43 protein-coding genes and 1 pseudogene are annotated in these 43,024 nt (G+C 47.1%); 42 read left to right on the top strand and 2 right to left on the bottom strand.

Features of this window, described 5'->3' with window-relative positions; translation table 11 throughout:
- The 26 genes and pseudogenes from WMO65_RS24590 to WMO65_RS24465 form a co-directional block, all read left to right on the top strand.
- Window positions 1-174: pseudogene (locus WMO65_RS24590) on the top strand (transposase); the annotation flags it as partial.
- A 149-nt stretch (window positions 175-323) separates the two neighbouring features.
- Complete coding sequence (locus tag WMO65_RS24585; protein ID WP_148392777.1) at window positions 324-1,787, top strand: HsdM family class I SAM-dependent methyltransferase; 1,464 nt, start codon at window positions 324-326, stop codon at window positions 1,785-1,787.
- A complete protein-coding gene (locus WMO65_RS24580; RefSeq protein WP_148392776.1) occupies window positions 1,777-2,865 on the top strand; it encodes a restriction endonuclease subunit S in 1,089 nt (362 codons plus the stop codon). The genes WMO65_RS24585 and WMO65_RS24580 overlap by 11 nt, the downstream gene beginning before the upstream one ends.
- A 39-nt stretch (window positions 2,866-2,904) precedes the next feature.
- On the top strand, window positions 2,905-4,413 hold the full coding sequence (locus tag WMO65_RS24575; RefSeq protein WP_148392775.1) for an ATP-binding protein: 1,509 nt from the start codon (window positions 2,905-2,907) through the stop codon (window positions 4,411-4,413).
- Window positions 4,361-5,395, top strand: coding sequence for a hypothetical protein (locus WMO65_RS24570; protein ID WP_148392774.1), 1,035 nt, complete (start codon window positions 4,361-4,363; stop codon window positions 5,393-5,395). Before WMO65_RS24575 ends, WMO65_RS24570 begins: the two co-directional genes overlap by 53 nt.
- 140 nt (window positions 5,396-5,535) lie before the next feature.
- Window positions 5,536-5,829 (top strand): hypothetical protein, encoded by a 294-nt coding sequence (locus WMO65_RS24565; protein ID WP_033142837.1) that lies wholly within the window; start codon window positions 5,536-5,538, stop codon window positions 5,827-5,829.
- A 528-nt stretch (window positions 5,830-6,357) separates the two neighbouring features.
- Complete coding sequence (locus tag WMO65_RS24560) at window positions 6,358-6,597, top strand: hypothetical protein (protein ID WP_148392773.1); 240 nt, start codon at window positions 6,358-6,360, stop codon at window positions 6,595-6,597.
- A 105-nt stretch (window positions 6,598-6,702) separates the two neighbouring features.
- Complete coding sequence (locus WMO65_RS24555) at window positions 6,703-7,518, top strand: immunoglobulin-like domain-containing protein (protein WP_148392772.1); 816 nt, start codon at window positions 6,703-6,705, stop codon at window positions 7,516-7,518.
- A 61-nt stretch (window positions 7,519-7,579) separates the two neighbouring features.
- A complete protein-coding gene (locus tag WMO65_RS24550) occupies window positions 7,580-8,302 on the top strand; it encodes a CpsB/CapC family capsule biosynthesis tyrosine phosphatase (protein WP_103732696.1) in 723 nt (240 codons plus the stop codon).
- Window positions 8,295-8,990: a CpsD/CapB family tyrosine-protein kinase gene (locus WMO65_RS24545; RefSeq protein ID WP_033142841.1), complete on the top strand. Its 696-nt coding sequence runs from the start codon at window positions 8,295-8,297 to the stop codon at window positions 8,988-8,990. Before WMO65_RS24550 ends, WMO65_RS24545 begins: the two co-directional genes overlap by 8 nt.
- Window positions 8,991-9,038: 48 nt before the next feature.
- The gene (locus WMO65_RS24540; protein ID WP_148392771.1) at window positions 9,039-9,803 is read left to right on the top strand and encodes a YveK family protein; all 765 of its coding nucleotides are present in this window, start codon (window positions 9,039-9,041) and stop codon (window positions 9,801-9,803) included.
- Window positions 9,781-10,575 (top strand): class B sortase, encoded by a 795-nt coding sequence (gene srtB / locus WMO65_RS24535; RefSeq protein ID WP_148392770.1) that lies wholly within the window; start codon window positions 9,781-9,783, stop codon window positions 10,573-10,575. The genes WMO65_RS24540 and srtB overlap by 23 nt, the downstream gene beginning before the upstream one ends.
- Window positions 10,565-11,572: an LCP family protein gene (locus tag WMO65_RS24530; RefSeq protein ID WP_148392769.1), complete on the top strand. Its 1,008-nt coding sequence runs from the start codon at window positions 10,565-10,567 to the stop codon at window positions 11,570-11,572. Before srtB ends, WMO65_RS24530 begins: the two co-directional genes overlap by 11 nt.
- Before the next feature lie 502 nt (window positions 11,573-12,074).
- Window positions 12,075-12,665: an LPXTG cell wall anchor domain-containing protein gene (locus WMO65_RS24525; RefSeq protein ID WP_052099637.1), complete on the top strand. Its 591-nt coding sequence runs from the start codon at window positions 12,075-12,077 to the stop codon at window positions 12,663-12,665.
- 123 nt (window positions 12,666-12,788) lie between these two features.
- On the top strand, window positions 12,789-13,814 hold the full coding sequence (gene rfbB, locus WMO65_RS24520) for a dTDP-glucose 4,6-dehydratase (RefSeq protein WP_033142846.1): 1,026 nt from the start codon (window positions 12,789-12,791) through the stop codon (window positions 13,812-13,814).
- Between the two features lie 40 nt (window positions 13,815-13,854).
- Window positions 13,855-15,036: a MerR family transcriptional regulator gene (locus WMO65_RS24515; RefSeq protein ID WP_033142847.1), complete on the top strand. Its 1,182-nt coding sequence runs from the start codon at window positions 13,855-13,857 to the stop codon at window positions 15,034-15,036.
- A gap of 48 nt (window positions 15,037-15,084) precedes the next feature.
- Window positions 15,085-15,951, top strand: a complete 867-nt coding sequence (gene rfbD, locus WMO65_RS24510; protein WP_033142848.1) for a dTDP-4-dehydrorhamnose reductase — start codon at window positions 15,085-15,087, stop codon at window positions 15,949-15,951.
- A gap of 135 nt (window positions 15,952-16,086) precedes the next feature.
- Complete coding sequence (rfbA, locus tag WMO65_RS24505; protein WP_148392768.1) at window positions 16,087-16,965, top strand: glucose-1-phosphate thymidylyltransferase RfbA; 879 nt, start codon at window positions 16,087-16,089, stop codon at window positions 16,963-16,965.
- A gap of 120 nt (window positions 16,966-17,085) precedes the next feature.
- A complete protein-coding gene (locus WMO65_RS24500) occupies window positions 17,086-17,649 on the top strand; it encodes a VanZ family protein (RefSeq protein ID WP_052099638.1) in 564 nt (187 codons plus the stop codon).
- Window positions 17,650-17,732: 83 nt separating this feature from the next.
- The gene (gene rplS / locus WMO65_RS24495) at window positions 17,733-18,080 is read left to right on the top strand and encodes a 50S ribosomal protein L19 (protein ID WP_033142849.1); all 348 of its coding nucleotides are present in this window, start codon (window positions 17,733-17,735) and stop codon (window positions 18,078-18,080) included.
- Window positions 18,081-18,151: 71 nt separating this feature from the next.
- Window positions 18,152-18,724 (top strand): signal peptidase I, encoded by a 573-nt coding sequence (lepB, locus tag WMO65_RS24490; protein ID WP_033142850.1) that lies wholly within the window; start codon window positions 18,152-18,154, stop codon window positions 18,722-18,724.
- Window positions 18,725-18,743: 19 nt separating this feature from the next.
- Window positions 18,744-19,583: a ribosome biogenesis GTPase YlqF gene (gene ylqF, locus WMO65_RS24485; RefSeq protein WP_148392767.1), complete on the top strand. Its 840-nt coding sequence runs from the start codon at window positions 18,744-18,746 to the stop codon at window positions 19,581-19,583.
- 118 nt (window positions 19,584-19,701) lie between these two features.
- On the top strand, window positions 19,702-20,460 hold the full coding sequence (gene rnhB / locus WMO65_RS24480) for a ribonuclease HII (RefSeq protein WP_033142852.1): 759 nt from the start codon (window positions 19,702-19,704) through the stop codon (window positions 20,458-20,460).
- 12 nt (window positions 20,461-20,472) lie between these two features.
- A complete protein-coding gene (locus WMO65_RS24475; protein ID WP_148392766.1) occupies window positions 20,473-20,832 on the top strand; it encodes a YraN family protein in 360 nt (119 codons plus the stop codon).
- Window positions 20,833-20,854: 22 nt separating this feature from the next.
- Window positions 20,855-21,712 carry a peptidoglycan editing factor PgeF gene (gene pgeF / locus WMO65_RS24470; RefSeq protein ID WP_148392765.1) on the top strand — a complete coding sequence of 286 codons (858 nt, stop codon included), beginning with the start codon at window positions 20,855-20,857 and terminating at the stop codon, window positions 21,710-21,712.
- 129 nt (window positions 21,713-21,841) lie between these two features.
- Window positions 21,842-23,077: a PcsB-like coiled-coil domain-containing protein gene (locus WMO65_RS24465; protein ID WP_148392764.1), complete on the top strand. Its 1,236-nt coding sequence runs from the start codon at window positions 21,842-21,844 to the stop codon at window positions 23,075-23,077.
- An 83-nt stretch (window positions 23,078-23,160) separates the two neighbouring features.
- Here WMO65_RS24465 and WMO65_RS24460 read toward each other — a convergent pair whose 3' ends face one another.
- Window positions 23,161-24,327 carry a ribose-phosphate pyrophosphokinase gene (locus WMO65_RS24460; protein WP_033142855.1) on the bottom strand — a complete coding sequence of 389 codons (1,167 nt, stop codon included), beginning with the start codon at window positions 24,325-24,327 and terminating at the stop codon, window positions 23,161-23,163.
- Between the two features lie 158 nt (window positions 24,328-24,485).
- Here WMO65_RS24460 and WMO65_RS24455 point away from each other — a divergent pair, with 158 nt between their 5' ends.
- The 7 genes from WMO65_RS24455 to WMO65_RS24425 all read left to right on the top strand — a co-directional run bounded on the left by WMO65_RS24455 (window position 24,486) and on the right by WMO65_RS24425 (window position 32,680).
- On the top strand, window positions 24,486-25,868 hold the full coding sequence (locus WMO65_RS24455; protein WP_148392763.1) for a DUF512 domain-containing protein: 1,383 nt from the start codon (window positions 24,486-24,488) through the stop codon (window positions 25,866-25,868).
- Window positions 25,831-27,156, top strand: a complete 1,326-nt coding sequence (gene der, locus WMO65_RS24450; protein WP_033142857.1) for a ribosome biogenesis GTPase Der — start codon at window positions 25,831-25,833, stop codon at window positions 27,154-27,156. Before WMO65_RS24455 ends, der begins: the two co-directional genes overlap by 38 nt.
- Before the next feature lie 8 nt (window positions 27,157-27,164).
- Window positions 27,165-27,806: a glycerol-3-phosphate 1-O-acyltransferase PlsY gene (gene plsY / locus WMO65_RS24445; protein WP_033142858.1), complete on the top strand. Its 642-nt coding sequence runs from the start codon at window positions 27,165-27,167 to the stop codon at window positions 27,804-27,806.
- 24 nt (window positions 27,807-27,830) lie between these two features.
- The gene (locus WMO65_RS24440; protein ID WP_148392762.1) at window positions 27,831-28,841 is read left to right on the top strand and encodes an NAD(P)H-dependent glycerol-3-phosphate dehydrogenase; all 1,011 of its coding nucleotides are present in this window, start codon (window positions 27,831-27,833) and stop codon (window positions 28,839-28,841) included.
- A 169-nt stretch (window positions 28,842-29,010) separates the two neighbouring features.
- A complete protein-coding gene (locus WMO65_RS24435; protein WP_052099639.1) occupies window positions 29,011-29,769 on the top strand; it encodes an ABC transporter ATP-binding protein in 759 nt (252 codons plus the stop codon).
- Complete coding sequence (locus WMO65_RS24430; protein ID WP_033142860.1) at window positions 29,753-31,450, top strand: efflux RND transporter periplasmic adaptor subunit; 1,698 nt, start codon at window positions 29,753-29,755, stop codon at window positions 31,448-31,450. Before WMO65_RS24435 ends, WMO65_RS24430 begins: the two co-directional genes overlap by 17 nt.
- Before the next feature lie 3 nt (window positions 31,451-31,453).
- The gene (locus WMO65_RS24425) at window positions 31,454-32,680 is read left to right on the top strand and encodes an ABC transporter permease (RefSeq protein ID WP_033142861.1); all 1,227 of its coding nucleotides are present in this window, start codon (window positions 31,454-31,456) and stop codon (window positions 32,678-32,680) included.
- Window positions 32,681-32,788: 108 nt separating this feature from the next.
- On the opposite strand, the gene WMO65_RS24420 is transcribed toward WMO65_RS24425, so the two are convergent.
- The gene (locus tag WMO65_RS24420) at window positions 32,789-33,625 is read right to left on the bottom strand and encodes an aldo/keto reductase (RefSeq protein WP_033142862.1); all 837 of its coding nucleotides are present in this window, start codon (window positions 33,623-33,625) and stop codon (window positions 32,789-32,791) included.
- A 200-nt stretch (window positions 33,626-33,825) separates the two neighbouring features.
- On the opposite strand from WMO65_RS24420, the gene WMO65_RS24415 reads away from it, so the two are divergent.
- From WMO65_RS24415 to WMO65_RS24375, 9 genes are all read left to right on the top strand, one after another.
- Window positions 33,826-34,971, top strand: a complete 1,146-nt coding sequence (locus WMO65_RS24415; RefSeq protein ID WP_187370604.1) for an exonuclease SbcCD subunit D — start codon at window positions 33,826-33,828, stop codon at window positions 34,969-34,971.
- Window positions 34,968-37,574, top strand: coding sequence for an SbcC/MukB-like Walker B domain-containing protein (locus tag WMO65_RS24410; protein ID WP_148392760.1), 2,607 nt, complete (start codon window positions 34,968-34,970; stop codon window positions 37,572-37,574). The genes WMO65_RS24415 and WMO65_RS24410 overlap by 4 nt, the downstream gene beginning before the upstream one ends.
- Window positions 37,575-37,699: 125 nt before the next feature.
- Complete coding sequence (locus WMO65_RS24405) at window positions 37,700-38,041, top strand: DUF8180 domain-containing protein (RefSeq protein WP_018597545.1); 342 nt, start codon at window positions 37,700-37,702, stop codon at window positions 38,039-38,041.
- A 3-nt stretch (window positions 38,042-38,044) separates the two neighbouring features.
- Window positions 38,045-38,227: a CooT family nickel-binding protein gene (locus WMO65_RS24400; protein ID WP_033142865.1), complete on the top strand. Its 183-nt coding sequence runs from the start codon at window positions 38,045-38,047 to the stop codon at window positions 38,225-38,227.
- A gap of 95 nt (window positions 38,228-38,322) precedes the next feature.
- The gene (locus WMO65_RS24395; protein WP_033142866.1) at window positions 38,323-39,240 is read left to right on the top strand and encodes a methylenetetrahydrofolate reductase; all 918 of its coding nucleotides are present in this window, start codon (window positions 38,323-38,325) and stop codon (window positions 39,238-39,240) included.
- Between the two features lie 37 nt (window positions 39,241-39,277).
- A complete protein-coding gene (locus tag WMO65_RS24390; protein ID WP_033142867.1) occupies window positions 39,278-40,048 on the top strand; it encodes an ATP-binding protein in 771 nt (256 codons plus the stop codon).
- 60 nt (window positions 40,049-40,108) lie between these two features.
- Window positions 40,109-42,001, top strand: a complete 1,893-nt coding sequence (cooS, locus tag WMO65_RS24385) for an anaerobic carbon-monoxide dehydrogenase catalytic subunit (RefSeq protein WP_033142868.1) — start codon at window positions 40,109-40,111, stop codon at window positions 41,999-42,001.
- A gap of 24 nt (window positions 42,002-42,025) precedes the next feature.
- Entirely contained in the window at window positions 42,026-42,793 is a 768-nt protein-coding gene (locus WMO65_RS24380; RefSeq protein WP_033142869.1) for an ATP-binding protein, read from the top strand.
- 22 nt (window positions 42,794-42,815) lie between these two features.
- The coding region (locus tag WMO65_RS24375) for a hypothetical protein (RefSeq protein WP_343309931.1) at window positions 42,816-43,024 on the top strand (209 nt) is incomplete at its 3' end.

Here is a 43,024-nt window from a genome sequence, read left to right as displayed (position 1 = left end):
AATGAACTGAAGAACCGGGGGGTAAAAGACATCCTCATCATCTGTGCGGACGGCCTTACGGGAATAAAGGAAGCCATAGCTGCCGCATTCCCCAAAACAGAATACCAGAGATGCATTTTCCACCAGGTAAGAAACACATTAAAATATGTTCCAGATAAAGACAGAAAGGCATTTACAGACTTTTCTTCATAGTCTCGGTGTGCAGAAAAAATCTAAAAATCAAACAAATCTTGCCACTTCCAGCCACTTCAGCTATAATAAAACAAAATGTTTTCCCGGCCTCATCTGCCCCATGACCATCAATTCACTTACGGAGGTAATCAATGGATCAAAATATCCCTCAAATCACTCAAAGTATTTCAAAAGAACTAAAACGGAATATCATCCGCGTTATAGAAGAAATGCAGCTTGAAGCCATGCCCTCCTTTATGCTGCCGGAACAGTTCACAGCGCTTCTCTTGACGAAGCTGCGGAATGAAAAGCGTCATCCACATCAAATCTGGAGCATAGATATTCCTATATTTGAAACCGACAGGGCATGGTTTGAAGAAATAGAAGCTGAAGTGCGCAGATGTAGTGAATATTGTCCTCAGCTCCATTTTTGGCAGGGACTGCGCCTGATCGATTCTCCACAGATACTTTCATCTATATGGGGGCTGGTTGTAGCTGCTGTTCAGGAATATCCGGAGGTTTCGGCATATGATCTTCGGCATTTAAGCAGCATGATGGATTTTATGCTGGACCAGGTATACAGAAAGGGAGATAAAAATTTGTTTTTTACTCCAAATATAATCGTTCGTCTTATGGTAGATATAGTAAGGCCAAAGTCCGGTACATTCTGGGATCCGGCCTGCGGGAGCGGTGCTTTCCTGGCACAGGCATATGCATTTGCAAAGGGAAATGAAAGCCTTGAATTATATGGGAATGATGTCAAGGCCCATATGATAAATCTTGCGGAAATCCGTCTGCTGTTTAGCGGGACGGATTTCCGCAAGATACATCTGGAATGCAGGGATGCATTTATTCAGGATGAATACAGTGAATCGGCATACTGGAATGATACAAGGAAATATGATTTTATACTGTCGAATCCCCCTGTATCCAGTGTAAATACGGCGCAGGCAGAGAAAAGAGGCTATCTTGTCCCTACAAAGAAACTGCATCTCCAGTTTTTACAGTTGATCATGGAGCATTTGAACCCAAATGGAAAAGCAGCTGTCCTTGTGAATGAAAATGTACTGTTCAGAGGCGGTGATGAGAGAAATATAAGGGAAGTCTTGGTGGAACATTTAGGACTTAGAACCGTGATATCCCTCCCAAAAGGAGTATTCGCTCCTTATACCAATGCAAAATCCTCCATACTTTTTTTCGGTGGAAGAGCAACAGAGAGTACACCTGTTTTTTTCTATGAATTTGAAACCGCGGAATTTTTGAAGGATACACATGAAATACAGATACCGGATATCTCAGATGCTGTTGAAAAGGAGGCATCATGTCAGGAATTATATGAAAAGTGGTCAGCGTCTATGGGGCGGGGCGTTTATAATGATTTTGAAATCTATACCCCTGAAAACTGGCCCTATAAAAACTGCTGGTTTGCGGAAAGACAGCTTTTGAGAGAGCATGACTATAACCTGGTGGCGGATCACTACAGACCAAGAAAAACAGAGGAAAAAGCAGAGTATTTAAACATCGGAGAGCTGTTGGATGAAATTCACCAACTGGAGAATGAATCATGCCGGATTTTAGAGGAACTGGCAGAACTGAGAGATAAATATGAAAGATAAAGACATGTGGAAATATGTTAGATTAAAGGATGCCGCTCGGCTGATGCTCGGAAAAACACCTCCGAAAAAGAATACGGAAAATTTTATAGTAAACGGGAGAAATGAAGAGGGAATCCCCTGGGTAAAGATAGAGGACATGAAGCGCAGAAAAATCAGCTGTACAAGAGAATATCTTTCCCGGACAGGAGCGGAACTTGGTAAGATTATTCCCAGGGGAGCTGTACTGCTGTCTGTAAATGGAACCATCGGTAAAGCTGCTATAGCAGGATGCGAGCTGGAGACAAATCAGCAGATCATGGCAATCGTGTGTAAGGAAGAGAGTGGTATTTTGCCGGAATATTTGTACTACTATCTGTTGTTTGCCAGAAAAACATTACAGAGTATGGCTTATCAGACGGTTTTGGAAAGATTAAGCACAAATACATTGGAACAGATTCTGATTCCTGTAGCTCCTGTAGAAGTGCAGAAATCCTGGATTCGTCAATTGGAACTTGTTGAGGATTACATATGGAAAAAAGAAGATTTATTGTCTGAAGTAAATAAAGCCCGAAGCTCAGGATGGATATTGGAAATCAATCTGATGAGAGCAGATTATACATTAAAAAAACTGCAGGAGACTACAAGCCGGATTATAGAAACGGCAGAGAAACTTCTGAGAGCATTGTTGGAAGAAATGTTCCAGGAAGCGGACAGAGAAAAATATTTCCGTTACAGAGATCAGGTCTTTCAGGAGCAGCAGCCCTGGGAAAGACTGGACACAAAACGCCGTGGGTTTGTGCAGCTGCAGTTATCAGACTTTCAGAAAAGGCTTTATCGGGAATTTTATAATGCGGGAAAACCGTCTGCAGTTCATGAAATATTGAAACATATGAAAGCGGAATATTCAGATTATCATATACAGGATGCAGTGACCTCTGTTGAAATTTTATTTCAATTAGGGCTATTGTCAAAAGAAACCTTCAAATTATATTATGACAGAAAAGATCCCGGGGAAGAGAATGAGGTAAAAGATGAGAACGGGGAGGCATTGGTAATAGATATCTGGAGCTGTGTTTCTTCTGCCCTATCAACCACATGAAATTAAAATGCAGAGGAAAATAAAGAGGAGTAGGGAATTATGAGATTGACCCATATACGCATATGCGGCTATAAACATCTGAAGAAAATAGAATTTAATATGTCGCAAAGCTCCGAAGAAGTGCCTGTGGATTTTTGTGTGGGTTTGAATGGAACTGGAAAATCCGCATTTTTAGAAGCGGTTGCTCTGATTTTTTCCAGAATAACACAAAATGAGCTGCCCGGATTTGATTTTGTACTTGGGTATTCTGTCTTTGAGAAGGGAAAAATTGTCCAGGTAGAGATAAGGCCTGAGAAAGAGTCAGGGAAGGGCCGTCTCCATATTACTGTAAATGGACAGGTATATTCTTCTTTTCTGGGAATTGAGCAGTATCTGCCTTACAAGATTATAACATATATTTCAGGTCCTAACAGCCAGATGAAACAGATGCTGCAAAAGGAAGCTGAAAATTCGATCATTAGTGATATATATGATGCCGGGACGCGGGAGGATGGAGAGCATGAGATTAAAGTCCTGCTGAATTACCTGAATCAGTTGCAGAAAAATCCCAGAATGTTGTATTTGAGCGAGGAGATGGCTTCTTTGATCTTTCTGGTGCTCTGTGCATGGAAACCGGGGCAGGATAATGGATATGCCATGTTTCGGGAGATGCTGTTGAAAAAACTGGGAGATAAATTCCGTCCTGTGGCTTTCAGTCTGGAGGCTGATGAAACCAGAATAGAAAGTGCTCTTTTTGAAGAACTGTTTTTGGAGGATGAAAAAGGAGAAAGTCAGCTTTATGACTGGAAGGTAAGTGATGGAGATACGATTAAAGCTGTTTATGAAATTTCGGGAGAAAGGGCGGAGTATTGTAATAAGGCCATATCACGTCGGTATTACAATCCTCTTCAGTTACTGCTGCTTCTTCTGCAGGCTAAGAATGCTTTGGCGCTGAAAGCGTGCCATGTGTTTTTCCATACAGAGACAGGAGCAGAATTACTGAATGAATGTGCCCTGAGTGACGGGGAACTGCTTTGGGTAGCCCGAATGGGGCTTGTATTGCTGTGCAGACAGGAGGAAACGGATAACTGCCTGTTTTTGTTTGATGAACCGGATATCCATTTAAATGAGAGTTGGAATGTAGATTTTGTGGCCAGCCTGCGGAAGTTTACACAATTAAATGGCAGGAGTATGCATCATGCTTTTTGGATTTCCACTCATTCCAGCCTGCTTCTCACAGATGCCCTGCCGGATCATGTATTTTTATTTGAAAGAGAGAAAGGAAATGTCTCTGCTAGAAAAATTCCGATATCCATGTTTGCTGCCAGCCGCAATGAAATATCAAAAACCATGTTTCAAAATGCTGCACAGATTGGAAACTATGCAGATAAAATATTGCAGGCCGCATTGCGAGAGGAAAATCCTGATAAACTGCTGCAGTATATTAATTGGTTAGGGGCCGGTATTGGACGTTTTCGGCTGATGGATAAATATTACAGTATAATGGAGAAACGAAATGTACCTGAAATTACAGAAGAGTTTTCTGAAGACGGAAATGGAGAAGATTAATCAAACCATTCTGCGTATTTTTGAGTGTATGGCAGATCATCGGAATCCGGATATCAATACATTGAAAACATTACTTAGTACAGACGAAAGCTGGGTGATCACATATTATCATTCTCAAAAGAGTCTGAAAAATGCAATGGACAGATTATTGGAGGAGCCTCAGTATGTGCGCAGGCAAATGTACAAGGTACTGAAACATGATATGGCGTTTGAAAAACATGCATCAGACAAAGATTTTGAATTTTGGGAAAAAGGGTTAAGCATTTCACAGCGAAATAAGATCAAAAGCCTGATGAATCATATTTATCAAAATATTTTTCAAAGAAATAAACTGTCTCTTTCTTTTGATAATTACAGGGATTCTTTATATAGTAATGATAGAAACACCATATGCCCTGTATGTCTGGGTCGTGTGAGAAATCTGCGGCGTTACGGGGAGGTCGACCATTACTTTCCAAAAAACCAATATCCTGCTCTGACTTTCCATCCTGTGAATTTGGCTGGTATATGCAGAGAGTGCAACAGCCCCAAGGTGAAAGGGAGCAAAGATCCATTAAAAAACGCGAATCTGGCAGAAGTTTATATTCCTTATCTGAGGGCAGCAGAAGAAGAATCCAGAATTGCTGTAATGGGCAGCGGAGGAGAGCGTGTGCTGGGTTTAAGACCTGTTTCAGACAATAAGCAGGCAGAGCAAAGAATCAAGAATTTTGATGATTTATTTGATTTAAGCTCACGCTGGACAATGCAGATGTATGACAAAATAAAAGAGGATTTTCTACTCACTGAGCACTGTAAGGATGAAGCAGAGGTGGAGGCAGACTTGGTGAAAATTGCAGGAGAAGAAAAAAGAAAGGCAGCTATGATGAAACAGTATGCTCTTGATGCAGCCTGCTCGGAATTTCTTGTCACAGAGGGAAAGCGCGCATTTATGGAGGAGTGGAAGAAAAGACAGGAAGAGAGGGAGAAGATGAGGAGTAAATAGAGAATAAGATGCAGAAAGACAGCGTCATCGGATTATAAATATCCGCTTAGACGCTATCTTTCAGTTGCACCTTTTCAAATTTAAATGTAAAATACTATAAAGATATCAGGAATAAATTATATCTAAGAGAGGAATCGCACATGAGCAATGCAGCGGAAACCGTTACTATAGACAACCTCTGGCAAGCAATTACATCCCACCAGGGAGAAACCTTCTACACAAAGAAAATGCTCCCCTTTACCTATACCATCAAAGGCGGCGAGATGTTCACAGACCGCAGAGAGCGCTCCATCACCAGGAGCACCTTTGAAAACGCATACAAAAAAATAAAAAATGCCCCCGACAAAATCACCGGCCCCAAAGCATTGAACATGTACGGCGCCCCATATGTATGGGCAGTTTTGGCAAAGGTGACAGATATTTGCCAATCATAACCGATACACTCCTATACCTTTAAAAATCATTTTACCATATAAAAATAAGCCAACAAACTCATAAGTGAGGTATTAAAAACCATGCCCGGCTACATCATCCACTTAACCGCAGCGAATTTTTTCCTAAATTCGCTGCCATTTTCACACCCGTTAAATCAGCCAAAAGCCAAAAACGCCTTCCTGGTCGGCAATTTACTGCCCGACACTGTAAAAGACAAATTCCAATCCCATTTCCGAAGCCCTGACACCTTGCAGGAAATTGTCCAATACCCCATACTGTCCAAATTTCTTGATAAATACCGTGACCTTCTCCCGGATCCAAGCGTCCAGGGTTATCTCTTCCATCTATACACAGACTATCGTTTTTTCACGGAATACATGCCCCGCATTGTGCGTTTTACAGACATTCAAGGCAGGTATACCACAAAGAAAGACGACATCGTCTGGGCTCAAATTCAGAAAACTAAGAAAAAAGTAAGGGCAGCAGACTTCTTCTCCGAAGACTATTATTACGGTGATTACACTCGCATGAACACATGGCTGGTCATCCATTACAGACTTCCTCTCCAGATGGATGTCAATATAAAAAATCCCGGCATTTCTGAGGTAGTATATTCCGATATTTCAGAAATCCTGGAGGAACTGAAGTCCTATCTGCTGATGCCTCCGGAAGCGGCAGATGATCTTGCTGTTTTTAATAGGAAGGAACTTCTCAATTACATTTACTCCATTGCCAACCCAAAAGAATTAAAAAAAGTAATTGATTAATGATTTATGTAATGTTAATATAATAATGTTGTTTGAAATGGGAAAGAATAGAAATGATGGCAACACTTTCTTATTTTAAATATATACGAGAGGAATGGAAAGAAGATGAAAAAAGGATTAATTGCAGCAGCAATTATTGTATGCATCGGAATTACCGCCGGTACCGTATTTCTGGTACTTAATCGGGACAAGACAGCACCGGAGATAAAAGTTCCTGGGGACAATACGCTGACTTATGTGGCGGGGCAGGATAAGAAGCTTCTTCTGGAAGGCATCACGGCAGTGGATGACAAGGACGGGGATGTATCAGATACCCTTATGGTGGAATCCGTAAAACCAACTGCTGACGGAACCCAGGCTGAAGTAACCTATACAGCAATGGACAACAGCCGCAATGTGACAAAAAAGAAACTTATGGTAAATTATCAGGCTTCCGGTGAAGCAGCACCGGCGGACAGCGGCCAGGCTCCGGAAGGAACGGAGGAAGGCCAGGAAAGCGGGGAAGCAGGAACAGAAGCGCCGGCTCCCGAAGGGGAAACAACAGGTGAAGGTACGGGAGAGGGCGAAGCTGCCCCGGCAGATCCGTCTGCCGACCCGGCTGCCCAAGAGCAGCCTCCTCAGGAAACTGCAGGCGGTGCAGAGGCAGCGGAGGCGGCGATTGCACAGCTTCCGGCCGGCAGCCCACAGTTTCGTCTGAATGAATATGAAGTGACGCTGCCTGTGGGAAGCAAGTTTGATTACAGTACATATATTCAGGATATCACCGACGATAAAGATGACAGAAGCACCCTTTTCAGACAGATTCAGCTGCAGAATCCGGTGGATACCAATACACCGGGAACCTATGAAGTAGTGTATTATGTTGTCGACAGCGATGGAAATCAGTCAAATACTGCCATTTTAAAGGTAAATATCCAGTAGACAAACAGAGGACTTTCCTTTATAATGGTGGGTGAATTTATGGTAAAGGTGGATAAGATTATTGATTATAGACACACACTGCCACATTTTGCCCGGTGTAGATGACGGAGCAAAAAATGCGGACGAAACACGCAGGATGCTGCGAATGGCGTTTAAGGACGGCATCGATGAAATTATTGCTACACCACATTTTAACTGCGACATGGACGCGTCTGTGTTGGAAAAAAGGATGGGAGCCTATCTGCGTACCTGTAAGTACGCAAAGGAAATGAATCCAAAAGCCAGGATATATCTCGGAAACGAGTTGTATTACAGTGAGGGAGTGGTGGATGCCCTTGACAGAGGCGATGCGCTGACTCTGAATCAGACAAAGTATGTTTTGGTAGAATTTCCTGTTTATTCGGAATTCCGCTATATACGGCAGGCTGTGCAGAATCTGCAGTATGCCGGATATCTGCCTGTGATTGCTCATATTGAGCGCTATCAGGGCATGAAGAAAGAAGAACAGGTTGCAGAGCTGGCCGGAATGGGAGCCTGCATGCAGGTTAATGTTTCCAGCGTTATGGGTAAAGCAGGCTGGAGTACAAGATGGTATTTATTAAAATTAATGAGGCACGGACTCATTCATGTACTGGGCACAGATGCCCACGGTGCGACACACAGACGCCCGGAGATGAGAGATTGCCTTTCTTACATAGATAAAAAAATCGGAAAGACATACCGTGAGGAAATCAGCACAATAAATCCGTCAAGAATTATCAGAGGAGAATACATAAGTGGATAAGTTAGAAATCAAAGGAGAAATTTCATTATCAAGCCGGGAACGTGAAGTTTACCGTACCTTGAGAACCAACCTGGAATTTACGGGTGTGGAGAACCGGGTCATTGCAGTCACAAGCTGTACACCGAATGATGGAAAGAGTACAGTCGCTTACAATCTGGCGCTGGCGCTGGCAGAGAGCGGCAGGAATACACTGCTCATCGATGCGGATATGAGAAAATCCGTAATGGTTCACCGTTTGAAACTGGAAGGTGCTGTTAAGGGACTCAGCCATTATCTTTCCGGCCAGGCTGAATTGGGAGATGTGGTATATGGAACGAACAAGAGGAATCTTTTCCTGGTTCCAACGGGAATTTTCCCCAGCAACCCTACAGAGCTTTTGGGAAATGAGAGACTGCTGAAACTGCTCACAGGTCTGAAGAACACATTTGATTATATTATCATTGATACGCCACCTCTCGGAAGCGTTATCGATGCAGCGGTTATCGCTCAGGTGTGTGACGGATCCATTCTGGTTCTGGCAGCGGATAATTCCTCCAGGTCAGAGGCGAAAGGTGTGGTCGGACAGCTGAAGGCAGCTAACAGTAACCTTCTGGGTGTTGTTCTTAACAAGGTGGATGTACATACAGGAAGCTACTACGGCAAGAAGTATGGCGGGTATTATGGAAATAAATACGGCGGATACTATTAAAATCAACAAGACACCGTAAGAAAAATTTTGCAATGAAAGAGGAACAAAATGAATAATAAAGAATACGATGACGAAATGGAGATTGATTTAGGTGCCCTGTTCCATGTACTGATACGGAAATGGTGGCTGATCGCCATCTGTGCGATTATGGGTGGAGTGATCGCATTAGGCGGTACAGTGCTCCTTATCACGCCTAAGTATGAATCAAAAGCGCAGCTTTATATTTTAAATAAGACGACAAGTGTTACATCCCTGGCAGATATTCAGATTGGTAGTGAACTGACAGCCGACTTTGAGGTGATCGCCACCAGTAAGCCGGTTATTGATGCCGCTATTGAACGCATCAAAGAGGAAGAGGACAAAACATTTTCCAGAAAAGAGATACTGGATGTTCTGACTGTAGTAAATAAATCCGGTACACGAATTCTGGAAGTGAAAGCTATAGATGAGAATCCGGCAGATGCCTGTATCATCGCAAATGCAGTTGCCGAGGAAACAGCAGACAGAATGGCAAGTATTATGAAATCTGACCCGCCTACAACTGTGGAGAGCGCGGAGGTTTCAGAAAAACCTGTCAGCCCCAGCCTGCTGAAGAATACCGCTATCGGTATTTTGCTGGGTATCCTGCTTGTGTGCGGCGTGCTTACCGTGAGGTTTATCATTAACGACAATATCAAGACAGAAGAAGATGTTGAGAAATATCTTGGTCTTTCCACACTGGCGATCGTTCCCTATGTGAAAGGCAAGGATAAGAAGAAAGAGGAGCTTCGCAAATTGAAAGAGGCAGACAATGGAAAAGAAAAGAAGAAGTAAATTATTCTGGGTATTTTTGATCATATTTCTGGCAGCCGTGGCTTTTGCTGTATATTACTATACCAGTCAGCAGAAGAAAGAAGAAGTATATGATAAGCTGAAAGAAAGTAATAAGACAGAAGAGACAAAGGATACTGAAGAACCGAAACAGGAGCCGGCAAAGGAAGCGGCAGCAGAGCCGGAGAAAGAGCCTGTGGAGATTCCCATTGATTTTGCAGAGCTTCAGAAAATGAACCCGGAAATCTATGCATGGATACGGATTCCCAGCACAGAAGTGGATTATCCTATTGTGCAGCGGCCCGAGGATGACGCCTACTATCTGGATCACACGATAGAGGGCGAAGAGGGACTGCCCGGATCTATTTACACGGAATCCCTCAACAAAAAAGATTTTACGGACAAGAATACAGTGATATACGGACATAATATGAAAGACTGTACCATGTTCGGCGGCCTGAAGGATTATAAGGACAGTGCTTATATGGATGAGCATTCAGAGGTGTATATTTATACACCGGAGCACATTTTTACTTATAAGATTTTTGCGGCGGTTACTTATGACAGCAGACATATTATGGTGGCTTTTGATTTTACCCAGGAAGAGCAGTTCCAGGCGTATCTGGATTCACTCAGCCAGGTGAGAAATATGGCATCCTATATCAATACAGACATTCCGGTCACAACATCTGACCGAATTATTACAATGTCAACCTGCAATGGAAATAATGATCAGCGTTTTCTTGTAGAGGCGGTACTGATAGATGAAAAGTAAAGAAAAAAAGAGACTGGTTGTGATAGTTTCTGTACTGATCCTTCTGCTGCTGGCTCTGGCTGTGGTGGTTTATGTTGTGAAAAATAACAGCAAAGCAAAGACAGTTGCGGACAATATGGAGAAAAGCACAGGCGCATCCGTTTCCCAGGCCAGCGATGATACCATCACTTATAATGGCCAGAAATATGAGTATAATAAAAATCTTACAAATATTTTATTCATGGGTGTGGATAAAAAAGAAACGGTTACTCTGAAGGACACGCCGGGAGTAGCAGGACAGGCGGATTGTGTTATGATCATATCTCTGGATAAGGAGACACAGACAGCGCGTATTCTGCAGATATCCAGGGATTCCATGACAGATATTGATATCTATGACGCAAACGGCAATTATTATACTTCCGTAAATGCGCAGCTTGCCACCCAATATGCCTACGGCAATGGGGAGCAGAGCAGCTGCTGGGCCATGAAGAAGACGGTATCGGAGCTGCTTTTTGATCTGCCGATAGACGGCTATGTGTCGTTGAATATTGACGCGATCAGCACAATGAACGACGCAGTGGGCGGTGTGGAGATCACCATACCGGAAGATTATACGATGATTGACCCTGCGTTCGTAAAAGGTGAGACTGTGAAACTGACAGGAGAGCAGGCGGAGAAATATGTGCGTTACAGGGATACGGATGTACAGGGCAGCAATAATGGGCGTATGCAGCGCCAGGTGCAGTATATTCCGGCTCTGATCTCCTCCCTGAGGAATAAAGTCGGCGCGGCCGGTGATTACTATGAGGCGTTTTATCCGGTGATCAAGCCGTATCTGGTGACAGACCTGAATGCTGACCAGATTAACGACTTAGCCCGCTATCAGCTTGGTGACAGCGAAACCCAGTATGTTCCGGGAGAAGCCGTTGCAGGCGCGGAACATGAAGAGTTTTATGTGAATGATGAAGAATTACAAAAAATGTTGATAGAAACGTTTTATACATTGCGAAAGTAGATGAAAATATACCCGTAATCCCACTAATATCAAGGGATTGCGGGTATGTTCATTTTTGACAAAGTGTGAATCGGCTTTTTGAAATAACATCCGCACTTATCGGTGAAGGTCCTTTTAAAGCGGAAACGGACAGTTTTGCATCCGCCGTTCATAATAAATTTGGGGGAAATGGCATGAATGAAATTTTCTGAAAATTATCACCGAATCAAAGGTCAGAGCGTCGTACTGCCTCTTCGGTCCAGGAGGGCGGCCTGCATAAATGCGGAAAAAACTAGAAGAAATTTCACTTGAATCCATATATATACCGCCTATGAACTGCGGGAACACAATATATCCCCGGCGAGGCGGCAGCCGGTCCGAAACATGAGAAGTTTTATATAAATGATGAAAAATTAAAAAAAATATTGATAGAAATGTTTTACAAATTACGAAACTAGTGTTATAATAACTTCAAGCTTGTTAAATGTAATAAAGCAAGAAGAAACAAAAGGAGGATTTTATCATGAAGAAACTTATTGCTTTAGTGTGCGCAGCTGTTATGACTGTTAGCTCAGCCGTTGCAGTATTCGCACAGCCAAGTGTACAGGTTACAGGTGTTGTAACCAAAGCTCAGGCAGCTACAGATGCCAACGGTAACGCAGTTACTGTTGAGATCAAGGCAGTTCCTGACGAGTACAAAGAGGCCGTTGAGAACGTTAAAAAAGAGGAAACTCTGAAAGAGGTTCTTGGCGCTGACTTCAAAGAAGGCATGCAGGTTGTAGATGTAAAAGACATCTCTGTTCCGGACGGAACAACATTCCCTGTAACCATCACATTTGAAGTAGCTGGTGTTACAGAAGGTTCTTCTGTTGCAGTTCTGCACTACAACGGAAGCGCTTGGGAGAAGGTAGAAGCAAAAGCTGGTGCTGGTACAATCACAGCAACCTTCACATCTCTGTCTCCAGTAGCATTTGTTGTTGACAAAGACGCAGCAGCAAAAGCATCCACATCACCTAAAACAGGCGAAACAAACGTTATGATGTGGACAGGTATCGTAGCTGTTATTGCAGTAGCTGGAATGGCTGTTACATACAAAAAAAGAAAAGAAGCATAATTTTTAATGCTTAGGAACCCGGGCGAAAGCCTGGGTTCTTTTTTTCTGAAAAAACCCTTGACAGTGACCTTACGTCACCCCTTATAGTAACCTTATCAGAGAAAAAGCAAAGGAGAATACCACATGAAAGTATTAGTAACAGGCGGTGCCGGTTTTATCGGAGGAAACTTTGTACATCACATGGTGAATAAATACCCGGATTATGAGATCGTAAACCTGGATCTGCTCACCTACGCCGGCAATCTGGAAACTTTGAAACCAGTGGAAGATAAACCGAATTACAAATTTGTCAAAGGTGATATTGCGGACGAACCGTTTATTATGGATCTGTTTGAGAAAGAAAAATTTGATATTGTAGTGAATTTCGCGGCAGAGAGCCATGTAGACCGTTCCATTGAAGACCCGGGCATTTTTGTGCAGACCAATGTTATGGGAACAAGAGTGCTGCTGGATGCCTCTAAAAAATATGGTGTAAAGCGTTACCATCAGGTATCCACCGATGAAGTTTACGGGGATCTGCCCCTTGACAGACCGGACCTGTTCTTCACAGAGGAAACACCGATTCACACTTCAAGCCCCTATTCCTCCTCAAAGGCCAGCGCCGATTTATTTGTACTTGCTTATTACAGAACCTTTGGACTGCCGGTGACCATTTCCAGATGTTCCAATAACTATGGTCCCTATCATTTTCCGGAAAAACTGATTCCGCTGATGATCAGCCGCGCTCTGGCAGATGAGGAGCTTCCGGTATACGGAAACGGTGAAAATGTGAGAGACTGGCTGCATGTGTCAGACCACTGCGAAGCGATTGATCTGATCATCCATAACGGAAGAGTCGGTGAGGTTTACAATGTGGGCGGACATAATGAGAGAACAAATCTTCAGGTTGTACAGACAATTCTCAAAGCCTTGAATAAACCGGAAAGTTTGATCAAATATGTCAAAGACCGTCCGGGACATGACATGAGATATGCCATTGACCCGACAAAACTGGAAACAGAGCTGGGATGGAAGCCGAAATATAACTTCGACACAGGAATTGCACAGACCATACAGTGGTATCTGGACAATGAGGACTGGTGGAAACATATTCTCAGCGGCGAATATTCCAACTATTTTGATAAAATGTACGGAGAGCGCCTGGCTTAAGCGCGCGGCAGGATAGAAGCAGACGGAAGGGAGGGATTTTGTGGCGCATTATTATACCACCGGGGAGTTTGCCCGGATGGCTCATGTGACAATCCGAACCATACGGTATTATGATAAGAAAGGTCTTTTAAAGCCCAGTTTTGTCAATGAATCGGGATACCGCATGTATTCCGATGAAGATTTTCTGAGACTCCAGAAAATCCTCTCCCTGAAATATCTGGGATTTTCATTAAAAGAAATATCAAATATGACCATACATGATACCAGTTCCGATATTCTGGAATCCCTGAAGATGCAGATCGATTTGGTGCAGAAGAAGATTGAGAATATGAACCAGATGGAGCACGCCCTGCAGAATACCATGCAGATTGTTCAGCAGACAAACCAGATTGACTGGAATGAGATCCTCAATCTGATCCATCTGACCGATATGGAGAAGATGCTGGTGGAGCAATATAAAAACGGAGCCAATTTAAATATCCGCATTTCCCTCCACGAACGGTATTCCTCCAACCCCCAAGGGTGGTTTGCTTGGCTCTGCGAACAGATCGATCTGGACCAGGTGAAAAATGTCCTGGAAGTGGGATGCGGCAACGGGCAGCTCTGGAAACACGCACCTGATGCGGTGCTGCAGGGAAAATATATCTGCCTGTCTGACGCTTCGGGCGGAATGGTGCACGATGCTGCAGTGAACATTGGAAACGAGAGAAAGAAGTATTTTGATTTCAGAGTTCTGGACTGTCAGAAGCTTCCATTTCCGGACGGGCACTTCCAGCGGGTGGTTGCCAATCATGTGCTTTTCTATGTACAGAACATAGCAAAAGCTCTGGAAGAGAACAGCCGTGTATTGAGTGAGGACGGCATCTTTTACTGCAGCACCTACGGGACGGGGCATATGCATGAGATCACAGAGCTGGTGAAGGAGTTTGATCCCAGGATATCTCTGTCAGAGGTTGCCCTCTATAAGCTGTTCGGGCTGGAAAACGGACAGAAGCTGTTGGAGCCGTATTTCTCCTCTGTGGAGAAACGTATGTACGATGACAGTCTGTGGGTAGATAAGCCGGAGCCGCTGCTTGATTATATTTTGTCCTGTCATGGGAACCAGAGTGAACTTCTCTATCCCAGACAGAGAGAGTTTAAGCAGTTTTTGGAGGAGAAGATCCAAAGAGACGGAGGCATCTCCATCAGTAAAGAAGCGGGGATTTTTATTTGCAGGAAATAAATCGTCTCTGCCGGGTATAACGGGCAGGGAAAAGAAAGGATGAAGGTTATGAGAGTTTTAGTGACAGGTGTAAAGGGACAGTTGGGACATGACGTAATGAACGAGCTGGCTAAGAGAGGTCATATAGGCGTTGGCGTGGATGTGGAGGAGATGGATATCACAGATCCCCAGGCATGCAGAAAAGTGATCGGGGAGGCGGATGTGGAAGCTGTTGTCCACTGTGCTGCCTACACGGCTGTGGATGCTGCAGAGGATAATGTGGAGGTCTGCCGCAAAGTCAATGCTTACGGTACAGAGAACATTGCGAAAGTATGCCGGGAGCTGGGTCTGAAAATGATGTATATCAGCACGGACTACGTGTTTGACGGGGAGGGCACAAGACCCTGGGAACCGGATGATGAGAGAGATCCGCTGAATGTGTACGGGCAGACCAAGTATGAGGGTGAAGTGGCAGTGACAGACCATGTGGAGAAATTCTTCATCGTGAGGATCGCCTGGGTCTTTGGCGTGAACGGCAAAAATTTTATCAAGACCATGCTGAATCTGGGCAAGAAACACACGGATATCAATGTGGTGGAAGATCAGATCGGTTCTCCGACCTATACTTATGATCTGGCTGTTCTGCTTGTGGATATGATCGAGACAGAAAAATACGGCTTTTATCATGCCACAAATGAAGGTCTCTGCAGTTGGTTTGAATTTGCTTCTGAAATCTTCCGTCAGGCGGGCATGAACGTAAATGTACATCCTGTAAGCTCTGAGGAGTTCCCGGCAAAGGCAAAAAGACCTCATAACAGCAGGATGAGCAAGGATAAACTGGAGGCAAACGGCTTTAACCGCCTTCCTGCATGGCAGGATGCCCTGGCGCGTTACCTGCAGACCGATGAGCTGCAGAAACTGCTCCACGAAAATTAAAAAATGCGGGATTCACGTGCTTTTTGACCGGAAAAAATATACTTGCGCAGCCGGGTCTGCGCAAGTAATGCGCTGCCTGTGCATAAGAGCAGCTGCCGGAAATCTAAAATACAGGAAGAAACAGAGGTACAGAGTATGAAGGGAATTATTTTAGCAGGCGGATCAGGAACAAGACTGTATCCACTGACCAAGGTGACATCAAAACAGCTTTTACCTATCTATGATAAACCTATGATCTATTATCCGCTGTCCGTACTTATGGAGGCGGGAATCAGAGAGATACTGATCATTTCCACACCGGAGGATACTCCCAGGTTTGAGGCTCTTTTGGGAGATGGGCATCAGTTTGGCATTGAACTGTCCTATGCGGTACAGCCAAGCCCGGACGGACTGGCACAGGCATTTGTCATCGGTGAGGATTTTATCGGAGATGACGGTGTTGCCATGATCCTGGGTGACAATATTTTCTACGGACACGGACTGAAAAAGAGACTGTGTGCAGCGGCAGCCCGTACAGAAGGAGCTACCGTGTTCGGTTATTATGTGGATGATCCGGAGCGGTTTGGAATCGTAGAGTTTGACAGTGAGGGCAAGGCGGTTTCCATTGAAGAGAAACCGGCACAGCCAAAGTCCAATTACTGTGTCACTGGCCTTTACTTCTATGACAATAAGGTGGTGGAGTATGCCAAGAATCTGAAGCCGTCCGCAAGGGGAGAGCTGGAGATCACGGATTTGAACAGGATCTATCTGGAGCAGAACGAGCTGAACGTGGAACTTCTGGGCCAGGGATTTACCTGGCTGGATACAGGAACACATGAATCTCTGGTGGAGGCAACTAATTTCGTAAAGACCATGGAAGACCATCAGCACAGAAAAATTGCCTGCCTGGAGGAGATCGCTTACCACAATAAATGGATTTCCAGGGAAAAGGTCATGGAGGCATATGAGGTTCTGAAAAAGAACGAGTACGGTGCCTATTTAAAAGATGTACTGGACGGAAAATACCTGGTATAGTAACCGCGCTGGCTGCCTCGGGATTTTCCGCGGGACAGTGGCGTGTGAACAGGAAACAGAAAGTATTCCAAGTGCCGCGGCGGTTTTTGCCATAGTCTGACAGAGTGGGAGTACATGGGTATGGGACAGTATACAGGCGAACTGATACACTATTTAATAAGAGATATCGCGGATGTGGGGAAATACTTTTTTGCAGGACTTGCCGCATTTTTTGCGGCTGGCCTGACGATTTCTCTGCTGACAAAAGTCCGGGGACAGAATGAGGGACAGCGCAGGCGCTTTTTAGGCGCGGCAGTTCTTGCGGGATATCTGTGTATGCTTCTGTTCATCACATTTTTGTCAAGAGAACCGGGCAGCAGGGACGGGATCGACTGGATGCCTTTCAGTACCCTTGGCAGCGGGCCGCGCGGGGATGCTTTTGTCCTGGAAAATGTCCTGCTGTTTGTTCCGTTTGGTGTATTGCTGCCCGTGGTCTCCGTGAAAATGAGGCGGGTTTGGAGTACATTATGTATGGGATGTGCAGTCAGTCTGTCCATTGAACTTTTCCAGTTCCTCACAAAAAGAGGATATGCCCAGACAGACGATGTGCTCACCAATGTGCTGGGGACGATTTTGGGGTATGCCGGTTATGCAGTATTTTGCCGCTGCAAGAAAAAAATACTTGCAATCTCGCAGCACTCATAGTATAATTATACTCGTTGTAAAAAAGAGATGGTCCTCTGCTGCACACTGCATTAAGAACATCCAGAGTATAAGGAGAAAAGATCATGAACGAAATCATCAAAAACATTGAAGCTGCTCAGATGAAAGCAGAAGTTCCGCAGTTTAATGTGGGAGATACCGTAAGAGTACACGGTAAGATCAAAGAGGGTAACCGCGAGAGAATCCAGATTTTTGAAGGCGTTGTGCTGAAAAAACAGGGTGGAAGCAATCGTGAGACCTTCACTGTAAGAAAGAATTCCAACGGAATCGGCGTTGAGAAAACATGGCCGCTGCATTCCCCCAATGTGGAGAAAGTGGAAGTGATCAGACGCGGTAAAGTAAGACGTGCAAAACTGAACTACTTAAGACAGCGCGTTGGTAAAGCAGCTAAGGTAAAAGAATTAGTAAAATAATAATGTTTAGAAAACAGGGACACATACTTATGTATATGTCCCTGTTTCTAAATGGATAGGAGGATGCTGCCATGAAGAAAAAAGAAAGTAAAGGACCGGAGTTTTCCAAAGACGGCCATGTGCGCCCTCTGCTCATATGGGTATTCGAGATCGCAGTGGTTCTTGTATTAGCTGCAGTGGTATCCATTTTTTTCTGCCAGACCATTGTCATGCAGGAGGGCGGCATGGAACCCACACTGGCCACGGGAGACAAGGTATTGATCAATAAAGTGTCATACAAGCTGGGCGAGCCGGAGAGGGGCGATATTGTGGCCTTTAAGAAGGACGCCAAGCAGCATTCCAGTATGCATGTAAAGCGCATCATCGGTCTGCCGGGTGAGACGGTGCAGATCAAGGACGGGCTGATTCTGATCAATGGGGAGACTTATATGGAGAAGAAGGATTTTCCAAAGATCAGCAATCCCGGATTGGCAGAGACACAGATCACACTGGGAAAAAACGAATATTTTGTACTTGGAGACAACCGGAACAACAGTGAGGACAGCCGTTTTGCCGAGGTGGAAAATGTAAAGCAGAAATATATTGTGGGCAAAATATGGCTGAGAGTTTCCCCTTTTGGAAAATTCGGCCTCATCAAGAGCTGACAGACAGAGAGGAACAATTATGAATTATCAATGGTATCCCGGGCACATGACGAAAGCAAAGCGCATGATGCAGGAGAATATAAAGCTGATCGATCTGATCATTGAGGTGGTGGATGCCAGAATCCCCGTTTCCAGCAGAAATCCCGATATCGACGAGCTGGGCAAAAATAAAGCCAGGCTGATTCTGCTGAACAAATCGGATCTGGCAGACGAGCGGCAGAATGAAAAGTGGACCCAGCACTTTACGGAGAAAGGGTTCTTTGTCGTGAAGGCAAATTCCAAAAGCGGGGCAGGCATCCGCCAGGTGCTTCCTGTGATCATGGAGGCCTGTAAGGAAAAAATAGAGAGAGACAGGAAAAGAGGCATTCAGAACCGTCCGGTCAGAGCTATGGTAGTGGGGATTCCCAATGTGGGGAAATCCACATTTATCAATTCCTTTGCCGGAAAAGCCTGTACAAAGACCGGCAATAAGCCGGGTGTGACAAAAGGAAAGCAGTGGATACGCATCAATAAAAATGTGGAGCTTCTGGATACACCGGGCATTCTCTGGCCGAAATTCGAGGACCAGAGCGTAGGCGCCAAGCTGGCTATGGTGGGCTCCATAAAAGATGAGATTCTGAATCTGGAGGAACTTTCCCTGGAGCTTCTGGGATATCTCCATAGATATTATGAGGGTATTTTAAAAGAGCGCTATGACGTGGAGGAATCCGAGGACCGCCTGAAAATGCTGGAGACCATTGCCGTAAACAGAAACTGCCTGCAGAAAGGCAGCGAGCTGGATTATGGAAAAGCATCCAACATTCTGCTGGAGGAGTTCCGGAACGGAAAAATCGGCAGAATTACGCTGGAACAGGTGTGAAACCCGCAGCCGGCCATTAAATCCGTTTTACAGTGGGCCGGGTCAGCGCAGCAAATGCGCAGATCTGTCTGTACTGCTGCAGCGGGGTGTTATTGAAAAACAAAGGATGAGACAGAAGATGAAAAGTATTCAGGAAATCCGTACAGAATTTCAGAATGCAGCGGAAACAGAGCTGGATGATCTGTGCGCTCTTTATCTGGAGGATGAGCGGAAAGGTGTGCAGGCCCTGATCGGGAAGGCCAGAAAACAGCAGGAAAAGCTGGAGGCGGAGCGTGCACGTATTGAAAAAATGAAAGCCTATGAGTATCAGTATGAGCATCTGGGCTATGTCTGCGGCATCGACGAAGCCGGAAGAGGCCCTCTTGCAGGTCCTGTGGTTGCCGGAGCCGTGATCCTTCCAAAAGACTGCAGACTGCTCTATTTAAACGATTCCAAGCAGCTCTCCGAGAAGAGGCGGGAGGAGCTGTATGATGTGATCATGGAAGAGGCAGTCAGTGTTGGCGTGGGATATGCAGGGCCTGCCAGGATTGACGAGATCAATATTCTGCAGGCAACCTATGAAGCCATGCGGGAGGCGGTATCCAAACTCACAGTCCGGCCCCAGATTCTGTTAAATGATGCGGTGACCATACCGCAGATGGATATTCCCCAGGTTCCTATTATAAAGGGCGATGCCAAAAGTATTTCCATTGCCGCTGCCAGTATTATCGCCAAGGTGACCAGGGACCGGCTTATGAGGGAGTATGACAAGGTGATGCCGGAATACGGGTTTGCCTCCCATAAAGGATACGGAGCGGCGTCCCATATAGAGGCGATCAGGAAATACGGGCCATCTCCCATTCACCGTGCCACTTTTATCAGGAATTTTACAGACTGAGGATGACAAAATATGAAAAGATCCGCAAGAGAGACAGGAACGTGGTATGAAGAGAACGCTGCCCGGTATCTGGAGCAGCAGGGTTACAGGATTCTGGAGAAGAACTTCCGCTGCCGGCAGGGTGAGATCGATCTGATCGCCATGGACGGGGAGTACCTTTGTTTTATTGAGGTGAAATTCCGGGAGAGCGCTGACTGCGGCGGTCCGTTTCTTGCAGTGGATAACAAAAAACAGCGCCGGATATGTCATACGGCGCTGTTTTATCTTATGGAAAGAGGACTGCCGGAGGACACAGCCTGCAGGTTCGATGTGGTGGGGATCACGCCGGATGAAACGGTGCTTATAAAGGATGCGTTTTTATACCACATATAAAGAAAAAAGGGAGGACACAGATATGGAAATTCATTGGAGACCCGAGACAGAAAATCATATGAAGATACATGAAACAAATGGTGTCACATACCTGACATACCAGGCTTTTGAAGAGCTTCCGGGCATTGTGCATGGATTTTCCACCAGACTGGGCGGGGTGAGCCGGGGCGACTGCGCTTCCATGAACCTGAGTTTTTCCAGAGGCGACCGCGAGGAGGATGTGAGGGAAAATTACAGAAGGCTTGCCGCCGCGGTAGGATTTTCACCGGAACAGATTGTCTGCTCTGACCAGACACATACCACGAATGTACGTGTGGTCACAGAGGCGGACAGAGGCAAAGGATTTGCCGCTGACCGGGACTACACGGATGTTGACGGGCTTGTGACAAATGTACCGGGACTGGTGCTTGCCACATTTTATGCGGATTGTGTCCCCCTGTATTTTGTGGACCCCGGGAAGCGGGTTATCGGCCTATCCCATTCCGGCTGGAAGGGAACAGTGGGCAGGATGGGTAAGGTGACTGTGGAGACCATGCAGAGGGAATACGGCTGCAGGCCGGAGGATATTCTGGCGGCTATAGGGCCTTCCATCTGTCAGGAATGCTATGAGGTGAGTGAGGACGTGGCAGAACAGTTTATGAGCGCGTTTCCGGCTTCAGAACACGGGAAGATACTGATAAACAAAGGTCATGGCAAGTATCTTCTGGATCTCTGGGCAGCCAATGCGCTGATCTTTGCTGAGTCGGGTATTCTTCCTGCTCATATTTCTTATCCGGGAATCTGTACCTGCTGTAATCCTGACTTTTTATTCTCCCACAGAGCCAGTAAGGGAAAAAGGGGGAATCTGGGAGCTTTCCTCGGATTGTGCGAAATCAATTGACTTAATGCATAAATTTCAGGGTTGTTTTTTTGTGAATATTACATAGTTGTTACAAAAAACGTAAAAAAGCTTTGCATTTAGTAATCTATGTGTTATAATTATGCTCGTAATAAAAAAGGAGCTTAGAATATGAGAAATAAAAAATGTACAAGCTTATTTTTGACATTCCTGATTGCAAGTCTTACCATAACTCCGGTATACGCGTCTGCAACACAGAAAAAGATTACAGAAGCGGAACAGCAGAAAACTGAGACACAGAGTAATTTGAACGCCTCACAGGATAAGATCAGCTCTCTGGAAGCCAAAAAAGGTGATCTGGAGGCATACCTTACGGAGTTAAACCGGCAGCTTACGGACCTGAGTAAGAACCTCTCAGATTTACAGGAAAAGTCAGATGCTAAGCAGGCAGAGTTACAACAGATCGAGAAAGAACTGGATGATGCGAAAGCCCGCAGGGAAGAGCAGTATGAGAGCATGAAGCTTCGGATTCAGTACATGTATGAGAACGGCAATGATTCCTACATGACTATGCTGACAGAGGCAAAGGACTTCACTGATTTCCTGAACAAGGCAGAGAACATTATGCAGCTCACAAAGTACGACCGGAAGATGCTGGACCTCTACAAAGAGACACAGCAGGAGATTGAAGACAAAGAAGCCGGTGTAAAAAAAGAGCAGGAAGCGCTTGAAGAACTGAAGCAGGAAAGTATGGACAAGCAGGCGGAGGTATCCGACCTGGTGAGAAATACAACCAAGCAGATCGATACATATAGTTCACAGATTGACAGTGAACAGAGCGCAGCAAAAGAGCTGCTGGAGAAAGTGAATTCCCAGGAAGCCGTGATTGACAGCTTGATGAAGCAGCAGAAGGATGAGGAAGCGGCAGCAGCGCTTGCAGCGCAGAAAGCAGCCCAGGAGGAAGCAGCAAGAAAGGCACAGCAGGAGGCCGCAGAACAGCAGGCAGCCGCACAGCAGAGTGCCTCACAGGAATCCTCTGAGAGCTATGATGATGTACAGGAAGAGAATTCTTCCGATACAGAGACATCACAGGAGATCACAGAACAGGAAGATACCTCCTCTGATGATTCCCAGGGAAAATATCTGGGCAGGTTCAGACTGACCGGATATTGTAACTGTGCCCTCTGTCATGGACAGGGATACACAGCCAGCGGTACTGTTCCCCAGGCGGGAAGGACTGTTGCCATGAATGGTATTCCGTTTGGAACAAAGCTTCTGATCAATGGAGGCGTCTATGTAGTGGAAGACAGAGGAGTACCTTACGGCAATGTGGATATCTATCACGATACCCATGACCAGGCACTTTCCTTTGGTGTGGGATATGCAGATGTATATCAGTTAAATTAAAAAAGACCTCCGTACAGGCGTTTGGATACGCTGTGTACGGAGGATTTTTTTGCTTTTTGACGTGCCGAAAACCGTGTGCGGATTTATGAGAAACGGTTCAGCAGCATATTGATCTTCTTAGTTGTAGAGCGGACTTTTTCCACAGACAGGTCATGGTTCAGAATGTCCATAATACTTGCAAGGTATTTGCTCATATCTGCTTCCAGATAATAAGGACGGTTTAAAAGGTCCGGATTTCTGTAGTTCAGGTTGGTGGTGATGACGCGGTAAATATACCCTTTTTCATAATATTCATCAAATTTTTCCAGGCCGTCAGTGAAGAGTCCGAATGTGGTACAGACAATGACACGCCTTGCTTTCCGGTCTTTTAACTGTTTTGCCACATCCAGCATGCTTTCCCCTGAGGAGATCATGTCGTCAATGACGATCACATCTTTTCCCTCCACGGAGTCACCTAAGAACTCATGGGCCACAATGGGGTTCTTGCCGTTTATGATGGTAGAGTAATCGCGGCGTTTGTAGAACATACCCATATCCACGCCGAGGATATTGGAAAAATACACAGCCCTCTGCATGGCGCCCTCATCCGGGCTGATGATCATCAGATGCTCATTGTCAATCCTGAAGTTGTCGATGGACGCGCACAGGGTTTTCAGGAACTGATAAGTGGGCATAAAGTTGTCAAAACCGGACAGGGGAATAGAATTCTGCACCCGCGGATCATGTGCGTCAAAGGTGATGATATTGGATACCCCCATCTGCACCAGCTCCTGCAGTGCCAGCGCGCAGTCCAGGGATTCCCTCTTGCTTCTCTTGTGCTGACGGCTTTCGTATAGGAAAGGCATGATCACGTTGATCCTGTGCGCTTTTCCCGTAGCAGTGGCGATGATCCTTTTTAAATCCTGGTAGTGGTCATCCGGAGACATGTGGTTGACATGTCCGCTGACTTTATAGGTCAGGCTGTGGTTGCATACATCTACCATAATAAAGAGGTCCGTGCCGCGCACGGATTCATTGATGATGCCCTTCGCTTCACCTGAGCCAAAGCGTGGACACTTGCAGTCAAGAAGAAAAGTATCTGCTGTGTAGCCGCGGAAATTAAGTCCGGACTGATTGTGAGAATCTAATTCCTTTCTGAATTGTACCAGATGGGAATCCACCTGCTGGGCCAGCTCTTTGCAGCTGTCCAGGGCTGCTATTTTAATAGGTGCCACCGGAATGGACTTCTCCAATAAACTGATATTGACCATAATGACCTCCGTTAGAGTTTTTTTGACATATAATTACACATTAAGTTATAACATCAGAAAGTGAGCAGCGTCAAGGAAATTATTGCTTTTTTTATGCTTTATTGGTATGATAATAAATAGCGGGTATAAAAAGACCCGTTTAGAAATGAGGAGAAATTGTGAAAAAATGCAGACATATCATCCGGGAAGTGGAAGCCGGAAGCATTGCCGAGGAGCTGGAACTGGCTCCGGGGGATGAGCTTTTGTCTATCAACGGACAGGAGATTGAGGATGTCTTTGACTACCACTATTTGGTGAATGATGAGTATATAGAGGTTCTTGTGCAGAAAGCGGACGGTGAGCAATGGGAGCTGGAGGTGGAGAAGGATTACGAGGAAGACTTGGGAATCGTATTTGAGAACAGTCTCATGGACGAATACCGTTCCTGCAGCAATCATTGTGTCTTCTGCTTTATTGACCAGATGCCCCCGGGCATGAGAGAGACCCTCTATTTTAAAGATGATGATTCCCGTCTCTCCTTTTTACAGGGAAATTATGTGACGCTCACCAATATGAGCGACCATGATATTGACAGGATCATCCATTATCATCTGGGGCCTATCAACATTTCTTTCCATACGACCAACCCCGAGCTTCGCTGTAAAATGCTGCACAACCGTTTTGCCGGGGACATTTTCCCTAAAGTGCAGAGACTCTATGAGGCGGGAATTGAGATGAATGGCCAGATTGTGCTCTGCAAAGGGCTCAATGACGGCAAAGAGCTGGAGAGAAGTATTGAGGAGCTGGCAAAATACCTGCCCCACCTGAAAAGCGTTTCTGTTGTGCCTGTGGGGCTGAGCAAATACAGGGATGGACTGTATCCGCTTCAGTCCTTTGGAAAAGAAGATGCCGAAAATGTGATTTCCCTGATTGAAACATGGCAGAAACGGTTATATGAAGAATATGGATTACATTTTATCCACGCAAGTGATGAATGGTATCTGACTGCCGGGCGCAAGCTGCCTCCTGAAGAGAGGTATGACGGCTACCTGCAGCTTGAGAACGGTGTGGGTATGCTGCGCCTGCTGGAGAACGAAGTAGAGGAGGCTGTCGCTGGACTTTCCGGAGATGAGCGGGCGCTGGAGGTGTCCTTTGCCACCGGTTCCCTAGCGTATCCTTTTATCCGCAGATACGCGGACCGGATCGAAACACTTTATCCAAAGGTTAAGATCCACGGATACTGTATCCGCAACCATTTCTTCGGAGAGAAGATCACAGTGTCCGGTCTTCTGACCGGGCAGGATATCATAGCACAGCTTCAGGGCAGGCCTCTGGGAGAATACCTGCTTCTGCCCTGCAATCTGCTCAGGAGCGGGGAGAATGTATTTCTGGATGATGTAACCGTAGAGCAGGTGGAAGAACAGTTAAAAATTCCCGTAAAAATAGTGGAAGAGGACGGCGCCTCCCTGGTGTCAGCCCTTCTGGAAAAAGAGGCGGGAAGAGCACATAGAAGGAGACAGATGTATGAGCAAACCGATAGTAGCAATTGTTGGACGACCTAATGTGGGAAAGTCCACACTTTTTAACGCCCTGGCAGGAGAGAAGATATCCATTGTAAAGGATACGCCGGGGGTGACCAGAGACCGTATCTACGCAGATGTGAACTGGCTGGATAAATCCTTTACGTTAATTGACACCGGTGGTATTGAGCCGGACAGCAGGGATATTATCCTGTCACAGATGCGGGAGCAGGCGCAGATCGCCATAGATACTGCAGATGTGATCATTTTCATTACAGATGTGCGCCAGGGTCTTGTGGATTCCGATGCCAAGGTGGCGGACATGCTCAGAAGAAGCGGTAAGCCCGTGATTCTGGTGGTGAATAAGGTAGATAATTTTGACAAGTTTATTATGGATACCTATGAGTTCTATAATCTGGGGATTGGGGAGCCGGTGCCGGTTTCTGCCACCGGAAAGCTGGGAATCGGTGATATGCTGGAAAAAGTGGTGGAGCACTTTGATGAGGACGCAGAAGACGGTGAGGAGGAAGATATTCCTAAGATCGCCGTGGTGGGAAAACCAAACGTGGGAAAATCCTCACTGATCAACAAGCTGATCGGGGAATCCCGTGTCATCGTATCCGATATTGCGGGAACCACCAGAGATGCCATTGATACAAAGGTGGAATGGAAGGATAAAGAGTATATTTTCATCGATACGGCAGGACTCAGAAGGAAGAGCAAGATCAAAGAGGAGCTGGAGCGCTACAGTATTATCCGTACCGTGACGGCTGTGGAGCGCGCGGATGTGGTGGTCATGATGATCGATGCCACAGAGGGCGTCACAGAGCAGGATGCCAAGATCGCAGGTATTGCCCATGAGAGAGGCAAGGGTATCATCATTGCAGTGAATAAGTGGGATGCCATCGAGAAAAATGATAAGACGATCTACAAGTTTACCAATAAAGTCAGAGAGGTTCTGTCCTACATGCCGTACGCGGAGATCATTTTTATTTCCGCTGAGACAGGGCAGAGGATACCAAAGCTTTTTGAAACCATTGATATGGTATTGGAGAATCAGACACTGCGGGTGCAGACCGGTGTGCTCAATGAGATCATGACAGAGGCCGTTGCCATGCAGCAGCCGCCTTCTGACAAGGGCAAGCGCCTGAAGCTGTTTTACATTACCCAGGTGGCGGTTAAGCCTCCTACATTCGTTATTTTCGTCAATGACAAGGAACTGATGCATTTCTCCTACACCAGATATCTGGAGAATAAGATCAGAGATACCTTTGGATTTAAGGGAACCTCCCTGAAATTCATTATAAGGGAACGCAAAGAAAAGGAGTAGGATGACAAATGCTGGTACGAATTGTAAGTCTGCTGATTGGTTATGCGTTTGGTCTGTTCCAGACCTCTTATATTTACGGAAGAAAAAACGGAATTGATATCCGGGAACACGGAAGCGGGAATGCGGGGACTACCAATGCGCTCCGCACCCTGGGCAAGAAGGCAGGGGCGGTTACCCTTCTGGGGGACTGCCTCAAATGCGCCCTGGCGATCCTGGCCGTTTATCTGCTCTTCGGCAGGAGCCACCCGCAGCTTGTCAGGCTGCTGGAGCTGTACGCCGGAGCCGGATGTATCCTGGGACATAACTTTCCCTTCTATCTGCATTTTAAAGGAGGGAAAGGGATCGCAGCCTCTGTGGGGCTGGTGGCAGCTTTTGACTGGCGGTTGTTTTTGATTTGTGCCGTGGTATTTTTTACGGCCTTTTTCCTGAGCCACTATGTGTCTCTGGGATCTCTGCTGGGATACTTCTTCTTTGCTGTGGGCGTGATCGTCTCAGGGCAGATCGGCAGATATGATGTGGACCCGGGAGTGCTCCATGAGATGTACATACTGGCTCTGCTTCTGATGGCGCTGGCCTTCTGGCGGCACAGACAGAACATTGTGCGTTTGATCCGCGGCAATGAGAACAAGATTTATCTGGGGAAACATTAAGGAAATACAGTATGGAGGGATAGCATGGCAAAAGTAAGTGTGATTGGAGCAGGAAGCTGGGGAACCGCCCTGTCCATGCTGCTTTGCGGCAATGGGCACGACACGGTTCTGTGGTCTCACAGGGAGGAACAGGCGGAGGAGCTGCGAAGGACAAGGGAGCATAAAGCAAAGCTGCCCGGTGTCAGACTGCCGGAAAAGCTTCACATTACCAGCAGTCTGGAGGAGGCGCTGGCGGGAAAAGATGTGATCGTTCTGGCAGTGCCGTCCGTGGCGGTCCGCTCTACCGCAAGGAAGATGAATCCTTATATCCGTTACGGACAGCTTATTGTCAATGTGGCGAAGGGGATTGAGGAGCACACCCTCACAACCCTGACGGATATGATAGAGGAGGAGATCCCCAATTCCCAGGCATGCGTTCTCTCAGGACCCAGCCACGCGGAGGAAGTCAGCAGGAATCTGCCTACGACCTGCGTGGTGGGGGCAAAAAGAAAAGAAACTGCGGAATATCTGCAGAATATCTTTATGAGTCCCGCGTTCCGCGTGTATATCAGCCCGGACATGCTGGGGATAGAACTGGGCGGAGCCCTGAAAAATGTCATTGCCCTGGCAGCGGGAACCGCGGACGGCCTTGGATACGGGGACAACACGAAAGCGGCGCTGATCACCCGCGGAATGGCGGAGATCGCAAGACTGGGAATCGCCATGGGAGCACGTCCGGATACCTTTTACGGACTTTCCGGAATCGGCGACCTGATCGTTACCTGCGCCAGCGTCCACAGCCGAAACCGCAAGGCAGGATTTCTCATGGGGCAGGGGCGCTCCATGCAGGAGGCCATGGATGAGGTGAATATGGTGGTGGAAGGCGTTTTCTCCGCGAAAGCCGGAAGGGAACTGGCAGAAAAATACGGGGTGGAGATGCCGATCATCGAACAGGTGAACCGGGTGCTCTTTGAGGGCAAGACTCCGGCGGAGGCCGTATCTGACCTGATGGTGAGAGATAAGAAAATTGAATCCTGGGATGAAAGTTGGAAGTGAGGGCGCAGTATGCCCTCATTTCTTTTCTAAAGAATTCTTTAGGGAACGTTAAGAAAAGTTTTCGGATTTCCAAATTGACAATTTAATAATTGTGATGTATGGTTGTACTAATGATGTAGTACAATGATAAAAATTGCACTGCATGAAAGATGCAGGGGAGGATGTGTGTATGGAAAACAATACAGAAGTGAAAAGAGAAGAGTCGCCGCAGAATCTGATCCGGCTCTCAGGAATCTGCAAAATATATAATCCGGGTGAGAATGAGGTGCGTGCACTGGACCATGTGGACCTGCAGATCGATGAAGGGGAATTTGTTGCGATCATCGGACAGTCCGGCTCAGGAAAATCCACACTTATGAATATGCTGGGGTGTCTGGATGTGCCCACAGAGGGGTCCTACTGTCTCCACGGACAGGATGTATCTCATTTAAAGGATAACCAGCTTTCAGAGATACGCAACCGGGAGATTGGATTTATCTTCCAGGGATTTAATCTGATCGCCAATCTGAACGCACTGGAGAATGTGGAGCTGCCTCTTATTTACAGAGGTCTCGGCAGACAGAAGAGAAGGGAGCTTTCCCGGGATGCCCTGAAGATGGTAGGTCTGGAGAACCGTATGGACCACAAGCCCTCGGAGATGTCCGGCGGACAGCAGCAGAGGGTTGCCATAGCCAGAGCTATTGCCGCCAGGCCGCCTGTGATCCTGGCAGATGAGCCTACAGGTAACCTGGATTCCGCATCCAGCAAGGAAATCCTGCAGATTTTGAAGGAGCTGCACAAGGAAGGCAGGACAGTTATCCTGATCACCCATGATGACGGCATTGCCGCCCAGGCACGCCGTATTATCCGTATTATGGACGGAAAAATCGAATCAGACAGATTAAATGAGCATTACGAGGAAGGAGCACACCATGTTGAGAAAGAATAAAGAAAATCTTCCCGACACTGTGAAAACAGGAAAGAAAAAGAAAAAAGTGCCGCTGATCATCGGCGGTGTCGTTGTGGCTATTATTGCTGTGAGTTTTGCGGCATCAAAAATGACGCCGAAGGCTCTGCCCCAGGTACCGGTAAGCGCTGTCACCAAGGAAGATCTGACGGCAAAGGTGGATACCAGCGGTACTGTGGAGAGTCTCAGGACAAAAACATATTTTTCGCCCGTCAATGCCGCTATAGCCCAGTATCCTCTCAAGGTGGGGGAAGTGGTGAAGCCGGGAGACTCTCTGGTTGCTTTTGATGTGTCCACACTGGAACAGGATAACCAGAAGGCACAGCTCAATGTAAGCGCCACGGTAAACGGTTCCAAGGACAGTATGGCAAAGGCAGCCCAGACACAGCAGAAGGCCAATGAAGCAGCCGGTAAAGTCCCCACACTGCAGGCCAATGTGGACAGCTACCAGGAGTATGTGGCATCTCTGAAAACGGCCATTGCGGACAGGACAAGGGAACTGAGCGATTGGGCAAAGCAGACATCCACAGATGTCAGCGTGGCTCTGACCCAGGCCCAGGCAGATCTGACCAAGCTGCAGCAGGACCTTGAAGCCCAGAAAGGCGAACAGCAGCAGATAAATGCCCAGGCAGAGGAGCTGCAGGCGTCTATTGCCGAGGCAAAGAAAAATAATCAGGATACCGCAGATCTGGAAAGACAAATGAAGGATTTAAAGGCCCAGGCGGAAAACATGGAGCCGGCGATCGATGATTTGACTTCACAGATCAATGACAAGAGTGATGAGGTGACACAGCTTCAGATCGATCAGATCGAAAGCCAGTCTGCTTCTGACCCGACAACCGATGCCCAGATTGTAGAGTGGCAGAATGAACTGGAGAGTGCCACCACAGAGCTCTCAGAGCTGCAGTCAGAACTTGCCGAACAGAAGAGTCTGGCAGACAGCGCGGATGGTGTACAGGTGACAGAAGCAGCCAAAGCGCAGATGCAGGCCACCAACAATATAGCCGAGCTGGAGGCAGCTACCCTGGAAGAACTGCTGGAAAAGGGGAAACAGGGACTTCAGGCTGAGTTTTCAGGAATCGTCTCCAAAGCAGACGCGTCGCAGGGCTCTGCAGCCACACAGGGCATGGAGCTTATTACCATTGCCAGCAACGAGGAGGTGGCAGTCAATGTGACCGTGTCAAAATACGATTATGACAAGCTGAAGGAAGGCCAGAAGGCATCCATCACCATAGCAGACCATACATACAAGGGAACTGTCTCACGTATCAGCAAGATGGCTACCACCAATGAAAAAGGCGCGCCGGTCATCTGGGCTGAGGTTAAGATCGACAATCCGGATGACAACATTTTCTTAGGCGTGGAGGCAAAGGTATCGATTGAGACCGGCAGTGCCAAGGGCGTTGTGAGTGTTCCTGCCAATGCGGTGAACACAGGAAAGGACAGTACCTTCTGCTATGTGGTCAAAGACGGCGTGATCGCCAGGCAGGAAGTGGAGACCGGAATTTCATCTTCTGAGTACACAGAGATCAAGAGCGGCCTGAAGCCGGGCGATTCCGTGATCACTGAGCTTCCGGACGGATTTGCGGAGGGCATGAAGGTGGATGAGGCGGCTGCGGGCAGCACGTCCGGCGCGCAGACTGCAGATGTGGTAAAGGAGTAGCCTATGGCACAGTTAGCAGAATACTTGAAGATGGCTCTGCAGAATATCAGGGCAAACAAAGGCCGCTCCCTTCTGACCATGCTGGGAATCATTATAGGTATCTCCTCTGTTATCACCATTATGTCAGTGGGTTCCGGATTTCAGGGTGAGATGAACCGGCAGCTCAATTCCATTGCCGGGGGACAGATCTGCATTTATTCCAATGAAGAGGGGCTCAAGCGGGAGGAATATATGAACGCGGATGATTTCGCCGCGATCGAGCAGGAAATCCCCGGAGTGACAGGAACTTCCCCTATATTTTCCGATTCGGGTACGACCCAGTCCTCAAAGGGCCAGTTTGATCTGTCCGTTACAGGCGGAGGAACGGCCCAGCAGGAGATTTCCAAGTGGAAAGTGGTAAGCGGACGCTATTTTAACCAGAGTGATATCGATACAGGAAATAAAGTCTGTGTGATCAGTAAAAAAGATGCCATTTCCCTTTTCGGCACAGATGATGTTCTGGGCATGAATCTGGAATTCAGTGTCTACCAGAGCACTGTGGACTTTACCATCATCGGAATCGTGGAGCAGGAGAATCTGGGAAATATGGTTTCCGTGGATTATGGGGATGTGAAAAGAATATCCGCGGATATTCCTTATACGGCCATGGAGAATTTCGGCTATGACACTTCTGTGACCAATTATCTGTACATCACCACAGACGGCAGTGCAGATACCGGTCAGGTGGCAAATGATGCCATTGCGCTGCTGAACCAGCGCCACTACAGTCAGGGAAAGAATTATTATGACATGGAGGACTTCAATGACCAGATGAAGCAGATCAACTCCATGCTGAACATGATCACAGGATTTATCGCCTTAGTGGCAGGAATCTCCCTGCTGGTAGGCGGCATCGGTGTCATGAACATTATGCTTGTGTCCGTGACGGAGAGAACAAGAGAGATTGGCATCAGGAAATCCCTGGGAGCCAGAACCTCCTCTGTTATGGTCCAGTTTTTGGCGGAATCTGCCATTATCGCCTGCATTGGCGGTGTGATCGGCATCATTATCGGTGTGCTGCTGGCCTATGCGGTCTGTTCCATACCTACCCTGGGATTCGCACCGGGAATCAAGGTGTCTACAATCCTGATCGCAACCCTGTTTTCATCAGGAATCGGTATCCTTTTCGGCGTATACCCTGCCAGAAAAGCAGCGAAGCTGAGTCCCATCGAAGCGCTCAGAAGAAATTAAAAGAAATGAACAAATGAGAAGAAAAAGTACCGCACAGAGTGATATCAAATACTCCTGCGGTACTTTTTGTATGGGGAAAAACCCCGGTATGTATGATGTTTTTGGATATCAGTCCTTATAGTAGGGAATCATATCCTCAGGGATACCGGCAGTGCGCTGGTGGGCATCCATAGCAGTAATGGCATCCATCTCCTCACGGGTCAGGGAAAAATCAAAGATTTCCGCATTTTCCCTGATGCGTTCTTTGTGTACGGACTTGGGAATGACGGATATTCCCTGCTGGACTGCCCAGCGAAGTCCGATCTGTGCGGTAGTCTTCTGGTATTTTCTTCCGATCTCCAGAAGAAGCTGGCTGTGCAGATAGGCGCCCCGGGCAAGAGGCGCATAGGCCTGTACCGCAATATTGTTCTCCCTGCAGTAGGACAGAAGCTCCGGCTGGTTGAACAGCGGATGGAATTCCACCTGATTGACTGCGGGTACCACGTCAGAGACTTTTTTCAGCATTTCCAGGTCATGTATGTGGAAGTTAGAGACGCCGATAGATTTCACACGCCCTTGTGTCTGGAGCTTTTCCAGAGCTTTCCAGGTGTCTGTATAACAGCCGGGCACAGGCCAGTGGATCAGATATAAATCCACATAATCAAGTCCCAGGCGCTCCAGACTTCTGTTGAAAGTATCTTCCACGTCACCGATTCTCTGTGCGGTATTCCATATTTTCGTTGTAACGAATAATTCCTCTCTTGGTATGGTAAGAGCCTTGATTCCGCGCCCCACGCCGTCTTCGTTTTTATAAACAGAAGCGGTGTCAATGAGACGGTAGCCGGCATCTGCGGCATCTGCGATCGCTTGTTCCACCTCGTTCTCACCGACGGCTTTGTAGACACCCAGACCCAGAAGCGGCATCTGGCGGCCATCGTTCAGAATGATTTTTTCGTTGAAAGACATAACAGTCCCTCCTTTAAATATTACCTTATTTCAATCCATGCTCACTGTGTTATTTCTGCCGGATACTTAGACAGTTTACCATAGAAATGTGAAATATTTACTCCGAATTTATTAACTTTTTAATAAATCCGTGCTACTATTATAAGAAGTGCAAGCTAAAATGCAACGAAATGCCAAAATATGGCAGTGGAGGATATCGAATGAAATTTTTTCATATGGCGGATCTGCACCTGGGAAAAAAGCTGCTTGGGGAGCCGCTGTGGAAAGAACAGCAGTATATATTAAGCCGTGTTGTGGCCATGTCTGATGAGGAGAAGCCGGAAGCTGTTTTGCTGTGCGGGGATATTTACGATAAGTCCATTCCCTCCTCGGAGGCTGTGGGGCTGCTGGACTGGTTTCTGGAAGAATTGTCCGTCCGTGGGATACAGACATTTTTGATCAGCGGCAACCACGACGGAGCCCAGAGGCTTCAGTTTGCCAGCGGGATCTTAAAAAAAGAGGGGATTCATATTGCGGGTACGTTTAAAGGGGGGCCGGAACATATTGTGCTGAGTGATGCGTTCGGCCCGGTTCATGTGTGGATGCTTCCTTTTCTGCGGCCCGGTATGCTCCGCCCATTTGCGGAGGAAATTCCGGAAACTTATGAGGAGGCCGTGAAAACCGCACTGCATGGCGCGGTGCTTCACAGGGAAGAGCGGAACCTGCTTCTGGCACATCAGTTTGTCACGGCAGGAGGCAGAAAGCCGGAAATCTCCGATTCGGAACAGCGTTCCCTGGGCGGTATCGATCAGGTGGATGCCTCAGTCTTTGGAGCATTTGACTATGTGGCGCTGGGGCATATCCACAGACCGCAGAAAATGGGGGATGTAAAGATACGGTATGCAGGTTCTCCCCTGAAATATTCTTTTTCTGAATGGAATCAGACAAAGTCCGTGACTGTGGCAGAGCTCAGAGAGAAAGGAAGTCTGTCCGTCAGGAAGCTTCCACTGGAACCAAAAACAGAGATGGCTGTCCTAAAGGATACCATGGAGGCCCTCGCTTCGGAAAAATACAGGAAATACAGAGAAGGATATTATCTGTCCATAGTCATGACCGATGAGGAGACTCTGGAGCATCCGATGGAGAGGCTTAGAAAAATATTTCCTGGTATGCTGGAATTTGCCGTCGAAAACCGCCGGAGCAGATCCGGTGGCATATCGGGCAGTGCAGAGCTGCAGTGTCTGAAAAAAACACCCCTTGATCTGTTCGGGGAATTTTATGAAAAACAGAATGGGATTCCCATGTCTGACACAGAACAGGAGCTGCTTGAAGAGGTGATCAAAAGCATGGAAGAGGTGGGAGTATGAGACCGATAGAGCTGGAGATGGAGGCTTTTGGGCCTTATGCGGGCAATACCTGTATCTCTTTTGAGAATTGTCAGAGAGCAGGGCTGTTTCTGATCTGCGGTGACACAGGAGCCGGCAAAACGACAATCTTCGACGGCATTGCCTTTGCGCTGTACGACGCAGCCAGCACGGAAGTCAGAAAGCCTGAAAATCTCCACAGCGATTATGTGGAGGAGAAGGCCATGAGCAAAGTGCGTCTGCTGTTTTCCCACAAAGGAGAGCAGTATCAGGTGACCAGGACGTTTAATTTGAACAGGAAGCATGAAGCGCTTCTGGAGTGCCCGGACAAAAGTGTGCTGACGGGAAGAAGGGCAGTGAACCAGAAGCTGCAGGATATTCTGGGGCTTGATTACAGGCAGTTTAAACAGGTTTCCATGATTGCCCAAGGTGAATTTATGAACCTTCTGCTGGCAAAAAGTGACATGAGAAGCGAGATTTTCCGGAAAGTATTCGACACGGAATTCTATAAAATCATCGCGGACCGTCTGAAAAGCATGAGTATGCAGCAGCGGGAGGAAGAAAGGCTGAGGGAAGAGCGCCGCAGGCAGGTCCTGGAGTCCTGGGATGCGCTGCATCCGGAATGTACACTGGGGGACAGGGAAAAAGAGGATATTTTCGAGGTTCTTGACAGCCGTATCCTTTCCTCCCGGGAAAAGGAAAAGAGCAGCCGGAAGGAGGAGCAGCGCCTGGAAAAAGAGAAAGACAGAGCCCTTAAAAATCTGGAGCGGATACAAAAGGATAACGGAGAACTGAAGAACCTGGATGCCCTGAGAGGGGAGCTGGAAGGGACAAAAGTGCAGGCCGGACAGATCAGAGAGCTGGAAAAAAAGCTGTCTGAGGGGAAGAAGGCAAATCTTTATATCAAACCTCTTGCCGAGGATTGTGCAGCGAAAAAAAAGTTGGAAACTGACGAGGAAGTGCGTATAAAGGAACTGAAGTCTCAGACAAGGGAACTGGAACAGGAGAAAAAGGCACTGCTTATCCAGGCAGCCGCTGCGGAGAAAGAAGAGAAGCTCAGCGCAGAGATAGCAGCGCTGGAAGAACAGCTTTTGCTTTACGGGAAATGGCAGCAGGAGGCTGAGGTCCTTCTGAAACTGGAATCACGAAAGGAAGAACTGCTGGAAAGTGCAGAGAAGCAGATCACGGCACAGAAGGAGCAGGCAATCGCTTATGAAACCTACAGGGAGGAATTTTTCAGAAGTCAGGCAGGCCTGCTGGCCAGGGACCTGGAAGAAGGAAAACCCTGTCCCGTATGCGGCTCCAGGGTACATCCGGCAAAGGCTGCCTGTGAAAAACAGGAGCTGAGCGAGGCAGCGCTGAAAGAGATGGAGGCACAAAAGGAGAAGACATCTGCAGAACTGCAGAGGACCCTGACAGCCCTTGCGGAGAATGAGAAGGAATGGCAGACCAGAATGGAGCATCTGCGCAGGGAAGAGGTACTGGCAGGTAAAAAAAGCGGTGCTGCCATGCAAAAAAAAGCCTCCTCACTGATAAAAGAGACAAACGCGCGCCTGGAGAGAAAGAAGGCGAAAAGCCGCCCGGGTCTTCCGTCCCAAGAGGCGGTCAGGAAAAGACTGGAGGAGAATGCGCAGCGCCGGGCAGCCGCGGAAAGAGAGACACAGATCTGTGAAAAACGAGGAGCCAGGCTGGCAAAGGAAAGAAAAGAGGCAGAAGGAAAGCTGCTTCTGGAAGTAAAACAGCAGAAGTTTCCAAGCAGGGCAAAGGCCATGGAGGCATGTCTGGACAGAGAAGAGCTGGACCGTATGGAGAAAGAAACACAGGCATATGAAAATCATGTGAGGGACTTGCAGATCAGGATCAGGAGTCTGGCGCCTTCCCTGCGCGGAAAGAAACTGTGCCCGGAGGAGGAGGTACGGGAACAGATACAGCGGGCGGAACAGCAGCTGAAAATTGTGCGTAATAAACTCCGGGAGGAGTACAGTGCTCTTGAAAGGACAAAAGAGGTGCGCAGACAGCTTCAGGTATTGTTTGAGGAGAGCAGCAGGACAGAGAAGACCAGGCTGGCTCTGCAGGGCCTTTCTGACACTGCCTGCGGCAGCCTGAAGGGAAAGCCGAAGATATCCCTGGAGCGCTATGTGCAGTCCGCTTATTTCCGTATGATCACCCAGGAGGCCAACAGGCGGCTGGAACACATGTCTTCAGGCAGATACGAACTGCTCGTGCGGGAGGAAAAGGAAAATCTGCAGTCCAGGTCCGGTCTGGATCTGGATGTCTATGATTACCATACCGGCAAGGTGAGAAGCATCCGTTCCCTGTCCGGCGGAGAGAGCTTTCAGGCAGCGCTGAGCCTGGCCCTCGGTGTCTCCGGGGTCATCGGGCAGTTTGCGGGAGGCATCCGGGTGGAGACCGTGTTTGTTGACGAGGGTTTCGGCAGTCTGGATGAGCAGTCTTTGGAGACTGCGGTGGAGACTTTATCGGCTCTTTCCAGGGAGGACTGCCTGGTGGGAATCATCTCCCATGTGCCGGAGTTAAAAGAGCGTATAGAATGCAGGATAGAGGTGGAAAAAAACAGGGGCGGAAGTTCCGTGTTTTTCACCGCTTGAACCTCTAAAAAAACATAAGAATAACTTGATAAAAAAGCCGAAAGCATGTATAATGAATTTATTGATAAATTATTGTCATTTACTGCGCCCAAAAGCGGGAAAAGCAGTAGGGAAAGGATGGAAAAATGCATTTAATCAACGACGAAAATGGCAACATGGTTCCTCACGGACATGACCATGAGCATGACCATGTTCACAGCCATGAACACAGCCACGGCTGCAGCAGCTGTTCAGAGGGCGAATGTGGCGGAAATTGTACAGAGGAAGTGGTAGCACTTTTGAACTATATGCTTTCCCACAACGAGCATCACGCACAGGAGCTTGATCAGATGGCAGATAATCTGTCAAAGCTTGGCATGGAAGATGCAGCCAAGACCATCAAGGAAGGCGTTGCTGATTTCCAGAAAGGAAATATGCGTCTGGGCCTGGCACTGACACTGGTAAAAGAACATTTGAAGGAGGCGTAGGCTATGTGTCTTGCAACTGTACAGAGAAGCGATGACAACACGGTCATCTGCAGAAATGTGAGCAGAATCGACGTAGATGGTGAAAAGCTTATCATACGTGACATCATGGGCGAGGAGCGAACCATTATCGGTAAAATATTAATGGTGGACCTTGCAAACAGCCTTGTTAAGCTGGACTGCCAGTAAGCAGCAGAAAAAGTATGGAGGACTTTCTGCTGTGCCAACACACGATTTTAGGGCTTCGGCCTTAAAAATAAATAAACAAAGCGGAGGTAGTAACTATGAAATTATCTGAAGCAATGAAGAACAAAATGCTCCTTTCATTTGAGCTGTTCCCACCAAAGACAGACAAAGGTATGGAAAATCTGCCGGGAACGATCGAGCATCTTTGTAAGTACCAGCCGGAGTACATTTCCTGTACATACGGTGCGGGCGGAACCAATGTGGGCAAGAACATGGATGTATGTAAAATGATCAAAGACGCCGGAACCATCCCGGTAACACATTTTACATGTATCGGTAACACCGCAGAAGGAATCAAAGAACAGCTTCAGAATTACCTGGACAATGGCGTAGATCATATGCTGGCACTTCGCGGCGACCTTCCATTCGGATGGACAGGAACCGGCGGAGATTTCGCTTACGCAACAGATCTGGTAGCTTATGTCCGCAAAGAATTCGGCGATAAGATCGAAATCGCTGTAGCAGGTTCACCGGAAGGACATATCGCATGCCGCAGTCTTGAATCTGATATCGCTGTCCTGAAACAGAAACAGGATAACGGTGCTGACTACATCATGACTCAGCTTTGCTGGGATATGGAGCAGTTCAAACGCTGGCTGGATGCCATCCGTACTGCAGGCGTTACAATGCCGGTTGACGTTGGAATTATGCCGATTCTGGATCAGGCTGCTACAATCAATATGGCACTGTCACGTAATGGCTGTGTAATGCCGCGTAAACTTTGCGAGATCATCTCCAAAAACTGGATCTTCCCGAATCCGTTCGACAAAGATCCGTTCGACGCTGCTGTTGATGAAAAGAAAGCAGCATTCAAAGAGGCAGGTATCGAGTACACAATCAGACAGATCGATGAGTACCGCGCACTGGGCGTTAACGGTATCCATCTGTATGCTCTGAACAAATGGAAAGACGTATCTGAAATCATTGACAGATGCGGTCTTCGCACACTTGTTTAAAATGTATTAAAATCATATTTTAGGAGGTGCCCTTTTCATGGCACATGTAATTGCAATTGCCGGCAAAGGCGGCGTAGGCAAGACGACCCTGACAGGCCTGATCATCCAGTATCTGGCTGAAAAAGGCAGGGGACCGATTCTTGCAGTAGATGCAGATGCGAATTCAAACTTAAATGAAGTCCTGGGCATGGAGCTTGAGGCAACTCTGGGCGATATCCGTGAGGAAGTGGCCCGTGCGGAGATGTCAAAGGAAAATCCCATTCCGGCCGGAATGACAAAAGCTGATTATATGGAATTCAAGTTTGATGATGCATTGATTGAAAATGATGATTATGACCTGCTTGTCATGGGACGTACCCAGGGGAAAGGCTGCTACTGCTTCGTGAATGGACTTCTGCAGGCTCAGCTTGCAAAGCTGCAAAAGAATTATCCATATATCATCGTGGACAATGAAGCCGGTATGGAGCATATCAGCAGAGGCGTTCTTCCCAGTATGCAGACAGCGATTCTGGTCAGCGACTGCTCCAGAAGAGGTGTTCAGGCAGTGGGCAGGATCGCGGAACTGATAAAAGAATGTGACATGCACCCGAAGCAGGTTGGGCTTATCATCAACCGTGCGCCGGGCGGGGTACTCAATGCGGGCACAAAAGAGGAGATAGAGAAACAGGGCCTCACCCTTTTGGGAATCGTCCCGCAGGATGAAACTGTATATGACTTCGACTGCGACGGTACACCCATCGTGAAGCTTCCGGAAGATTCACCGGTGAGAAAAGCGATCAGGGATATCGTGGACAAGCTGGAGTTATAAAACCGGGGAAGCGGACCCGGATAAAAAAGCAAAAAGAGGCGAAAAACAAGGAGGATATTCATGAGTGAATTCAAATTAACCACAGTAGAAGAATTTGAAGCTGCTACTGCACGTCTCCTGGAAACAGGTGCAAAAGTCGGTGCTGACGCTTGGCAGTTCCGCGTAAAAAATCAGACACCCCATTGTAAATTTGGTGAAGAAGGCGTTTGCTGCCGTATCTGTACAATGGGACCGTGCCGTATTACAAAAAAAGCTCCGAGAGGAATCTGCGGATGTGATGTACACGGTATCGTAGGACGTAACTACCTGAAATTTACAGCAGGCGGTTCTGCAACACACTCTGACCATGGCCGTGAAATCTGCCATACCTTATATGAATCTGCAGCTGACGGCTGTTATAAGGTAAAAGATCCGGATAAACTGATCCGTATCGCAAAAGAGTGGGGAATCGAGACCGAAGGAAAAGATATCTATGATCTGGCACACGAAGTTGCTGAGACAGGTCTGATGGAATACGGTAAACCTTTCGGAACTCAGAGATTCTTAAAGAGAGCACCGGAATCACAGCAGGAACTGTGGGAAAAGAATGAACTTGCTCCAAGAGCAATCGACCGCGAGGTTTCCTGTTCCTTACATATGAGCCACATGGGATGTTCTTCCAAACCGGAAGCACTGGTAAAACAGGCAATCCGTGCAGGCTTAAGTGATGGATGGGGCGGTTCCATGATGGGAACAGAGTTCTCAGACGTACTGTTCGGAACACCGAAGCCGATTGAGACAGAAGCAAACTTGGGCGTTATGGTTGAGGAGAATGTCAATATCGTTGTTCACGGACATGATCCCAGTCTTTCTGAGATGATCTGTGAATTCGCAGATGATCCGGAAATGATCGCGTACGCAAAAGAGATGGGTGCAAAAGGCATCACCGTATCCGGCGTATGCTGTACCTCAAATGAAGTTGCAATGCGCCGTGGTATTCCTATGGCCGGTAACTTCCTGCAGCAGGAAAACGTTGTTCTGACAGGTGCTTGTGAAGCGATCGTCGTAGACGTACAGTGTATCTTCCCGGCACTTGGTCCTTTGAGCAAATGTTTCCACACAAAATTCATCACAACTTCTCCGATTGCTCAGATGCCGGATTCTGAATTTATCAGATTCGATGCTCACACAGCAGGCGAGAAAGCAAAATTAATCGTTAAGACAGCTATCGAGAACTACAAAAACAGAAAACCCGAACTGGTACATATTCCGCAGATGAAACAGAAAGCAACTGTTGGATATTCCACAGAAGCGATCGTAAAAGCTCTGGACGGCGTAACCAACTCACAGGTAGATGAGCTGGGAACCACAAAACCGTTATTAGAGTGTATCACCTCCGGTGTTCTCCGTGGTGCTGTTGCAATGGTTGGATGTAACAACCCGAAAGTTCGTCCTGACTTAGCTCATATTGAACTTATGAAAAAACTGGTTGCTAACGATATCATCATCATCGCTTCCGGATGTTCTGCACAGGCGGCTGCAAAAGCTGGTCTGATGGACAAGAGAGCGAAAGATGTCTGCGGCGCCGGACTTAAGAGAGTTTGTGAACTGGCTGACATTCCGCCGGTACTGCACATGGGCTCATGCGTAGATATCAGCCGTATGCTGGTTCTGGCAGCTACATTGGCAAAAGACGCAGGTCTGCACATTTCCCAGCTTCCAGTTGTTGGCTGTGCTCCTGAGTGGATGTCTGAAAAAGCAGTTTCCATCGGTAACTATGTAATTGGTTCCGGTATTGATACCTTCTTAGGTGTTGACCCGTACGCTGCAGGTTCCAGTGAAATGGTTGAAATCCTGACCAACGGAACAAGAGAATGGGTAGAGGCTGCATTTACAGTTGAAAAAGATATTGAAAAACTGGGCGATGCTATGATCGCAAGAATCGAAGAGAAGAGAGCTGCTCTTGGAATCTAATCTTTATCAGGAAAGGTGAATGACATGAAAATTGCAGTAACAGGAAAAGGCGGCGTTGGAAAGACTACTTTTGCTGCGACGCTGGCGCGTTTATATGCGGATGAGGGAAGAAAGGTGCTTGCTGCGGATGTGGATCCGGATGCGAATCTGGGGCTGGCACTTGGGTTTGATGATGAAACTCTGGATTCCATTGTTCCCATTACTAAGATGCGGAAGCTGGTGGAAGAACGTACCGGGGCCAATGAGGAAAATCAGTTCTACCGGATCAATCCAAAGGTGGACGATATCCCGGATACATATTCCAAAGAAGTGAACGGAGTCAAGCTGCTTGTGCTTGGTACTGTGGAAACCGGCGGCGGCGGTTGTGTATGCCCGGAGCACGTCATGCTCCGCAGGATCATCAATAACCTGGTGCTTCACAGAGATGATGTGGTGATCATGGATATGGAAGCCGGATTGGAGCACCTCGGCCGGGGTACTACCGAATCCATGGACCAGTTCATTGTGGTCATTGAACCGGGTGCCAGAAGCGTACAGACTTATAAGAACGTAAAAAGGCTGGCAAAGGACCTGGGCGTAAAACAGGTTCGTGTTGTAGCCAACAAGGTTCGGAACGAAGAGGATGAAGCGTTTGTGAAGGCGCATATACCGCAGGAAGATTTGCTGGGATTCATTCACTATAACACCGAAGTGATGGATGCAGACCGTCAGGGTAAGTCTCCATATGACTTCAGCAATACTGTAAAAGAGGAAATTACAAACATTAAAAACATAATCGACCAAGGATTATGAGAAGGTCAGGAGGAAGAGAACATTGACATTATTTGAAACCGTATTTAGTGGAAATGACGCTGTCTATGGATTAACAGAAGGCGCTATTAATGCTGCAATCGAACAGCACGGTGCTGACAAGGCTGTCAGCTTCCCGAACACCGCTTACTGCTTACCATGCTACTATGCAGTGACAGGCGTGAAGGTTAAAACTTTAGGAGAATTAAAAGAAGCTTTAGGTGTAGTGAAAAC

Origin of the sequence: Blautia caccae, assembly GCF_040095955.1 — a bacterium.
Lineage (GTDB): Bacteria > Bacillota > Clostridia > Lachnospirales > Lachnospiraceae > Blautia > Blautia celeris.
This window is presented reverse-complemented; position numbering and strand designations above follow the sequence as displayed.

Coding starts and splice junctions, on each gene's coding strand:
- lepB (WP_033142850.1), top strand. CDS start 18,152: ATGAAGAAAAAAGAAAGTAAAGGACCGGAGTTTTCCAAAGACGGCCAT.
- WMO65_RS24575 (WP_148392775.1), top strand. CDS start 2,905: ATGAGATTGACCCATATACGCATATGCGGCTATAAACATCTGAAGAAA.
- WMO65_RS24580 (WP_148392776.1), top strand. CDS start 1,777: ATGAAAGATAAAGACATGTGGAAATATGTTAGATTAAAGGATGCCGCT.
- WMO65_RS24500 (WP_052099638.1), top strand. CDS start 17,086: ATGGGACAGTATACAGGCGAACTGATACACTATTTAATAAGAGATATC.
- WMO65_RS24560 (WP_148392773.1), top strand. CDS start 6,358: ATGAACACATGGCTGGTCATCCATTACAGACTTCCTCTCCAGATGGAT.
- WMO65_RS24405 (WP_018597545.1), top strand. CDS start 37,700: ATGCATTTAATCAACGACGAAAATGGCAACATGGTTCCTCACGGACAT.
- cooS (WP_033142868.1), top strand. CDS start 40,109: ATGAGTGAATTCAAATTAACCACAGTAGAAGAATTTGAAGCTGCTACT.
- WMO65_RS24420 (WP_033142862.1), bottom strand. CDS start 33,625: ATGTCTTTCAACGAAAAAATCATTCTGAACGATGGCCGCCAGATGCCG.
- WMO65_RS24400 (WP_033142865.1), top strand. CDS start 38,045: ATGTGTCTTGCAACTGTACAGAGAAGCGATGACAACACGGTCATCTGC.
- WMO65_RS24565 (WP_033142837.1), top strand. CDS start 5,536: ATGAGCAATGCAGCGGAAACCGTTACTATAGACAACCTCTGGCAAGCA.
- rnhB (WP_033142852.1), top strand. CDS start 19,702: ATGAAAAGTATTCAGGAAATCCGTACAGAATTTCAGAATGCAGCGGAA.
- ylqF (WP_148392767.1), top strand. CDS start 18,744: ATGAATTATCAATGGTATCCCGGGCACATGACGAAAGCAAAGCGCATG.
- WMO65_RS24530 (WP_148392769.1), top strand. CDS start 10,565: ATGAAAAGTAAAGAAAAAAAGAGACTGGTTGTGATAGTTTCTGTACTG.
- WMO65_RS24435 (WP_052099639.1), top strand. CDS start 29,011: ATGGAAAACAATACAGAAGTGAAAAGAGAAGAGTCGCCGCAGAATCTG.
- rfbD (WP_033142848.1), top strand. CDS start 15,085: ATGAGAGTTTTAGTGACAGGTGTAAAGGGACAGTTGGGACATGACGTA.
- WMO65_RS24570 (WP_148392774.1), top strand. CDS start 4,361: ATGTACCTGAAATTACAGAAGAGTTTTCTGAAGACGGAAATGGAGAAG.
- WMO65_RS24410 (WP_148392760.1), top strand. CDS start 34,968: ATGAGACCGATAGAGCTGGAGATGGAGGCTTTTGGGCCTTATGCGGGC.
- WMO65_RS24395 (WP_033142866.1), top strand. CDS start 38,323: ATGAAATTATCTGAAGCAATGAAGAACAAAATGCTCCTTTCATTTGAG.
- der (WP_033142857.1), top strand. CDS start 25,831: ATGAGCAAACCGATAGTAGCAATTGTTGGACGACCTAATGTGGGAAAG.
- rfbB (WP_033142846.1), top strand. CDS start 12,789: ATGAAAGTATTAGTAACAGGCGGTGCCGGTTTTATCGGAGGAAACTTT.
- WMO65_RS24585 (WP_148392777.1), top strand. CDS start 324: ATGGATCAAAATATCCCTCAAATCACTCAAAGTATTTCAAAAGAACTA.
- WMO65_RS24440 (WP_148392762.1), top strand. CDS start 27,831: ATGGCAAAAGTAAGTGTGATTGGAGCAGGAAGCTGGGGAACCGCCCTG.
- WMO65_RS24460 (WP_033142855.1), bottom strand. CDS start 24,327: ATGGTCAATATCAGTTTATTGGAGAAGTCCATTCCGGTGGCACCTATT.
- WMO65_RS24465 (WP_148392764.1), top strand. CDS start 21,842: ATGAGAAATAAAAAATGTACAAGCTTATTTTTGACATTCCTGATTGCA.
- WMO65_RS24475 (WP_148392766.1), top strand. CDS start 20,473: ATGAAAAGATCCGCAAGAGAGACAGGAACGTGGTATGAAGAGAACGCT.
- WMO65_RS24525 (WP_052099637.1), top strand. CDS start 12,075: ATGAAGAAACTTATTGCTTTAGTGTGCGCAGCTGTTATGACTGTTAGC.
- WMO65_RS24390 (WP_033142867.1), top strand. CDS start 39,278: ATGGCACATGTAATTGCAATTGCCGGCAAAGGCGGCGTAGGCAAGACG.
- pgeF (WP_148392765.1), top strand. CDS start 20,855: ATGGAAATTCATTGGAGACCCGAGACAGAAAATCATATGAAGATACAT.
- WMO65_RS24555 (WP_148392772.1), top strand. CDS start 6,703: ATGAAAAAAGGATTAATTGCAGCAGCAATTATTGTATGCATCGGAATT.
- srtB (WP_148392770.1), top strand. CDS start 9,781: ATGGAAAAGAAAAGAAGAAGTAAATTATTCTGGGTATTTTTGATCATA.
- WMO65_RS24415 (WP_187370604.1), top strand. CDS start 33,826: ATGAAATTTTTTCATATGGCGGATCTGCACCTGGGAAAAAAGCTGCTT.
- WMO65_RS24430 (WP_033142860.1), top strand. CDS start 29,753: ATGTTGAGAAAGAATAAAGAAAATCTTCCCGACACTGTGAAAACAGGA.
- plsY (WP_033142858.1), top strand. CDS start 27,165: ATGCTGGTACGAATTGTAAGTCTGCTGATTGGTTATGCGTTTGGTCTG.
- WMO65_RS24380 (WP_033142869.1), top strand. CDS start 42,026: ATGAAAATTGCAGTAACAGGAAAAGGCGGCGTTGGAAAGACTACTTTT.
- rfbA (WP_148392768.1), top strand. CDS start 16,087: ATGAAGGGAATTATTTTAGCAGGCGGATCAGGAACAAGACTGTATCCA.
- rplS (WP_033142849.1), top strand. CDS start 17,733: ATGAACGAAATCATCAAAAACATTGAAGCTGCTCAGATGAAAGCAGAA.
- WMO65_RS24425 (WP_033142861.1), top strand. CDS start 31,454: ATGGCACAGTTAGCAGAATACTTGAAGATGGCTCTGCAGAATATCAGG.
- WMO65_RS24540 (WP_148392771.1), top strand. CDS start 9,039: ATGAATAATAAAGAATACGATGACGAAATGGAGATTGATTTAGGTGCC.